This is a genomic window from Methanofollis formosanus, assembly GCF_019633745.1.
In the GTDB taxonomy this organism is placed as follows: Archaea; Halobacteriota; Methanomicrobia; order Methanomicrobiales; family Methanofollaceae; genus Methanofollis; species Methanofollis formosanus.
In genome coordinates this window covers 2,655,812-2,713,482 of record NZ_CP037968.1, presented here as the reverse complement: position 1 = coordinate 2,713,482, position 57,671 = coordinate 2,655,812, and the positions used below count along the sequence as shown (strand labels likewise).

The following is a 57,671-nucleotide window of genomic DNA, read 5'->3' as shown; positions in this document are numbered from 1 at the left end:
CATCCCCACGCGTGTGGGGAACTCCCTATGGGGTCGCAACCCGTGTACGACGTTTCCGGTTCATCCCCACGCGTGTGGGGAACTCTCGGACTCGAGGGTATAGGGCCCGGCCCCCGTCGGTTCATCCCCACGCGTGTGGGGAACTCTTTCTGACGCCGTCCTGGAGGGTGACGATGGTCGGTTCATCCCCACGCGTGTGGGGAACTCAGCGTCGGGTGGTCCTGCATCAGGGCGGCGTGCGGTTCATCCCCACGCGTGTGGGGAACTCGGGGACCTTGAGATCCTCAGGAGGTGCGACGCCGGTTCATCCCCACGCGTGTGGGGAACTCAGGTCGGGAACGATCTCGCCTTCGATGAGGACCCGGTTCATCCCCACGCGTGTGGGGAACTCCTGTCGCCGGTGCAATAGAAAAAGGCGAGGATCGGTTCATCCCCACGCGTGTGGGGAACTCGCCCCGAGCGAGGTGTCGCCCGGGTGCATCATCGGTTCATCCCCACGCGTGTGGGGAACTCCCGTTGACACGAAGGATAAGATACAGCCGTATCGGTTCATCCCCACGCGTGTGGGGAACTCGCGCCGGCCATGAAGTCGAGTACCGCGTCTCTCGGTTCATCCCCACGCGTGTGGGGAACTCCCACTGCCGGTATCCCTTCGCCCAGAGCACCGCGGTTCATCCCCACGCGTGTGGGGAACTCTTTTTTGCCAGTGTATCCGGCCCCGCTCACGTCGGTTCATCCCCACGCGTGTGGGGAACTCCACCACTCGCGGAAACAATCCAGACAGAGCACCGGTTCATCCCCACGCGTGTGGGGAACTCAGCCCTCCTCCGACGACTGAGCCCGCCCGAGGCGGTTCATCCCCACGCGTGTGGGGAACTCACGGTCGGGATTCCGGTGCCGGGAACGAACATCGGTTCATCCCCACGCGTGTGGGGAACTCCCGTTCAAACCTGTTTCTGACATTTTATGCCTCGGTTCATCCCCACGCGTGTGGGGAACTCTAGGTCTGGAAAAAGAGCGTGAAGTGAGCAGTCGGTTCATCCCCACGCGTGTGGGGAACTCAGATCCGGGAGAGTCAGACTGCCGCTCAGCGCCGGTTCATCCCCACGCGTGTGGGGAACTCATCGTCGTCTCGCCCCAGAAATACCGATCTCTCGGTTCATCCCCACGCGTGTGGGGAACTCGCGACCTCGCCGGCGTCCTCACTGAGGCAGGCCGGTTCATCCCCACGCGTGTGGGGAACTCAATGTGGGATACTGCCTCTCAGAGGCCGAATACGGTTCATCCCCACGCGTGTGGGGAACTCGGGCCGAGTGGGGTCCGGCGTTCCTCCAGGAGCGGTTCATCCCCACGCGTGTGGGGAACTCGCGTCGAGGGAGACGATCCGCCGCTTCGACCGCGGTTCATCCCCACGCGTGTGGGGAACTCTGTTTCTGTCACGTTTCTTCACCTTCTCTGTTCGGTTCATCCCCACGCGTGTGGGGAACTCCGCGTCGAGCACCTGGATTGCGGCGGCTGCGTCGGTTCATCCCCACGCGTGTGGGGAACTCCTAAAAATAAAGAGTATATCACGCTCGGAGGGCGGTTCATCCCCACGCGTGTGGGGAACTCCCCCTCCCGCCAACCCCCCATCCCTCCGCAGACGGTTCATCCCCACGCGTGTGGGGAACTCCTGGAGATCCGGTCGTGCGAGCGGCCCGGCCACGGTTCATCCCCACGCGTGTGGGGAACTCGGGGGTGATCTGAGATGGCAGACGCAGGCGTACGGTTCATCCCCACGCGTGTGGGGAACTCCGCCGGAAATAGGTGCCGGCCGCGCCCCGGATCGGTTCATCCCCACGCGTGTGGGGAACTCGAGGGGTTCGGGGAGATGATCGCGAGCCAGTTCGGTTCATCCCCACGCGTGTGGGGAACTCCGGCCCGGTGCAGCGCGACGACGGAGGACTACCGGTTCATCCCCACGCGTGTGGGGAACTCAGTAGGGATCTGCCACGTACGAGATCGAGCCGCGGTTCATCCCCACGCGTGTGGGGAACTCTCCCCTGAGGAGGCAGAGGAGATCGCCCTCGCCGGTTCATCCCCACGCGTGTGGGGAACTCGACCGCCAGGCAGACGGCCAGGCCACGGTGGACGGTTCATCCCCACGCGTGTGGGGAACTCAAATCATTTCTTTTCGACAATCTGTGCTTCCCCGGTTCATCCCCACGCGTGTGGGGAACTCACCCTCGACCCGCCGCCCGTCGGCAAACAGGACGGTTCATCCCCACGCGTGTGGGGAACTCGAGGAGTTTCGAGCCGAGAGACTCTGCCATCTCGGTTCATCCCCACGCGTGTGGGGAACTCCTGCTATGGGAAACGAAGACCTTCAGAAGCGCCGGTTCATCCCCACGCGTGTGGGGAACTCCGAAATAGGGTGGTGCGCTATGGTATGGAACACGGTTCATCCCCACGCGTGTGGGGAACTCGCAGTTCTTCAGCATCGTCGAGTTCGAGGCGTAGGTTCATCCCCACGCGTGTGGGGAACTCGTCCACTACTTTGGTCCGGTCACCGTCATCCTCGGTTCATCCCCACGCGTGTGGGGAACTCCATCCGACGCCTGAAGAGCAAGCAGCAGTCGCCGGTTCATCCCCACGCGTGTGGGGAACTCGCCGCGTCGGGCTTGCCGTCGAGGGTCGTCGCCGGTTCATCCCCACGCGTGTGGGGAACTCTGAGCACCTACTATGAGATCATCGAGGGGGATCGGTTCATCCCCACGCGTGTGGGGAACTCCCCGACGCGGCGCCGACACTGTGGCAGCGCCTCGGTTCATCCCCACGCGTGTGGGGAACTCGAAGCTCAGAACGTGGCGCCCTCGGGGGCGCTCGGTTCATCCCCACGCGTGTGGGGAACTCGGGGTGACCTCACATGCCTTTTTTTATTGAACCGGTTCATCCCCACGCGTGTGGGGAACTCTTTCCACCGCCCCCGCTAAAATCTCCCCATGACGGTTCATCCCCACGCGTGTGGGGAACTCTGCTCCGCCGCCCTGATCTCCCGGTCGCGTGCCGGTTCATCCCCACGCGTGTGGGGAACTCGTGCGCCACTCGTCGAGGTTTTGCACCGCCGCCGGTTCATCCCCACGCGTGTGGGGAACTCTGGGTTCGCTGAACTCTTCTGGACCGTCCGCGCGGTTCATCCCCACGCGTGTGGGGAACTCTGGGTTCGCTGAACTCTTCTGGACCGTCCGCGCGGTTCATCCCCACGCGTGTGGGGAACTCTCGATGCTTCCGGCGTTCTGGGCCTCGTGGCGCGGTTCATCCCCACGCGTGTGGGGAACTCCGCGGCCGCGGTCGAACGGGGCCTCCCAGTGCCGGTTCATCCCCACGCGTGTGGGGAACTCTATGTGCAGGCTCTACAGGCTCTCGGGAGAGTCGGTTCATCCCCACGCGTGTGGGGAACTCGGCGACCTCGTCGGCGGTGAGTCCGAGTGCGTCGGTTCATCCCCACGCGTGTGGGGAACTCGGTGTCTCTCCTCCGGAATCGACGAACGGGACCGGTTCATCCCCACGCGTGTGGGGAACTCCTTCTCCTCGACTTCCCAGGTTATCTCGCCCTCGGTTCATCCCCACGCGTGTGGGGAACTCTTCGGCCTGAGGTGAGCGATGCCCCGCAACCTCGGTTCATCCCCACGCGTGTGGGGAACTCGCGTGTGTTTTTCCTGGTTGTTCATCCGATCACGGTTCATCCCCACGCGTGTGGGGAACTCAGAAACTGGTTCTCAGACAGGTTGTTGCTATCCGGTTCATCCCCACGCGTGTGGGGAACTCTTGGGTTGCCCCTCCCAAATAACCTCATTCCTCGGTTCATCCCCACGCGTGTGGGGAACTCACAGGTAGCAGAGCCACGACAAGCCCCCCTTTCGGTTCATCCCCACGCGTGTGGGGAACTCTCACCGTATCCCACGCCTCAGTCCCCCCTGTGCGGTTCATCCCCACGCGTGTGGGGAACTCGCACCAGACGATCCAACCCTGGCGGCCCGGCTCGGTTCATCCCCACGCGTGTGGGGAACTCAGGTGCGTCGAGTTTTGCCCGGCCAGACGGGCCGGTTCATCCCCACGCGTGTGGGGAACTCCCAGTCCCGGCACTCTCCTGAAACTCGGCGATCGGTTCATCCCCACGCGTGTGGGGAACTCAGTGCAGCATGGGTCGAGATCGACGCGAAACTCGGTTCATCCCCACGCGTGTGGGGAACTCCTTCCGGACCGCACCCGGTTTTATCCCCACGTCGGTTCATCCCCACGCGTGTGGGGAACTCCTCCCATAGGGCCGAACCCGCGATGCTGCCGGCGGTTCATCCCCACGCGTGTGGGGAACTCTGTTCTTCTTCCAGGGGGACATGAGACGCCCGCGGTTCATCCCCACGCGTGTGGGGAACTCTCGTGGGTGACCTCCTGAGGGCGGTCGAACATCGGTTCATCCCCACGCGTGTGGGGAACTCCCCACCCCTATCGGCACCGAACAGGCCGTTGCCGGTTCATCCCCACGCGTGTGGGGAACTCCTGATACCAGAGTCCGATGGTGTGGCGTTTCGCGGTTCATCCCCACGCGTGTGGGGAACTCTTCTGTTTCGCACGGGCGGCGGATGAGCAGTTCGGTTCATCCCCACGCGTGTGGGGAACTCTTTCCGAGATCTACGCGGGATGCAAGGCAGATCGGTTCATCCCCACGCGTGTGGGGAACTCAGGGGCCGGGGCATAGAGCGCCTGGATGGCGCCGGTTCATCCCCACGCGTGTGGGGAACTCATCCGGCAAATCACCCAACTCGAAAAGGACGGCGGTTCATCCCCACGCGTGTGGGGAACTCATGGCGATGCGGTGGGGGGAGGACCTCGTATCAGGTTCATCCCCACGCGTGTGGGGAACTCGACCTCGGCCGAGGGGGCGTGGCGCGGGGGGTCGGTTCATCCCCACGCGTGTGGGGAACTCATGTGGACTGGCACTACGAGCATGACGGGTATCGGTTCATCCCCACGCGTGTGGGGAACTCGGCGAGATCTATCTCAACTTCTCGATGCTCGCCGGTTCATCCCCACGCGTGTGGGGAACTCCTCAGATCTCTCTCCCTGGTCTCTCTTGCAGGCGGTTCATCCCCACGCGTGTGGGGAACTCATGCAGGGGACGCAGTCGCCGCCCTCCACGATCGGTTCATCCCCACGCGTGTGGGGAACTCCTTTTCTCGAAGAAAAGGATACCAAATAGAGACGGTTCATCCCCACGCGTGTGGGGAACTCGTCGTGGAGATTCATTTTGGTCTGACCTCAATAGGTTCATCCCCACGCGTGTGGGGAACTCCAAAGAACAAGTGGAGTTGCTTTGGACCAATTCGGTTCATCCCCACGCGTGTGGGGAACTCAATTACAGTTTTCTTCTAATATTATCTACATACGGTTCATCCCCACGCGTGTGGGGAACTCGTCGTTACAATCATCGCATCGATACAATTTTTCGGTTCATCCCCACGCGTGTGGGGAACTCGCTGTACGAGACTCGGATGTTCGTGCCGTCGACGGTTCATCCCCACGCGTGTGGGGAACTCTAGAGGGAGAGGAACAGAAGGAGACGGTATACCGGTTCATCCCCACGCGTGTGGGGAACTCTGCATAGGACTGCACGATTATGGCCTACCACTCGGTTCATCCCCACGCGTGTGGGGAACTCTAACACTAACAGCACAATTCCATCCCCGAATACGGTTCATCCCCACGCGTGTGGGGAACTCTTTCCTCGCATAATCCCCCGCTCGTCCGTATCCGGTTCATCCCCACGCGTGTGGGGAACTCTGCCGCGCAAGAGGTTGCACATATGCACGCCTCGGTTCATCCCCACGCGTGTGGGGAACTCCGATCACGCGAATTCAGGCAGGCCCCGATCATCGGTTCATCCCCACGCGTGTGGGGAACTCCCGTAGGTGCTGGGGTCATGTATCCGATACGGCGGTTCATCCCCACGCGTGTGGGGAACTCCCCGCCGCCTTCACCGAGAGCGCGCCCATGGCCGGTTCATCCCCACGCGTGTGGGGAACTCTTTCATCGAAAATAGAATATTTGGGAAGAAGGCGGTTCATCCCCACGCGTGTGGGGAACTCACTATCTTTATTAATTGAACAAACTTGTTTGCCGGTTCATCCCCACGCGTGTGGGGAACTCAGGTTCGTCGTTTTGTCCTAACATGGTTTTTTCGGTTCATCCCCACGCGTGTGGGGAACTCCGAGGACCGGGACCTCGCGGATGCGGTGCTGGCGGTTCATCCCCACGCGTGTGGGGAACTCTCAATCGCCGTCCTGACCAGTATGATGAGTTGCGGTTCATCCCCACGCGTGTGGGGAACTCAATGAACAACTACTCCGAGAGGTGATCAACGCCGGTTCATCCCCACGCGTGTGGGGAACTCTACATCCGTTATTTGAAGAAGCATTATTTAAACGGTTCATCCCCACGCGTGTGGGGAACTCCGATTCCTTTTTCTCCTCCATAATTTCTGTTTCGGTTCATCCCCACGCGTGTGGGGAACTCTATGATGCGGTTGATTGTTTTTGACACCATTTCGGTTCATCCCCACGCGTGTGGGGAACTCTGTTCATAAATCTGGTGGTGGAACAGGTTTTACGGTTCATCCCCACGCGTGTGGGGAACTCACCTTCTCAGATGATACGGTGATGGTGTTAGGCGGTTCATCCCCACGCGTGTGGGGAACTCTCCCCGAACAGCCCTACGTGATCGCTATTGACCGGTTCATCCCCACGCGTGTGGGGAACTCGTAGCGACGATCATGAACGCCATCCTCAATGTCGGTTCATCCCCACGCGTGTGGGGAACTCGGCTCGATCTCGTCCGCAGCCTCGCCGACGAGCGGTTCATCCCCACGCGTGTGGGGAACTCATCGTGCAGTTCGGGGTATCTCTGGGCGGCGCCGGTTCATCCCCACGCGTGTGGGGAACTCATCCCTCAGTCACATAGATGCCCGCTCGAGATCGGTTCATCCCCACGCGTGTGGGGAACTCTCAAAGTCATTGCACCAGTGGGGCACCACGATCGGTTCATCCCCACGCGTGTGGGGAACTCTCTCTAACTTATCTCCCTCAGAAAGAAACTTCTTTCTATGTTTCACGGGGAGTTGCCCCGCACCCTCGTGATGCGAGCACTCCCAACCAATTGGCGCGAGTGAGGGTGGAAAAGAGACCGGTACCCATCATCATGAGATATCGGGCAGGAAGGAAATCAACTTTACGCCGTCCATCTCTTTCGGAATACGGCGGTTCTGCCCAATCGTCCTGAAATTATATCCGGCATCACCCTGATCGGCCCAGACCATCACCGCATTCCCCTCCTCGACCCCCATTGCCACCTGATCCCAGATCATCTCCCGCACCTTCACCGAATAATTGCCCACATAAACTCCAGAACGCACCTCGATCAGCCAGAGAGCCAGTCTCCCCCGGAGGCGGTGGGGGATGTTCTCAGTTGCAACCACCATCAGGGACCCCATATATCCTCCTCAGGAATAGCCGGGGGCAAACTCCCCTCAGGCGGTTCCGGCACATCCAACCCCCCTGCGTCGAGCACATCCTCAATAACCGGGATAATCCGGTTCAGGATACGGTTCTTCCTGAACGCATCCCTGCATGCCAATCTCACCTCCTGTTCAGGATCAGTCGGCCGGCGTGCGGCAACCCTGAACGCTTCCGGGGCGACCAGATCAAACTTGAAGAGATCGGCAATATCATACACAAAAGAGAGCGGCTTCCCCGTATGGATAAACCCGATCGCCGGGGAATACCCCGCCGCCAGCACCGCGGCCTCGCATATCCCGTACAGGCACGCCGTCGCCGAACTAAGGCAACGGTTCGGGACATCACCGCTCCCCCAGGACGATGCGTCATATCGCCTCCCCGTCCACCGCACCCCATATTTTTTGGCCAGGTTCTCGTACTGCCGCTTCACCCGCGCCCCCTCCATCCCGCGGAGCTGGTTCACCGTATAACCAGTCGGCACATCGTCTCCGAACCGGATCTCGTACATCCGTTCCACCACCCGCTGGCGGGCAGGGCCGTCAAGAGCCAGACGGGCCTGATAGAGCAGACGATCCGACCGTGCGCCGCCCGGCCGCCCCGAAGAATAGAGGCGCACACCCGCCTCCCCCACCCAGACGAGCAGACACCCCACCCGTGCCGCAAGCGTCACCGCCGCATGGGACACCCTCGTGCCGGGCTCAAGCATCAGGCAGGCCACCCCACCCACCGGAATCTGGGTACGGACGCCGTTCACATCCACGAGCACAAAGGCACCGTCGATCACGTCCAGTTCCCCCCTCTCAAGAAAAATAAGGGAAATTCGTTCTTTCAGGGGAATGGATTTTAAATGAGGGAGCATCGCGGTTCCCCCTCACACCGGCCTGATAAGCACCAGCCCGCACCCAAAACTCTTCGCCGGCCCGATCCCCCCATACAGGGCCTCTTCAAACCGGTCGGGATCGGTCACCGTCAGCACCCCGGTGAAGTCGATGGTACTGATCGATATCCAGTTTTTACCCCTCGGTTTCTTAAACCGGTGCTGCCGGTAGCCCTCGGCCCGGACCATCCCTTCATCCACCGCAAACCCCGCCGCCTCCCCCCTGGAAGCAAGCCAGGAAAAACCTTCCTTCTGGACAAGCACCGGTTGGGAAGGCATGGCGTCGGGCGAACACCCCGACTCTTTCAGCACCGTCTTTGCGTCCATCACCACATCGCAGCGCTTCTGTTTCCCCTCCTCATTCCGCTTCGCCCGGATCGGATTGGCCCGCAGGCTGAACCCCAGACGCTGCCCCGTCCTGAGCACCGGGCTGTACTCCTTCTGCTCGATCGCCCAGATCCCGTCGAGGTCCACCGGGTCTGCCGTGGAAACCGCATAGATCACCGGCGACGACTCCTGCATCTCAAGCCGGTAGATAAAGTCGCGATCTTTCCGCGCCCCGTCCGAGAAAATCCTCCAGACCATCCCGTGGACATCATACGGATTTCGCACACTCCGCCAGAAGGCCGGCGTCCTCTGGACATCATCCCTCAAACGGATGCGATAGATCGAGCGCGTCATCGCACGCCCTCCGGCACCTGCACCAGCGCCCCATGCTCCTTTCGTTCGGTAAACTGCCATTGCCGCCGGTCCAGCGACACATCACGTCTCGGGACGGTCTGCCTGCTCTCGATCTCAAAGCCCATATCGTCCTCTCCTTCCCAGAAGAGCATCCCTTTCCCTTTTCGAGAAATAGATCTCAAAAGGTTCTGGTCCTGAAAAGCCGCCGCGTCCATCGCCGCACGCAGATTATCTCCACCGATCACCTGTGGCTGCAACGGGATCGTCACCGGACATGACTTTCGCCCCAGATACGGCACAAATGCCGGACTCCTGAGCGCCTCCGCAAGGGCGGAGAGGGGGTAGGGCGGAGCATCATCCGCCGGCCACAGGCAGACCGTGTACAGAGCGTCGCAGAAATACTCCCGCGTCGAAAGGATGGTGTTCAAGGACTCGCGGGGAACACTCACCTCCTCACGGCGGGTCGCAAACGGCCAGGCCCGCTTCTTTGTCGTCTCGGATGGCACCTGGGTGGTGTGGTAGTCCCGGATCAGGTTTCCGGACGCATTGACCAGGACGGCCATCCGGTACCCCTCCTGCAACCGCCGCAGGAGCGCCGCCTCCTCACGGCGGATACCCAGGGCTGCCGCCACCAGCCCGAAGACCGCCGACCTCGACGGATGACTCTCGGCAGGCCGGTACTCCCCGACCGCCATCCCGCCCCAGGCCGCCATCGGGCCGAAGAGCCGGAACAGGAGATACTCAGGCATGGTCACCCGACACAAAGGTGAGGATCTCGTCGAGCGACCCGGTGCCGGTGGCGGCGTTCATCATCATGCACTCCCTTGCGCACTCCCCATAGACCTTCTCCATATTCTCCCGCGTCTTGTCGAGGGCGGCCACCGCCGCGGTCATGTAGTCCTCGCCGCCGACAGGCTTGAGGAAGGCCACCGAGAGCGACCTGGGCTGCTGACTCCCTCGCTCGGCAAGGATGTAGGATGCATAGGCCCGTGAGGCAAAACTGTTCTGCTTCCCCTTCGGTCCGACCTTCGCCGCCGACTCGATGAGAGAACAGATGGCCCGGTCAGCCAGCGCCTCGTCGCCGTCCAGGTTCTCCACCAGAAGGTCGCGGTTGATGCAGAGATAGGCATAATAGAGCCCGGCCGCGAACTCGGCCTGACCTACATGCCCGGCCCCGACATCCTCGACGCCGCGGTTGAGGTCGTCGACGGCGGTGAAATAATCGTCCTCGACCGCCACCCTGTGGACCGTGATCGCATGGGCCACCTGGACCGCCGCCTCGCAGTTGAACGACGGCGACGAGGCCAGCATCCTACCGAACATAGCGATGTCCGCCGCAGAGTTCTCCGCCCGGAGAAGTTCAAGATCATCCCCGGCCGGGTCGTCTCCGCTCTCGGCACAGCGTGCGAGCAGACTGTCGATGGCGGCGATCTCGTCCGGGCTGAAATGAACCATCTGTTCGACACAGAGCGACTCTTTCTTATCCTTCTCGTCCTTGACGGATTTGACCGTCTTCAACTTGCCAAAGACCCCAGCGATCGCCTGGCCCCATGCAACCGCCTTCTTCTCGTCCACCGGAGACCGCACCGCTTCTGTGTCTGTTCCTTCCACGACGTCGGCCAGTGCCTTTCCACTCTTCAGGGCAAGGTAGACGTTCCAGCCCATCTCCTTGGTGCGGACACCGAGGTGACCGCCGAGCGCCTCCTTAAAAGTCTCCGACGTGCGCCACGCCCGCTTCAGGCTCTGCGACGATACCCGCAGCCGGCAGGCCCCGCCCATCATTGCGGTCTTCGGCCTGCCCAGGTCGTCACGGTTCAGGTTCGACGGCGGGTACGATACAAGCATATGCAGTTGGATAAATTCAGCCATTTTTTCACCTCATTCTTTGTTCGTCTGGATGTTCGTGTAATACGCCTCTGCCCACGCCCGTTTTGTCCGGGGGTTCCAGCGGTACAGCCCCCACACGAGGCTCGGGATGTTCGCCTTGCGGTCGACCATCAGGATCAGCCGCTTCATCATCGAGAAGAGTTCGGCATAGTCGTCGTCTTCCACACGGAGGAGACGGCGGAACCTGGCCTCACTGACGCGGGCCGTCGTCCCGCCGTCCCTGGGGCGGGCGAACTGCTCGGCAATTTTGATGTTCTCGGCGTTGGTCTCGACATGTGCAAGGGTTCCCGCAATCACGGCGAGTTTCTCCCGGTCCCAGGTCGGCAGTGCCGCCTTCAGTCGGTAATAGGCCGGGACAAAAGCCACCTCTGCCGGGGTCCGGCAGCGCCGCAGTTCAGCCCGGTCCCCGCGGTGGACTTTGATCTCCTCCCACCACCCGAAGATCGCATCCATCGGGTCATCCTTCTGGTTCATTTCATGCACTACGTTTTTGGTCATCGTCATCTCTCACCTTTTCCGGATTTTTTCTGATCAGGGAGACTGAGCGCCTTCCAGACCTTTTTATTCGACTTCGAGGCAGGACTGTTCAGCAGTCCCCACGCCTTCACCGCTCTCTGGGCATTGATCTCGTCGATGGAATCGATCTGGGAATACTCCCCAAAGAGGGTCTTCGCCTCGGTCTGAAGATCTTTAAGCCACTCCCACCGGACCCCGAGAGTATCCTCGCCCGCGGCGAGAGCACGGGCTACCGTGTCGAGGCCGTCATAGAACCTCCCCTCAGTCGCCTGGAGAAACCGGGCGTTGATGACCGAGAGGTCGCCCTTTACATCGGCAGGATTGTCATAGAGGGCAACCTTCACGCACCACTGGACATTCTTCGCCATCTCCGAAGCGGCCCTGATCATCCCGGACGCCGTTTCCTCAAACTCCTCTTTCCAGGCGTCATCGATCGTGAGCAACGGCAGGGTGCCTTCATACCAGCACCTGGGCTTTTTGTTATCCATATCGTAGCCATAGGCCCATATGGATGGTTTTCGCCCAATCAATTCCTGAACACTTGACTTTTCAGCCCTTTCTTTGATGAGCGTGGTCACCTTTGAGATGTGTTTCCCCTCGTCCCGGTCGTCGATGACCACACCGAGCCAGCTCTGATAGGTAATCCCGCCGGGCTGAGGGTGGACGGGCAGGAGTTCGGTGCTGTTTTTGCCGTTCCGGTAGTATGGACTGAGTGGATGGACCCACCCGGCGTACTTCACCCCATAGGGTTTTGTCCAGAAGGTTGTGATGCAACGGTCGGTCTCGGCGCCGCAGAGATCGCAGGTTCCAGATGATGCACCCTCCAGGTCAAGCAAGATCCTGCGCGGCAGTCCCCAGAAGACCTGGCAAGGGTGTACATCCTCCGGCGTTGTCATCTCCCCGCCGGCGCTTGTCCGCACCTCCCCCATCCAGGGGAAGAGGCGTGCGTCGTCTGCAGCCGGGGGGTCGTCCACCGGGTGAGAGTAATTCTCCATGTCGACGACATTCGCCCAGACCGTCTGCCAGAGTGTTTCCCCGAGAACCAGCGTGGTCATCGGACCACCGCCACGGACCGAGGTCATGTGGCCGCGGCCCCCACCCGGCGCATTGGTCTGGAGGGTGAAGAGGGCGAGGGCGGCACAACGAGGACAGAGTCCGTCAACAGTTCCGCGTTTTTGGAACCAGTCGGTATTATCTTTGATCTTCTCCTTCTCCGGCATCCCGATGAGAAGGCTGTCGATCTGCCAGATCTTCTTATCCTCGATCCCCCTCTCCTGCATGAACTGCGGACCGTCCCCTCCGATGACAAAGGCTCCGGCAAGAGGGGAGAATGCTACCTTGAGTTCGTCGGGAGAGGGTGGAACGGTCAGACATTTTCTCCAGTCGCGCTGATTTTCCGGCGGGAGTGCGGTCTGGCAGAGACCGATCAAGAACTGGACCAGCGCCCCATTGAAGTCAGGGCGCGGGGACGCCACCGATCGAATGGGGTTTGTCCCATGCTGGGAGGTGATCTGCCAGGGTGTGATCATGTCCTGACTCCCGTCCTGACGGATGACCGGGATCCATGGATCCTCGATCAAGTTCAGGGAGGGTATGAGAGACACCTCTCTATAATTTCACTACAATTTTTTTCCATTGGTTCACCTATGAGAACACGCCCCATATATATTTGCCGATCATTGAAGATCTCTCATCAGTCCGATCGTCGGACTGTACCTCAATAAGATTTCTTTCTCCGAACAATCTCGTGCAGATCCCTCCCACACCTCGCCGACGGGGCGGAGCGGGACGATCACGACATACCTCCCCGCATCGACCATCCGGGCGCGGGCTCTCTCCACCGCCTCAGCCAACGGGGAGGCAAACTCCGCTTTCTTCGCAGCATACTTCTCCCTCACGCTCACCTGGCTGAGGTCCCAGGCGGCCCTGCGGTCGGAAACCTCTGCCCAGGGCAGAACCTGCTCGCCGTCCCACCGGGCAAGCCGCAGGGTGACCGTCGGTTCGCCGAGGCGAGTCGGCGTCCGGGCATCGCTCTCCCACAGCCCTTCGGTCACCGTATATCCTTTCTTCAACCGCAGAGCATTCTCTGCCGCGAACGAGGCATCGGCACGCTCCTCGCCCCGCACCTGTGCGGCCGCCATCCTGAACCCTTCGGGGATTGCATCCTCGCTCTTCGGCCCGAACACCTCTTCCACAAGGGCCCTGGCATCACGGGGGACGACGATCTCACCCGTCTCCACAAGTATCCGGGCGGTCAACCAGAGGCGGGCATGATCCGGATACACCCATGCACCCCGCGGGAAGAGAGCGGAGTACCATCCCTCCCCCGGATCGTCAATGACTACCGGAGAGAGAACGATGAGACGAGCCTCCCCGCGAGGGCCGCGAGCGTGACGGTGAACCCGGCCGGCCCGCTGCACCAGGCGGTCCACCGGGGCGAGGTCACTCACCATCAGGTCGAAGTCAAGGTCCAGAGACTGCTCAACCACCTGCGTCGCAACGAGGATCTGCCCGGCCCGGATCGCAGGGGTGCTGTCCTTCCCGAAGATCTCGGTCACCGTCTTCTCGATCATAAGACGATCGACAAGGGCGAACCTGGCATGGAACAGACGAACCGTGCCCGCCGGCAGCGCGTCTTTCAACCGCAGATAAGTTTCCACCGCGTCGTCGACCGTATTCCTGACCCAGCATGCACACCCGCCTGACCGGGCGGTTTCGATCAGTGCCGCTTCCGCCTCGGTCTCGGACGAGATGAGGCTGACTGCAACACGTTTCTCCTTCGCGTCGGTGAAAGACTGTTCATGCGGGGGTCTGGCCGAGGAGAGGTGAGTGAGCAGCGGGTAGGCGCTCGAAGTGAGGGCAGGCGCCTGCCACCCGGCCCCGCGTGCGAAACTCCGGGCCAGGTCCTCCCGCTGCTGCCGGGTCATCGTGGCCGAGAGCAGGATTGCACTCCCACCGGAGGCGGCATGGAACTCAAGAAGCCTCTGCAACAGTTTATGCATATAAGAGTCACAGGCATGCACCTCGTCCACGACCAGGATGTTCCTGGCCAGGCCGAACAACCTGAGCGACTGGTGCCGCACCGGGAGGATGGAGAGGAGGGCCTGATCGATGGTCCCGACGCCGACCTGGGCGAGCAGGGCCTTTTTTCTATTGTCGGAGAGCCACGTTTTCCCGGGTTGTTCAGATCCGGTCCCGTCGTTGAGGAATGTCTGCATGACCCCATAGAGGTGGCTGGCGGAATGGGCCAGGATACAGGAATAGTTCTTGTCCTCGAAGAGAATGTCGGAAGTTTTTTGGATCCTGGCGTACATCGCGTTTGCGGTCGCCATCGTCGGGAGGGCGAAATACATTCCTTCTCCATCACCCCTGGCCATCAGGCGATGGGCAAGGGTGACGGCGGCCTCGGTCTTCCCGCTGCCGGTGATGTCCTCGATGAAAAAGAGGTGGGGGCCGGCATCGAGAGGACAGGCGGCACAGTAGCGCTGGAGATCGGTGGGGGCAGATTCTGGAAAGATGCCGGGAAAGAGTCTTTCAAGCCCCTGGTCCCCGGACGGTCTGGCCGGCATGACACCCTTTTCCCGCACTGCTCGGCCTGCTGTTCTCAGTGCCGTCTCCCAGTACTTGGGGAGAGGCATCGGTTCCTGACAGAACCGGAAGTACTCCCGGTCGGATCCGATCCAGTCGCAGAGAACACAGAACCCGGCAAAAAGGTACGAAAACGGTTTCACCCGCTGGAACAGTTCCTCTTCGGGTTGAAAGGGCACGGCACCCCCGCTGAAGAAGAGGGCGGCGGCATCCTGAACAAACTCTTCTGCCGCCTCGATATCTGCCGGCAGGAACAGGCGCCTGATCGGGCCGACGTCCTCCGGCGGGGTGCCGTGGTGGCCGCAGACGGCCTTGATAAGCGGGAAGAGGAGATCCTGCCAGTCGTCGCTGTCGAACTCCCCGTCCAATGGGATCAGATCGTGCTGAACTGCGTCGTCCCAGAGGCGGGCTTTCCAGAGGGCGAACCCCACGTCGCTATGGTAGCCGTTGATGCACTCCCCCTGGACACCCTGGAGGCGCCATGTTGCGGTAGAGTCTGACAACTGAAACGCAGGCGTTGAAAATTTCCCGATGTCGTGGGTGGCGAGCAGAAAACAGACGAGCGGAGTAATCTGGTGTTCGGGGATCTGGAGAAGGCGGGCCATGCGCTCACGAAGAAGGGTGTCGGCGTTGAGAAGTACTGAACCGACCGCGGCCACGTCGAGGGCATGATAGGGCAGGAGATGGACGGCGTCCGGATCGTTTTCCGTCCGACTCTTGCCCCAGTATCGGAAATACAGGGGGAAGGAGGAATCCATTGGGTATCATCTCGTGGGGAAGAGGGCAGGCATCAGACGGGATACAGAACAATTTATTTTTGTGCCGTGATGGCGCCCGAATTATTCGTCTGCGTTTTATGAAATAAATGTTTAGGGTGCAGGGCGAAAGTAATGGCTTAAGAGCAATTATCGCTCCCTTCAAAGATGTATGAGAGCGTTCATCCTCTTCGAGCACTGCATCTTGCAGTCAGGACACGATCGCCGGATAGAGATACTAAAAAAAGTTGATGAAAAACGAATCTGACATTTAAAAAAAATCGATCCCTTCACACCCCCCTCTTCAACCGCCCAACCTCCTCCACCAGCTTCCCCTGCTCCGCCGCCATCCTCGAAACCTCCCGCTCGAGTTCCCCACACCGGATCTTCCACTCCTCCGCCTGCACCCGCTCGCCGGCCAACCGCTCCTCCGCGACCATCTCCAGCCACGCCGAGCGAGACGCGACGCCATCCCGCGCCACCGCTTCGTCGACCTTCGCCACCAGACTGTCGTCCATCGAAACCGAAAACACTGTCATCACGATCCGTCATCGACCCCTGCGACGATAAGAATCTCCGTCATTCGGGCATGTTGAAGAGGCGCGATCGAGGAGAGCGAGCGTGAACCGTCGGTGAAGAACCATAAGGCCCCATCAAGGAGTTGCAGGCGCACCCGGCGGTCACATAATCCCGGGAGCCATTTTTGATGGGACATGAGGATTCTGTAAGCAGGTACATGCTCGTTGAACAGATCCGTTTACCATGATGATTCAAATGAGATTCACCCGGCATATCTCCAGGCATTCACGGCCAGTTACATGCCGGTTACATGCCGATTCAACTGAAATCTACCCTGATAATCCCGGACCCGGTTCAATTACGAGTTTTTCAGGTGCAGGGTTTTCGCCTCTGTTTACGATGGTGTACATATCTTCCGGGGTTTCACCGGCCCCATGCCGGGGAAATCTTAGAAAAGAGTGCACGTGGTTATGCCCTGTAAATAACGGCAAAGGTTGATATTCTCAGGCCAGCACCAGACGACCCGCGTACCAGGGACGCTTCACCCCTCATGCCCAGTACGGAACATATTTTCTGTTCCTGTTGGACCGTGTCTCAGGGTCATGCAACCGCACGAGACCCGCCTCAATCGTATCGCTGATAATACGCGAAGCCATCGGGTAGTTCTGATCATCGATACCCAGTCGCTTTCTCAGCGTTGCATTCGTCATGAAATCCCTGCAGACATACCGGAGACAGGCATGCTGATAGCACGCTCTCACCCTGTCCTCCCGTCCCATCTCGCTGTAACTCTGATGCGCAAAGAACGTGACCCTCATAAAATCTTCATCTTCCTGAAAATCCGGTGCAGGCAACTGATACGCTTCAATGCACCCGATGGCGCGGTCAATCCCGCTTCCCCGCTCCTCGCAGATGTTCATCCTGCGCATCACGGACGCAAGGACTTCGTTGCGTGAGCGGGGAGGATGATCGATGAACCGCTTCGGATCGATCAGAGGTTTTCCCGGGTTTGAGATCTCCATCCTGTCCTCGAAGATCTCAACCATCGGGCCCGCCCCTGAGATCGAAAAATCCTGGTGTATGAGGGCATTTGCGATGAACTCGCGGATTGCGACCTTCGGATACATCTTCTCCTCGACCCTCAACGCACCTTCAATAATTTCATTCGAAGGTAACTGATCGCAGATCCAGTCGATCACGGATTCAAAGGAGACAGCGTATCCTTCTCGCGGGGTGTGCTCTTTTTTCGCGTGTACCCGACCTTTCCCATCATAAATGATAATTCGCAGCGATTTTTTGCGAAGGGACGGAAAATCGTTGAGGTCACGCGCAAAAAGAAGTGCACCGAGGTTCGTGATCCTGAAGGCGGGCCCGTCCTTCCGGATCATTCCCTCGTCCTCAAACCGTTCCAGAATCCCCGACTTGTTTTCAGGCAGCGGCATTTCGAGAAGATGGAAAAACGATGGGTAATCAAGACGGTCAAGCACGTGATCGCCGATCAATCCCGAAGAGGCATACCCTTCTTCAAATTTGATCGGATGCGTTTGAGCCCATAATTTGCGTTCCACCTCCGGGTGGTCGGAGAGTTTCTTTTTATATGACCCCACCCGGATATACTCGACCCCATCGAATCTGACCGGACGTTCGTATGCGGCATCGATCCGAAGGACGACAACAGGTTTTCCTCTGCATGATATCTCATAAAACGAAAAATCGACATGAGGATCAAGTAAACGTTTCAACCACGGCTCAAGATCTTCATTCCCCCGCCCTTTCTCTGTATGAGGAGAATATGTCGTGCCGAGAACCTCGTGAGTGTCGTCATCGATTCCAAAAATCAGATATCCATAGTCGACCTGATGCAGAAGGGCCGCATTGCTCAACGCGGAGATATATTCTCCAATGAGGTGGGGTTCGTGGTTGTTCAGTTTGAACTCAAACCATTCTCTTTCCCGGGGGTACTGACAGAATTCGTCGATCAGATCGCATAATTTTCCTTTATCTTTCATGATGTGCCAGCCCTCAAAGAATGATCAGACTCCACGCCGCACCGCCCTGTCAGGAGAAGACTGAAGATGGAGTGTTTTTTACCGTCCGAACAGGAGTATCTGCTTTCAATCCGGTGGACGAGCACGATTCTCGACCTGCCGGCGATACCACGTGCACACCCACGCATGAAATGGCAGAGCGTTTGCCCCGCCGGCCCTCCGATCTGTCAGACGTTTCATCTTTCGGCGAAGGATCGCAGGGAGACCGGTTCATGTCTTTCTTTTGTAAGGGACCAGATATGTTTTTCCAGGGGCCCGGGGCACGGGCCGGGCGCGATCACGAGACCCCTTTCCCATATTCCACGCCCGCACCACTCCGCCCGACACATCTCCGGAAAAAAGAGAGAATCAGATCGCCGCATCCCTGAGGTGAGCCACCTCCTCCACCAACTTCCCCTGCTCCGCCGCGACCCTCCCCAGCCACGCCGAGCGGGAGGCAGCGCCCTCCCGCGCCACCGCGTCGTCGACCCTCGCCACCAGATTGTCGTCCATCGAGACTGAAACGCTGTCATAACGATCCATCATCGACCCCTGCGACGATAACGGTCTCCATCATTCGGGGAACCGGGAGCCCCTGCGTCGCGATTGCGGCGCCCCTAAGGACGAAGGAGACGGCACGCCCCGGGGTGCCGGGACGAGGACGGCACCACCGTCAGGGAGAACGATTTCAGTCGTCCTCGTGAGGAACCGCATCCTCCTGCGTCATGGGATCCGGATCTCCAAGTATTCCCCAATCCCAATAATAAAATCAATTCATAATCGTTTTTTGTGCAATTCAAGACAAAACATTTGAGACCATTTCCCGAGTCTTCCCCAATCCCCCCCAATTCTCAATATAAGATATCAATTCAAAACCGTTTTTTATGCAATTCAAGGCAAAATATTTGATATCATTCCCCCAATCTTCCCCAATCCGATCCCCAATCATACCTCATCTTGAGAGGTGGAGGTGAGCACCCACTTTGCAGCCTTTGTCTTCCCGACAGTCATGATCGTTCCCTCCTTGCGCATCTCCTTCAGGAGAGACTTGATGAACTGGCGCTTTTGCTCCTCGTTCAACACATCGGAAATCAAAAATATAGGGATCTTTCATGGTCTGGAGGGCGAGGTCGGACTGCTCCGCCGGGAGAGTCTCCGAAAAATTCGTCACCGCCCTTCCTTCCCGTTCAATAAGCCCGCGCTCGATCTGGTGGACGAGCACGTTCCGCGACCACCCGTTCGCAATCGTCCTCCTGATATACCATTCACGCTGTACCGGATCCTTCACCTTGTCGAGCAGCGTGACCGTATGATACCACGTAATGTGTGCAAGCACCTCCTGCACAAATACCTCGTCCGGATACGCTCGTGCAAAAGAACGCATATATTTCAGGTTCCGGGGAGAAAATCCTTTCATATCGGGAAACTCTCTCTTGAGATCGGCAGAGAGCCGGTCGATCACCTTCGCCCCCCAGCCCTCCCGCTCCTGCCTCTGCACGATCTCTTTCCCGATCTGCCAGTAGAGCAGGATCAGTTCCCGGTTCGCCGACAGAACCGCACGGGTCTGAGCTTCACGGATCCGCACCTTCAGACCTGCGAGAAACACAGGGTAATCTTCAGGGAGTACCTCATTCTGACTCATACCTGGTCCACCACACATTTCTCCAGCCCTCCGACCCGGCAGACATCGCACCCTTCAACGAAGATCCGTAGGAAGACCGACTCATTTCGTTCTTTTGTGAGGGTGGCCTGATACGTTTTTCCAGACATGGGTCGGGACACATCGGGAGGCAGGCCGGGCGGGATCACGAGACCCCCTCTCCAGAAAAAAGAGAAAATGAGATCACGCACCCCTGAGGCGCCCAACCTCCTCCACCAACTTCCCCTGCTCCGCCGCAAGCCGCGAAACCTCCCGCTCGAGTTCCCGGCACCTGATCGTCCACTCCTCCGCCTGCGCCCGCTCGTCGGCCAACCGCTCTGCCGCGACCATCTCCAGCCACGCCGAGCGGGAGGCAGCGCCCTCCCGCGCCACCGCGTCGTCGACCCTCGCCACCAGACTGTCGTCCATCGAAACCGAAAACACTGTCATAACGATCCATCATCGACCCCTGCGACGATAAGGATCTCCATCATTGCGCAAGTCGGAGGGGCGCGATCAGGGAGAGCGAGCGCAAAGCGTCGGTGAAGAACCGTCAGGGCCCCGCCCATCCCCGTCGCAAAAAAAAAAAAAAAAAAGAATTATTTTAGGAGCCTTCTCAGAGCGACGAAGATGATACACACCGCCGTCACGAGCGCGAAGGCGTCGGCGCCAGGCAGCCACCCCGGCGGCTCCTCCTTCTCAGGGGCCGGCACCGCAGCGCCCGGCGCCGGCGGCAGGGTCTCGGCCCCGGTGACGGCCGCGTCCAGGGCCGCCGCGGTCACGGTCGGCGTCGGCGCCGCCTCCGCAAAGACCGCGAAGAGGGTGAAATGTGAGACCTTCGCCGTGAGCGTGCGGGTCGAGGCGTGGACCGTCGTCTCGAGCGCCACCCACCCGCCGGCCTGCCCGTCGTACCACCTGACCACAAACGCCTCGCCTGCAGCAAGACGCTCCCACTCCGCCGGGGTGAGCGTGATCCTCACCTCGACCGCCGGGTCGAAGGTCGCCCCCGCCGGTTCGCACCGCAGGCCACGGCCGAAGAGGGCGGCCCCGTCGGCGGCGGCCGGGAGGTCGTCGGGCGCGACGCCCCGCACCGTCACCCTCTCGAGGGGCCGGCCGAAACGGTCCAGCGCCCTGACCCCCTCGTCGACGACGAGGCTGGCGTTCTTCTCCGCGGTCGAGACCACGGTCCTGAACCTCGCCGCCCCGTCGGTCTCGAGGTCGAGGAAGGCGTGCCCGGTGTACTCCATCACCGGGGCGGACGGCTGGACCGGAGGTGCGGGCGTATGGCCGCCGCCACCGCCGCCGGACGGCCGCGAGGAACTGCCGCTCTTCACCGTCAGGTCCAGGGCGAGGGCGGCGCCCGGCGTATAGACCGCCGTCTCCTCCGCCTTCTTGCCGTCGACAGAGAAGACGATTGTTTTATCGGCATCCCCCTCCTCGCCGGCGACGACCAGCCGGGTGTCGAAGAGGCCGGCCCCGCCAAAGGTTCCGGCCTCGGCCAGGGTGAACGACCCGCAGGTACGCTCGCCGATCGCGGCGGCGATGACCGTCCCAGCGGGCGCCGGTTTGCCGTCGAGCGTGACCGTGCCCGAGACCTCCATCGGGAGGAGGGGCACGGCCAGCACAGCGCCGACCAGGGCGAGGAGCAGGAGCGGGGCAAGGCCCCGGAAAGTCCGTCCCATCGCGATCACACCGCCAGGCCGCAGAGCGTGCCGGGTTCGGTCATATACAGCCAGTAGCCCTGCTGCGGGTACACCAGCCTGCTGTCGGCATACGCCCCGCTCCCGCCGCTGACGATCGCCGTCTCAAAGGTCTGCCGCCCGGCATCGAACCCGATGAGAGTCGTCCACTTCCCGTTCACCGAGAGGAGGGCGTCCCGCGCCGACGCCGGGCCGACGACGTACGACCCGCCGCCACCGCCACCGCCCCCGGCGGCCGCGACCGCCCGCTCGGGCGGCGCCGCGGCGACCCCGACGGCGTTCCATCCCGGGGAGAGATCGCGCGCGGCCGGTTGGACCGGGAGGGCGGTCGAGAAGGTGAGCGGGACCGTCGTCGACCGGTTCGCAAAGATCCAGAACCCTTCCAGCGGGGCGATCCGGTCGGCCGCCTTCAGGGCCACCCACGCGCCGTTCGCCGTGTCGTACCGGAAGACCGAGTGGCTCGCGGTGTCCACCGCCGCGAAGACCGCCGCCGTGTCGTTCCCGGCGGCAAGGGCCGTCGGGACCGAGACGAAGTTCCAGCCGGGGGCGAGGGCGATCACGTCCAGGGATCCCGGCGGCACGCCTGCGGGCCCGAGCGTCCGGTTGAGCATGAACGCACTGCCCGGCACCGGGGTGCCGTCCTGGTCCAGCTCGACGATCGTCAGGAAGGTCGCCACCCCGCCCGCGGGGAGGGACGGTGACGGGTCCTGGAGATAACACCTGGCCCCGAGGTCCACCTGCACATCCTTCTGGGCGGGATAGGCCAGGTCCCACCCGTTGATCGTCACGGTCCGGCCGCCGTCTCGAGCGGTCGCCGCATGGCCGTCCACCAGAATGCTGTACCTCACCGTCGGCCATCCCCCTCCCGACGATTCGATCTGCAGGTCGTGCTCGGCCGGGAACGCCGAGCCGTCCCGGTCTTTCGGGACGAGCGTCATGAGGGTGACGAACTCCCGGGAACCAGGCGGTTCGGCAAGAGCGGGGTGCACGAAGGCATACCCGACACCATAATGCCCGGCCGCCGGGTACACCCTCGCCGGGCCGCCATAGAGGGTGAAGGTCAGCGTGTCATGCAGCGTCCGGTCCGGGGCGTAGACCGTGGTCGTGTAGTTTCCTTCTTCGAGGGCCGAGAGGTCCACCTCGAAGTCCCACACAAAGCCGTCCGGCGGGACAGCCCTGACCGCAGCCGTCCCCGAGGCAAGAACCGTCGTCGTGTTGTACGGCGTCACCGTCCAGGTGAGCAGCGTCCCGGTGGGGAGCGTGGAGTGCCCGCCGAGCCGGAGCGTGCCGTCGACGATCCGGTCCCGCGTGGAGGGCCGGTCGAAGGCGAGGTCCCTGAACGCCTCCACCTCGAAGGAGAGCCTGGCCGCGGCGTCGTCGCAGGAGGCGATGGCGTCGGCGACCGCCCGGGCCGCGTCCCCGGGCGAGAGGGCGCCGAGGTCGGTGACCGTGCCGCTGGCGTCGACGAACCGCGTGTCGAAGGCGTTCTCCGGGTGGAGGGGCCGCACGTCAAACACCCCGTCTTCCATCGGGTGCTGGACGATGACATAGTGGTCCCCTGAAAGGTTGACGGTCTCCTCCGGACTCAGGGTGTACCGCCACCCGGCGTAACTCTGCTCTCTGACGGTCTCCATGACCAGACAGTGCTCGCCGAAGATCCAGACCTGCACCCCGGGCGGGTTCCCGGTCGTCCTCGCGTCGATGGAGAGAGCGTCGCCCTGTCGAATGACGGTCCGGCTGACCGAGGCCGAGACCGAGGGGGGAGAGAACGCAAGGCTCGTGGTCCCGTACGTGACGCCCTCCAGGTTCGTCGCATTCACACACCCGTGCTCGTTCGCAGCGACACCGACGGCGTAGACCGTGTAGGTGCCGGGGTCGCAGGTGCCGGCGAGGGCCGAGGTGTCCCAGAGGTGCTTCCAGGTGCCGTCGACGCCGACGGAGCACCGGGAAAAGAGGCCTGCCGATACCGGCCTCGTCGGGTCGGTGAGCAGGACGCCGTCGGGGTGGAGGCCCGGGCCGGTCATGAAGAGGGAGACCTCGTCGCTGTCGGTGTTGGTGCCGGAGAGCCAGACGATCTCGCCGAAGGCGAAGGTGCCCGTGCCCCCGGCGACGACGGTGACCTCGCCCTCGTCGACCCGCACCGTCACCTCGTCGACGAGGGTGGCGTCGGCCGGGTCGACGACCTTGATGGTGTAGGCCCGCGCCTCGGTGAACCAGGAGGTCGCGATCTCGAAGGACCGGGAGCAGGAGGTGGAGGTGGCGACCAGGGCCGCCGTGCCGTTGACGGTGGCGCCGTCGGGGTCCTGTGCACGTTCGTCGTTGGCAAGGGCGTCGGCACCGGCATCGGCGCCGCCGGCAAAGGGCGTCCCGTCCAGGGGGGTCACGCCCGTCTGGCCGGGCTTGAGGGTCGGGTACCGCTCGGCGGGGATGCCGGCGTCTTTGATGTACAGATAGTAGGTCTTCTTGGCGTCGCCGTAGATCGTCGCGGTAAAGACGTGGCGTCTGACAAGAGAGTCCATGTTGGTCTCGATGGAGAGATAGGTGTCGGAGATAGCGAACTGGACTTCGTCGGAACCCCGGGCATAGTCGTCAAAGCTCTCCGGGCTGTCCCAGACGGCCCGGACGGTGTAGGTGCCGGGTTCGAGGTCCCTGAGGTCGACGTCCTGCCCGACAAAGACCGTCGTGGCGGTGAGGTCCTGGCCGGCGAGGTTCACGTCGCCGATCCGGTGGACGAGGGCGCCGCTCGGGGTCCGCAGTTCGATCCTGGCCTGGGCGCATCGGTCGCCGTCCCGGTAACTCGACCCGACCTTGCCCGATAGGATCTTGAAGGCGATCCTGGTGCTCGGGGTCACGGTCTTGCCGACGACCGAGGCGGCGTGGTAATCGGCAAGGACGATGTCGAGCGTGAGCCGGGGTTCGCGGAGGTAGACCTTGCACTCTGTGGTGTACGTCGGGGTCTCGGCGAAATAGGTGCCGAAATCGTCGGCATCGTAGGGATACGACGCCAGGTCCACTCTGGTCGTGAGCACGCCGTCCTGCTTGACCAGTTCAAAAACGTTCATCTCGCCTTTCTCGGGGTCGTCGTCGACGTACCTGGTCAGACGCGTGAGTTCTTCCCCGGTCGCCTCGAACACCGTCTGGTTGAGGGCGGAGAAGTCGAGGGTGCGTGAGTCTTCATATGCAAAGACGCTGTCGCCGGCCGCGATCTCGCGGGCCGTGCCCGGCCCTGCCAGCAGACAGAGGCCGAGGATGAAGAGCATCAAATATGCCGTTCGCTCGAATGCCATGGTTCAGTCCTCATGGTGGTTCTGGACACGTTCTGGAGGGACTGAATCGTCACAGAAAAGATCTGTGGGTTTTTTTTCAAAAGATTGAATCCTTGACGGTTTCGAAAGGGGGGGTCTGTCCTCCGGTGTCTGAAATGCTATCATGCGGCGCTTCCGATAAATGTGCCGATAGTATCTGCCGGCACCGTCGCCCCCTCCCCCCGCACCTTCATCCCCTCTCCCCCCTCATACCTGATCAAAACCCCCGGAGCCCGACAGACCATGATCATCCTTGAAGAACCCTATGTCTCCCGCCTCCTCATCGAGACCGTCGCCGCGATGCACCTGCCCGTCCTCGAGAACCCGACCTCAAAAAATCTGGACCTTCCCGACGGAACCGTCCTCCTCTCAGACGACGCCTTCGTCGCCAGGGTGCGGGAGGAGACGAAGACGGGCGGGTACCGGCTCTACACCAACTCGGAACAGTCCATCGCCTGGATCGCAGAGCATCTTGGATTCACCGGCCTCCCGGCCCGGATCGACCGCTGCAAAGACAAGGTGAAGTTCAGAGAGATGCTCCGCCCCCTCTACCCGGATTTTTTCTACCGCGAAGTACCGGCCGACCGACTGGACGACCTGGACGTTTCCGCACTCCCGAAACCCTTCGTCATCAAACCCGCGGTCGGGTTCTTCAGCGCCGGCGTCTACACCGTCGCGACCGACGCCGACTGGGCTTCGGTGCTCGCCTCGCTCACGCACGAGATCGACGAGATCAGGGCGCACTATCCGCCGGAAGTCTGCGATTCGGGGCGGTTCATCATCGAGGAGCAGATCGACGGCACCGAACTCGCCGTGGACGCCTACTATACCTCAGACGGTACGCCGGTGGTCCTGGACATCCTCAGGCACGACTTCTCCGCGGCCGACGACGTGGACGACAAAGTTTACGTCACCTCGGCGGCGGTCGTCAGGGAATACCTCGGACCCGTCCTCAGACTGCTCAAAGAGATCAACACCCTCGCCGACCTCACCACCTTCCCGTTCCATATCGAACTCAGGGTCGGCGACGACGGCGTCATGGTCCCGATCGAACTCAACCCGCTCAGGTTCGCCGGGTGGTGCACGACCGACATCGCGCTGCACGCCTACGGGATCAACGTCTACCGCTGCTTCTTCGAAGAGCGTGTCCCCGACTGGGACACTATCCTCCGCGAAGACGCGGGCGGGAACTACTCCCTGCTGGTCGTGAAACGCCCCGACGGGATCGACCCGGACGAGATCGAGGGGTTCGATGCCGACCGGTTCCTCGCGACCTTTACCCGCCCCCTCGAGTGGCGCCCTATCGACTTCCGCAGGTATCCGGTCTTCGGCTTCCTCTTCACCGAGACCGACGAGCACACCCGCGACGAGATCGACAGGTTCCTCCGGTCCGACCAGACGGAATTCGTCATGCTCCGGGCGGACCGGTGAGCCGCGGAAACTATTAACCCCCCGAAACGTTCCTCGCCTCCATGGACATTCGGATCCTCGCCGCCGTCCTCGTCGGAGCCGTTCTCTTTGTCGGCGTCGCCGTCGTGCAGGCACCGGCCTCGCTGCCTTCGGCCTACGACCTGCGCGACGTGGACGGGAAATGTCTCGTAACGCCGGTCAAAACGCAGGGCGGCACGCTCCCGGACGGCCGGCCTGACATCGGGAACACCGTCGGCGCCTGCTGGGCGTTCGCCGCCTGTGCGGCGTTCGAGAGCAGCCTTCTTCACCAGGAGATCGTATCCGATCCGGCATCGCCCGCCGCGCACCTCTCGGCCTGGCATATGGCGAACTGGAACGGGTACAACCATCCGGTCTACACCTTCAACCCGGACCTCACCCCGAACGGCACCTTCTCTTTTGGCTATACGGAAAGCGAACCCGTAATACGCGGCTGGGGAGGCGACCATCGCTACGCGATCGACTACTTCAGCAGCGGCAGGGGCCCGGTCCTCGAACGCTCCGCCCCGTTCCCGCTCGACGAGATCCAGGAGAGGCAGGTCCTGACACCGCCGCCCGAGCGCCTCCCGGTCTCGTACATGCTCCGCGAGGCGCTCGTCTTCTCCCGCCCCGACTATGCCGCGGACGAGGAGTACCGCACCGCCGTCAAACGTGCCCTCCTGCAGCACGGCGCACTGCTCTCCTACCACTTTGCCGACCCGTCGATCTATCCGGGCCAGAACGAGTCGTCCATCTTCAACCGCACGTCGAACGACTACTACTTCGACGGAACCGGCGACGGCCCCCTGCCGCCGTCCCTCAACCACGCCGTCACGATCGCGGGGTGGGACGACACGAGACAGACTCAGGGAGCGCCCGAGCCCGGAGCCTGGCTGATCAAGAACAGTCACGGCACCGCGTTCGGCGACGAAGGCTACTTCTGGATATCCTACGCCGACGCACTCTTCCTGAAGGGCAACGACTTCGCCGTGGCGCTCGTCGCCGGGAGCGGCGAGGGGTACGACACCGGTAACCGTTACGAGACACACGCCGGAGCGCTCTCCAACGTCTCGACCGAACCCTCCGAGATCGCCTGGGACTATCTCTCCGACGGGTTCGCGGCCGACGGCGGGGAGTCGTGGGCGTGCGCCCGTTTCACCGCGGAGGAGGACGCGGCTCTGCGGGCGGTCGGGTTCATGACCCTGAACCGGAACGAACACCTCACGGTCACCGTCTACGACGGGTGGGACGAGGCCGGGAACCGGCCCGACCCGAACAGGCTTGTTCTCTCCAAAGATCTCTCGGTGCCCGAGCAGGGATACCATCTCGTCGACCTGGACCGGCAGGTCCCCCTGAAGAAAGGCGACGAGTTCGTCATCGCGCTCGGGTTTGCGGCACGGGACGACGCAGCCGAGATCACGGAGCCGCTCGTCTATGTCTCTTCAGCCGACACGCCGCCGGCCAATCGGACCTTCAGGTCGCGGTCCGATCCGGCGGACGGACGGGACGGATGGGAGGACTACGCGGCCCTGCACGACGGCGGCATCTTTTATGTGCAGGGTTTCACGGCCGGGTAGAACGGTGCGTGCGGATTCATCCCACCCCCATCCCTGCGTTCCACGCCTGCACCACCCTCGCATAACACCCCTCGCAGAGCACCACCTGCCTGTCGGCCGAGCGGTGCACCGCCTTCCCCTCGCCACACACATCGCAGCGGCCGAGATCGGTTTTCACCCGCGTGAACTCCCGGCGGTCCAGGACACCAGGGAGCGGCAGGACCTTGTTTGCACGTGTGCACTGGATTGCACCGGGTTGCACTCTGAAAGTGCTACCGAACGGGAGGATTTTGTGGCCCGGTTTCTCGATCGGGACGGTTTTGTCGGGATCATTGTCCTCATGTGCACCAGAACGCCGATCGCACCCACCCTCACCCGGAGACCCCGACCGATCAGGGGTGGTGGGTGCGTCCTCGTTTTGGTGCAATCTAGTACTAGAGGAGAGAGAGATCTCTCTTCTCTCTTTAGAATAAGTACTCCGGGGCCGTTCCTCCGTCCCCCTGCTTTGCACGTTCTCAGTGCAACTTCGGTGCAAACCAGGTGCAAACGTGCTATCGTCGGGGGGGTCGGGGTCGCGGTCGAGCCAGACATGCGCACCTCCGCTCCACCGGCGATATGCCGCCAGGTCGAAGGAATAATGGTGCTCCCGCCGGCGGACCATGGAGCCGTCGATTTCCTCGGAGATGGTGGTGTCCACGAACCCGACCGCCGGGCACTTCTCCAGCAGCCCCGAGTAGGAAGAGCCGCCGTTGTTATACCCCTGGAGTATCCGGCGGGTCTGGTGGTACGAGAGTCCCAGGGCATCCTGGAGCATGCGAACGGTGAAGACGTCCCACCCCATCGCCGCCACCGTCTCCAGGGCGGCGGCCTCGTTCTTCGTCACCTTCGTCTCCTGCCCGCCGGCCTCCCCGTTGATCGCCGCGTAGATCCGCGCCGCCGTCTCGAAGTCCTCCCGGTTTGCCCGGATGCCGCCGTCGAAGTGCTCGCGCCTGAACCGGCGGAGGAGCGCGGAGGCCTTGATGAGGTCGAAGAGCATGCCGGGGTTCCGGCGGTTGGCCGTCACCGAGAACTGCACCCGCTCGGCGTACGGGATGGAGACGTGGACGCGCTCTTCCTTGAGCACCTCCCAGATCACCCGGCAGACCGGGAGGGCCGGGTCTTCGGCGGCGACCTTCTTCTCCCGCGTCTCCGCACGCTTCCGGTATTTGAGCACCCGTTCGTCCTGTTCGAGGGTGTCGTCGATCCAGACAGTGAGCATCCGGTTGAGCACCTGGTCGTCGCCGGGATCTTCGACGCGGGCAAGCCACCAGACGCAGCGTTCGGGAAGGCGGCAGATCTGGAGTTTGCGGTCCGGCGAGACGGTGTGGTGCTCGATGTGGTCCCTGAAGTTTGCCGTCGCCGCCTTGAGCACCTCCTGGAGATCGTCGGAGAGGGAGACGTCGTCGAAGAGGAAGACCGTGCCCGGGTGGAGGTCGTCGTGGTAGTAGAGCGCCTTGTTGCTCACCGTCCCGGCGAGGCGGTAGGCGGCCGGCACCTGCTTGAGCATCGTGGTGCAGGCGTGGCTCTTCCCCTTCCCGGAGTTGCCCGACACGGAGACGTGCAGCCCGTTCGTGTTCTCCACCGACTGCGAGGCGAGGGACATCACCAGGCACTCGGCGACGATGCGGTCGCCGACGTGCTCGCGGGAGAAGGTGTCGAGCATGAAGGCGAGCGGGTCGCCGCGGGTGAGGATCTCCATCGCCTGCTCGCGGTCGGCCTCGTCGGGCGGCGGCGGGATGGGCGGAGGCGCCGACGCCTTCCGCCGCTTCTCGTACATCCTCCGCAGCTCGGGCCACCGCTGCGTCCCGCCGCCGCAGGAGGCGTGGTGGCACCCGGCATAGATCGCACCCGAGGGGAACTGCACGGCGAAGGCGCCGTCACGGTGCGCCCCGCTGAACGGGCAGTCCTCGAGGGCGTAGAGCGTTCCGCCCTGCCAGGGCCGGGTGTTCCGCACGCCAAGGCCGTGCTCGCGGAGCCATGCGCCGAGGTCGATGCCGCTCTTCCCTTTCGGTTGTGCCGGGGCCTCCCGCGGGAGGCGGCCGGCGATCGTTTCGAGGAGGTCGGCGTCGACGACCTCCGGGTGCTCCGGCACCGCGAGGATCTTCGCACGACGGTGCGGTCGTTCGACGGTGTGGTCGCCTTTGCGCGAGGTCGTCCCGTAGAGTTTCCAGATGCGGGCGGCGTTGAAGTTCGCGGTGTCGACGGTCACCACCTCGTCCGAAAACAACGCGTCCAGGGTGGCGAGCACGCCCTTCACCAGGGCGGCGGCCGCCTCGTCGTTCGCGAGATCGATCGCATAGAGCAGATGGGCGCCGTTGCCTGAGTCGGCTTTGATCGGATCGGGAAAGCCCTGCTCCGCGAGCCAGCGGGCGATCGTCTCGGCCCGCTCGATCGCTGCCTCGTGTTCCGCGTCCGTCGCCGACACCCCGCTCGGCCGCACCGGGTCGAGGTCGATGGGCAACCACCGGCGCCTGAGGATGTCGGCGTCGGCGGTGGTGGGATCGCTTCGCGTGAGCCGCATCTTCACGCGGTTTGCCCGCCTCGCGAGGAGCGCCGGGTCGACGACGTTGAGCGTGACGTACGTCCCCTTCACCTCGGGGTCGGCGTCGAGCGCCTCGGCGGCGCTCGCCAACTTCGCAAAGTCGTCGAAGTAGCCGGAGTGGGTGAAGCGGTCGGCGAGCGCCCGCACCTCCACGACGCCGCCCGCCGGGAAGAGGGCGGCAAGGGCCGCTTTGATCACGGGCACCCCTCCGGGACCAGGGGGAAGAGCGGCGCCGAGGCCGCTTCGCCCCGCACCACCCGCTGCACGCTCACCAGCGGCACGATGAAGTGCCCGGCGACCGTGAAGATCTTCACCGACCGTTCGAAGTGGTTCATCGCCGCATGGCCCACGATCAGCGTCTGGCCACCCACCGTCCCGTCCTCGGCCGTCCCGGTCTCATCCATCGTCACCGGCACCACCGTCCCCCCGGCAAGCAGCGCTCTGGTGTCGTCGGCGGCGATCCGGAAATGCCCGCGGCCCACGAAGAGGTGGAGCGTCCCGTCCGGGCCGGGACAGAGCGTGCCGTTCATGCCTCCTCCTCCAGCACCGTCATCCTCACCGTATAGAGATGCATCCCGCTCCGGCGCACGCAGAGTTCGGAGAGCGCCCCGCCGACACGGTTCACCGCTGCCGTCACCACCGGCGGCACCAGGTAGAGCGGCACCGGACCGACAGATTTTACATCTTCCCGCGACGACTGAGAGATGGCAGACCTCCGTGAACCTGTGTTGGAGCAGTCTTCAGTCTGGGGGCTGCCGTCTCGTCTCTTCTGAGATCGTTTTGTCATGGTTTCTGTTCCTCCTGTGCGGCCCGCCGTCTCCGGTGAGGTCGGCGACCCAGCACCGAAGAGAAAATAGACTCGAAACGAGATAATATTGAACAACGCGTGCCGAATGTGAAAAATCGTACTATAAATATACTTCTTTTACCGCAGGAAGCGGGGAGGGGCGGCCCCCCGCCGCCGGGAGGTTCAGGACCGGTGCTCCTCGATGACGCCCTGCTGCAGTTCGCGAAGACTTGCGACGACCTTCTCGGCATGGGCGATCTGTTCCTCGAGAGCCGCCGCGACCGCATCGTTTTCCATCTCGCCGCGCTCGACGCGGCGGCAGATGCCGGCGAGGTCCTCCTGCATGGTGCGGATCGGGCCCTTGATCCTGAGGCGCACCTCCTCGACAAACCCGACCAGGGCCCGGTGTTTCTCTTCGCGTTCCTGGTAATACCGGTCGCTCGACTCGGAGAGCGCCCCAATCACGTACGCGACGATGACGAACATCGCCGCCCGCACGACGGCCGCCGGGTCCAGGACGCCGGTCATCCAGTAGTCCACGCCGATATGGATCAGGCCGAAGACCAGGGCGATGACCGCCGCCTTCCGATAATACCAGATGCCGGTGAGGGCGATCACAAGGTAGAAGATGTGGGTGTACGCCACCGCGGTGTTGAAGTGGATGTGGACCACCACTTCAAGGGCAACCGACAGGGCGATCAGCGCCGCTACGATGACAGGCTTGCCCCACGGGTATTTTCTGTCAATCTCTGAAAAATCCATCTCTGATAACCCCCTGGATTTATGATACGTGTAAACATCCGGGCTATTTCTTGATAAACCCACGCGAACAGATCTCGTCATTCATGATCGTGAATGGTTTTTAAGGGATTTTTGAGAGGTAAAACCGACAGATACTACCATAATCTCTGCGATCGAATTCTTTGGCCCCGGAACGCCGATGCACTCCGAGAAACGAGTCGGAAAACGGCATACCGGATCGGAGAGCCGGGGGGAGCGCGGGAGCGCGGGGACGCCCCCGCTCTGTCGGCCGGGACATGCGCCGGGGCGGTCTTTCAAGACGAAAAGACCACATAACACAAGAGACCAGAAAAATATGGGATACCCCCGGAGGAGAGGAGCCGATGCCGAAGATCGAAGAGAGAGACCGGGCCCTGGCGTACGGGATCCGGCTGCACCGGCGCCTGGTGGGGCACAAATATCTCCTGCTCACCCTGCCCCTCGTCCTCCTCCTCGTGCTGTACCCCTACCTCGAGGAGACCGGCGGCGGGATGCTCGCCCTGAAGATCATCTCATCCGCCACGCTGGTCACGGCGGTCTATGCGGTGAGCGAACGACGCGGCCCGTTGTATTTCGCCATTTTCCTCGCGGTGCCCGCGATCGGGATCGGGTGGTCCGACTACTTCATCCAGGCCCCGGCCCTCGCGCTGGCCGAGGGGCTTTCGTCGATTTTGCTGTACAGTTTCACCACCCTCGCGATCTTTGGATCGATCCTGCGGGGCAGACTGACCGACGACATGATCTTCGGGGCCGTGGCCATCTACCTGCTGATGGGGATCACCTGGGCGAACGCCTACGCGGTGGCGGCGACGGTCAGCCCTGACGCCTTTCTCGTCGGGCACGGCGGCGGGGCGGGCGGGGCCACGGTCTTCTCCGACTTCCTGTACTTCAGTTTCATCACCCTCGCCACCGTCGGCTACGGCGACATCACCCCGCTCCTCGCACCGGTCCGCTCCCTCGCCTACCTGGAGGCGGTGGCGGGCTCGCTCTTCATGGCGGTCTTCATCGCCCGTCTCATCGGGGCGCTCGCCTCGAACCATGGAGGGCGGGATGGGGAATAGGCGGGGCCGGAGACGAAAAAAATCTCCGTTCCCCCGGCATGCCATACGAAGATCAGAAGCCCTATATGAGGACGGCACCGACGTGAGAGTATTCATATGCCGATTGAAGTGTGCCTGTGGAATATTTCCTCTGATCACGTTCAAAAAATTGAATATTCCTCGATCGAATCCGAAAAAAGGCTTGAAGATATCCTCTGCAGCGACCTCTCCGTCCTCGACGACGGCCTGCTGCTGATCGGGAGGCAGGTCCCGACGGGTTCAGGGAAATATATCGACATGCTGGCCATGGACCCGACCGGGAAACTGACGATCATCGAACTGAAAAAGAGCAGGACGCCCAGGGACGTCGTGGCGCAGGTCCTGGACTATGCCTCCTGGGTCGCCGACCTCTCGTACACCGACGTGAAAGCGATCTGCGACCAGTTCCATCAGAAGGACTTCGAATCGCTCTTCGAGGAGACGTTCGGGATCGCCCCTCCCGAAACGGTCAACCAGGAGCACGACATGATGATCGTCTGTTCCGAACTCGACAACGAGACCGAACGCATCCTCACCTATCTCTCGGAGAACTACCATGTCCCGATAAATGCGGTCTTCTTCAGGTTCTTCGCCGACGCCGAGGCGGAGTACCTCTCCCGCAGCTGGCTCATCGACCCGCGTGAGGCGGAGGAACGGTCGGGTCAAGCCCGGACGCCCGCGAAAGCCGAGCCCTGGAACGGCCGGGACTTCGTCGTCAACCTCGACTCCTGCGACGGCGTGTCGACGTGGGAGGACGCCCGGAACTACGGGTTCGTCTCCGCGGGAGGCGGCACCTGGTACAGCAAGACGCTCAGGAACCTCTTTCCCGGCGCCCGCGTCTTTGCCATGGTGCCGGGCAAAGGATACGTGGGGGTGGGGACGGTCCGTGCCGAGAGCGTGCCGATCAGGGAGTTCCGCGTCGTGCACGAAGGGAAAGAGACGGCGATCCTCGATCTGCCCCTCGTCTGCGAAGGGGTCAAGCACGACCCCGACGACCCGGAGCGGTGCGAATATTTCGTCCGGGTGGAATGGTCGAAGACGGTTCCGGAGGACGAGGCGTTCTGGACGAAGGGGCTGAGAGCGAACCAGAACAGCGCCTTCAAACTGAGAAACACGTTCACCCTCGAGAGGCTCGTCGAGCATTTCGGGGTGGAGGAGGGGTGACCGGCGGCGGGCCGCCCCCCTACCCGCGGAGGAGCCGGGCGTTGACCGCCACGATGACGGTGCTCGCGCTCATCAGCACCGCTCCGGCCGCCGGGGTGAGGAGGAGCCCGGAGCCGCTTGCCACGCCGGCGGCGAGCGGGATGGCAACGGCGTTGTAGCCGGTGGCCCAGAAGAGGTTCTGCACCATCTTGGCGTAGGTCTTCTTCGAGAGTTCGACGACCGCCGCGGCGTCGCGGGGGTCGTTTCTGACCAGCACGATATCGGCACTCTCGACGGCGACGTCGGTGCCGGCCCCGATCGCGATCCCGACGTCGGCGGAGACGAGGGCCGGGGCGTCGTTGATCCCGTCGCCGACCATGGCGACGACGTACTGCTTTTTGACCTCCGCGATCCGGTCGGCCTTCTCGTGGGGGAGGACGCCGGCGAAGAACTGGTCCAGCCCCAGGTCTTTTGCCACCCAGGCGGCGACGAACCGGTTGTCGCCGGTGAGCATCATGCAGTGGATCCCCATCGCCTTGAGGCGGGCGACCGCCTCGCGGGACTCCGGGCGCACAATGTCGGCGAGGGCGAGGGCGCCGATCGGGGTTCCGTCCTCGAGGAGGTAGACGACGGTCTTCCCCTGCCGTTGCAGCGCCTCCACCCGCGGGTCGGGCTCCGCGTTGTCCGGGCTTGCCACCTGCAGCCGCCGCCCGGCGACGACCGCCTCCACCCCTCTGCCAGGGACCGCCCTGAACGCTTCGGGAGTTTCGAGGGGCAGGCCACGGTCCCCGGCCTCACGCAGGATGCCTTTTGCGATCGGGTGTTCCGAGCGGGCCTCGAGGGAGGCCGCGAGGCGTAGCACCTCCTCCTCCTCCGTGCCACCGAAGGCGAGGAGATCGGTCACGCCGAACCGCCCTTCGGTCAGGGTCCCGGTCTTGTCGAAGACCACGGCCCCGATATCTTTCGCCCGCTCGAAGGCCTGGCGCTCGCGGATCAAAAACCCGGACTGGGCGGCCAGGGCGGTCGAGACGGCGATGACCAGCGGGACGGCGAGGCCGAGGGCGTGGGGGCAGGTGATCACCATCACGGTCGCCGCCCGTTCGATCGCAAACCCGGCGTCGCCGACGAGGTACACCCACCCGAGGAAGGTCAGCGCCCCGACCGAGAGGGCGATGACGACGAGGTAGAAGGCGGCGCGGTTCGCGAGGTCCTGGGTGCGCGACCTGCTCTCCTGGGCCCGGCGGACCAGGTCGACCACCTGGCTGAGGTAGGTGTCGGCGCCCACCTTCTCCACCTCGACGACGAGCGAGCCTTCGCCGTTGATCGCACCGCCGATGACGGCGTCGCCGGGCCGCCGGGTCACCGGCTGCGACTCGCCGGTGAGCATCGCCTCGTCGACGCTGCTCTCCCCGTCGACGACCACGCCGTCGATGGGGATCTTCTCGCCGGGTTTGACGAGCACCCGGTCGCCGACGCCGAGCGCCTCGACCGTCACCTCCTCGACGCCGCCGTCCCCGAGGCGGTGCGCCTCCTGCGGCATGATCCGCACGAGTTCTTCGAGGGCCCGCGACGCCCCGAGCACCGAGCGCATCTCGATCCAGTGGCCGAGGAGCATGATGTCGATCAGGGTGGCGAGTTCCCAGAAGAAGCCCTCGCCCGGAACGCCGAAGACCACCGCGGCGCTGTAGAAATAGGCGACGGTGATCGCGACGGCGATGAGCGTCATCATGCCGGGCATCCGGGCCTTGAGTTCGTCGACGATCCCGGTGAGGAAGGGGTAGCCGCCGTAGAGGTAGACGACGGTGGCGAGGACGAGGACGATGTAGGCAGCGCCCGGCACCTCGAGGGTGAAGCCGAAGAGCGTCTGGACGGTCGGGGAGAGGAGGAGGATGGGGACGGTGAGGATGGTCGAGACGATGAATCGGCGCTTGAAGTCGGCGAGGGCTGCGTGGTGATCGTGGTGGTGGTGGTGGTCGTGGTCCATCGCTCTTCAGGGCGGGAAGGGTGGTGGGGGTATAAAAGGGGATCGGGATGAGAGAAGGTGGAAGGAGAGGGCTGCTCACGCGGCAGTGCCGCTCTCGCCCGCCCTGCCTACCGGTAGGGTTCGAGGAGCATGATGGAATCTCTGCTTCTCCTGCAGTATCCCTTCTCGACCAGGGAATCGACGGCGAGTTCAATGGCGCCTAAAAAGAAATGGGGCAATGGTCCGATAATGCCGGCCGGGGTTTTAGAACTGCCTGTGATGGTGGGAGATATATCTCATAGTAACCCTGTGATTTTGATTCTGAATTGTAAGGGTCAATAGTTCCGATACACCTTACTCCGGTGCCCCACCTCGATAACATGGATGACCATCACCTCATCCACGATGGTGAGAATGACCCGATAGTCACCGACACGCAACGAATAAAACGGTGGGTTCTGTCCCCCCTGTAACTTCTTCACATGCCTCCCGGGGTCTGTTTCCCCGGCGAGCGAGGCCAGTTCTTCACCGATCTTGAGGGCATATGCTTTCGGGATGTGCTTGATACTCCGTCGGGCCGTCGCTGAGAAGAGGACGCGATACCTCATTCTTCTTTCAGCTCCGACATCACCTGCTCCAGGGTATAGACCCGGCCCATCTTGAGATCCTCAAGGGATGCTTCCATGGCCTTGATGGTCTCGTCACTGAGCGGTTCGTCGTCGACGGCCATATCCACGAGTCGCCCGATCACGTCAGTGTAGGATTCCCGCGGGTGGATCTTCAGTTTGTCGAGCCGCTCCTTCAGGGGGACCCTGATCTTGATGGTGGTGGTGACAGTAGCCCCAGACATACCAGGGTATATGTCGGTATACGACATGAAGGTGATGGTCCTTTCATGATCTCCGGGTGACCGGGGAGTCCTTCCGATCAAGTACCCATCACGTACGAAATCGAGAGGAGAATGCCGGCGACATCTCGAGATCTCCCATCGGTGCCGGGATCGATCCGCCGTGCAGGCGCTCTGAAGAGATGCCCATCAAGTACGCTGGGTGCCCCGAGGTTCTTCCGCACAAAGATGGGCGATGAGGTGGCACGTCTTTCAGGATCTTTTTTTCAGCCTCCCCACCCCTATCGCCATCCCGGGGGTCCGGGGGCAGCGCCCCCGGCGCGAACCTGGAGGACAGTGGCTGAATCATACTTGAAACAAGAAATGGTGAGGTTTTTACAAAGCCAAATGAGTTATTTTTCAGAGGGATCAATATCGATATTCAATAAAATATCAAAAAATGAGAAGATACAATCAATTGCGTAATTTGTAAGATAATCCCCAAATCCTTCCTTGTGATTCCTTCTATATGATGTCTCAAAATTCAGGTTCGAATAACTGGCCACAGATTCATCAAAAAAAGTGACATTTGAAAGTGCGAATATTCGAATTTCATCCAGATCTAAATTCTTAACCTCTTCGATGAATTCCTTATGCTTTTGATCCATATAATCTTCATAAAACTTCTTTAAATCAGATTTCTCCTTTTCATTTAATTTAAGATGGGCATAATCGTCTAAATAGCCAAAAGTCGTTATGGAATTCATTGAGAGAGGTGAAGACAAGGAAAATAAATTCAAATTAAGGCGATCTCTTCGCCCATTGCTTTCGTTTATACGCCTACTCTGTTTTAGATATTCAGCAAGGACATCTTCATCATTACGGAGAAAGTTCTGTATTTTTTTAGCAGTAGAATTTGAATTTTTATTCTCTTCCAAGAAGTCCACGAAATCAAGTGGTCTAATATTTTGAAGACATTGGCTAAGGAATCTATTGATCGAATTCCCAATCTTCTTTGATACATTATCCTGATAGTAGAGGATATAGAGTTGAAATAACCCGGAGATTATTCCAATTAATGTCATTACAGAAATGAACTGGCCCAAATCAAAATTATTTGAAAGTTGTATCCACGAATTAAATGGAAAATGAATGTACTTCACAAAAGTATATGCCACAAAGAGGTACGTATTCCAGAAAATGACCACAATAAAAACATCGTTCAAAATATTGAAGAAAAAATTCCGTATAATTACTACAATGAAAGTAAGAATTCCAATTTTTGGGAAATAGTTGCGCTTTTCATGGCTATCTCCATCTTCTACCCTCCAAGAATAATTTTTCACATATTGTATCCCATTTAGAACTAGGTATGGCTTAATTATAACATAAGACAAAAAAATGCCGATTAGATATACAACGATCCTCGAATACAAATTCGTAAATAGGGGCAAGAAACACTCAAAAGTCAACAATATGCCCAAATTTGCAAGAAAAAGGGAAATAAATGGAATAGATTTTATTATATTTGATATCGTTCTGTTTTTTAAAAATGAACTAATTCTGAAATCAGTAAGGTCACTTTTTTTCAAAACATCCTCATATGAAACCATTAATGCTCTCTCATCTATATTCTAAATTAATCAAGAAAATATATTTTTTCATTCTAATCGATCACTTCCAATCGTTTTTCAGTCTTGATAACGTCTGTGCTCTGTTTTGTCTGCTATGCTCAAGAATCTCTGCTCATCAGCATCAATCAGCCCCATATACCCCGCCGCTACCTGACACCACAGGTAGAGGGATAGACACACGCCCTAATTCTCCTCCTCATTTCCTAACCTGACAAAGGATGCTGAACAGGCCATCTTCGAGAGGACTCCGGGGCGAATACGGTGAAAGACACAGGGGCGTCCACCCCCCCAAAAAAACCAGAGGTGCCCCAAGGCACCTCTAAACAATCACCACATACGCGAGCACCGACAGCAAAAACGCCACCAGCAGCACCGCCAGGGAGAGCGGCGGGATGAAGACGAGCATCGCGTTCACCGTGCTCGCGAGTTCCGAGATCCGGTTGGAGCCAAAGACCAGGACATCCTCGCAGGCGGCCGAGGCCGAGGCCACCTCCGCATCGCCGAGGTCGGCGAGCGCCTCCTCCACCGCCTGCTTCGCGAAACCCGCCAGGATGTCGGGGCTCACGTGGAGGCCGACCGGGTTCTTGCCGGTGACGGTGTTGACGACGTGCGAGTCCGAGGTCATCACCTCGCACTCGTCGACGAGACCGCGGACCGCCTTGAGCACCTCAGGCCGGAGGTCGGTGACCATGTTGTTGCCGTCGAAGAGGACATAGGCCGTCCGCTGCCCCGCGGTCTCGACGACCAGCGCCTGCACCCCGAGGTCGCCGATCCCCTCCTCGCGGCTGAACGGGAGGGGCACGCGGGCCGCCCCGGCGCGGAAGGCGTGCACCGCCCCGCCGGCCGAGTCGGAGATGCAGCGCTCGGCCACGGCGAGATACTCGTTGCCTTCCTTCGAGGCGATGTGCACCGGCGAAGCGACGTCGGCCATGCAGTTGTGGGCGTCGACGAAGGCGCAGTGCGCAAAGCACCGGTGCGCCTCGGCCATCACCGCCATCCCGATCGCGAAGTCGACGTCCTCGGTCTTCTGCGGCCAGCGCGTCGAGACCATCAGGAGGGCGTCGCCCATCGGCTGCGCGAGCACCTCCACCGACCCCACGCGGGTGCGGCGGGACGGCCCCGCGAGCGGGGAGTAGGCAAGCCCTTCGAGCGAGTCCTGCACCGCCGCGACGACCTTCTCGCTCTCCGACGCCGAGACCAGGTTGAAATCGTGCGTCGAACACCCGTGGGCGGTGAGCACCTCCTCAGGGAAGGCCTCGTAGACCGCCCGCGTCAGGTTGCCGCCGCCGATCTCCCCCATCGGGCCGGGATGGACGTTCGGGACCGTGAAGAGGATGTCACGCGTTCCGTCCCGCCGGAAGGCAAGACTCACCTGCGGGACCGAGACCTCCTCCCCGATATCCCGGAAGAAGTCCTCCATGCTCTTCGAGCCGTCGGTCATATGCTCGATGAAGGTGTTGATGAAGTTGAAGGCGCTGATATGGAAGCCCTTGTTCAGCGGCCGCTCCACAAACCAGACGAAGAGCACGCACCCGAACCCGAAGACCAGGTGAAGGACCACGCCCAGGAGCAGGTACTCCTGCCCGAACGAGAGCGTGGCAAAGACCACGCCGAAGGCGCTCTGCGGCAGGGCCGGCATCACCACATGGGAGAGACGGTAGTCGGCGATGGCCGCGATGACCAGCAGACGCAGCCCGAAGACCAGGCCCATCGCGATGGCGAACGTCAGCGGCAACAGGGCGCTCTGTCCCAGGATCACCGAGAAGAGCGTGACGATCACCGCAAAGACCGTGCCCGCCGCCGCCAGCAGGGCCGAACGGTTCCAGGTGATCACCTTGCCCCGCTCCATCAGGAGCGGTTTGGTGAGAAACGTTGCGAGCACCGCCGGCACCGTGAAGCACAGGGTGCCGAAGAATGGATAGGTGTCGCCTGACCGCAGACTCACCCCGTCGATGAGCAGACCGAGGGCGACGATGATCGCAAGAGACCGCGGCCAGGACGGCGCGGTGAAAATGTACCGGGCGAGCCCGGCCATCCTGACATCGCTTCCATCGGCCCGTTCGTTCATGCGAATCCCTTGAGGAGCAGTTCGTGCCGGTCGCCGACCGACCGCCGCTCGGCCGAAGCGTAGGTGAGCGGCCTGGAGAAGAAGGGGGCGTCGAGGGTGAGGCTCTCGTATTCACCCCCCTCGCCCGCCGGGTTGATCCGGTAGCGCCGCTCAAGATCCAGAAGGCGCTCCACCGTCGCATCGTCGATATGCGCCCCCAGGAACTCTTCGGTCAGGCCCTCGGCAGCACAGACGACGATGATCGCATCGAGGCGGGCCGCCACCTCGCGGAGGAGGGCGGCATAGTCCATATGCCAGAGCGGGGCATAGAGCTGCATCCCGAGCCGGCCCGCGATCGCCTCCAGGCGTGAACGCTGGTACGTCGAGGCCACCGCCCCGGTGACGATCCCGTCGAGCCCGAGGGCGGCGAGGCCCTCCTCCATCTCGACGATCTCCTCCTCCTTCTTCCCGGCCGACGGGATCTCGTGATACTCCATCCCGGCGACTTCGGCCATCACCCTGACCGCGTCCAGGTTGGCCGAATGGAACATATACGAATGCGGGTTCTCGGGCCTGACCGTCACCAGGGCCGAGACCTCGATCCCGGCGTCGATCGCCCGCTGCACGGCAAGGACCGAGTCCTTGCCGCCGGATGTCAATGCCGCCCATGTCATCTCTTTTCACCTCTTCACAATCGGTCCGAAATGCTCCTCATGCCGCCGGGCCAGCCGCTCCCAGGTCGGGAGGTTGGTCTGGCACCCGACCTTCTCCACCGCGAAGGAGGCCGCCGTCGTCCCGACGGTGCAGCAGCGCACCGGCTCGTAGCCGCGAGCGTAGGCGGTCAGGAACCCGGCCCTGAAGGCATCGCCCGCTCCCGTCGGGTCGGCCGCTTCGACGCGGATCGCCGGGACCTGCTTCTCCTCGCCGTCGACGCAGAGCATGCACCCCCGCGAGTCCATCGTGAAGACCGCGAGGTCCACCATGGCCGCCAGGTCGTGCACCGTCGTCCCGATCGTCTCGGCCATCTGCTTTGCCTCGTGCCGGTTCGCGAAGAGGATGTTGATGTTCTCAAGGATCGCCTCGAACTGCTCCTTCGTGTACCGGTGGATGTCCTGGCCGGGATCGAAGGAGGCGAACTCGCTCCTCTCCGCGACCTGCACGTTGAAGGACGGGTCGGCGGTCGCCATATGCACGAACTCCAGGGCCGGGGCCTCGGCCTCCGCGAAGATCGCCGAGGCGCCCCAGTCGAAGTAGGTGATCTGGTCGCCGCCGACGTCGTTGAACATGAAGGCCGTCGCCGTCGGGCGGTCGGGCACCTCGAAGAACCGGCGCCCGACCCCGAGTTCGTCCAGCTTCTGCTCGTAGACGCTGCCCGGAAAGTCCGAGCCGACCGCACTGACCAGTTCGCAGGGTTCGCCCAGCGTCGCGATCCCCACGGCGATGTTCGCCGCCCCGCCGCCAAAAAAGATCTGGTGGTCCAGGGTGGAGACCGAGGTGTGCCGCTCAGGGAAATAGGGCACCGTGCAGATGTGGTCGATGGCCGTGTGCCCGACGACGCTGATCATATCTCCTGCACATCCGTGACTTTGAGAGGCACGGTGCGCAGCGCCCTGCCGACGACCGACTTCGCGATCCGCTGCGCATGCTCCGGCGACTCGGCGTTGAAGACCTTCATCGAGAGCATGAGCCCGACCAGGGCGGTGTTCGCAACGACCAGTGCACAGTTCAGGTCTTCTTCACAGAACGGGCACTGGCTGTACCCGCTCTCGATCTCGACAAACTTTGCCGAGGGGTTGAGGCGTTTGCCCGCCTCGCTGATCGCGATTCCCACGGCGTCGTCCAGGGACTTGACGTCCTTGACGACCCATGCTGACTCGAGGGTGACAAGATAGTTGGTCATGAATCTCACATTCCGAAATGGTTACCAGGTCTCTCGGTGAACATGCTCGCCCACCGGCATCCGGTCGGTCCGGGCGGCCGGCACCTCGCCCCTGCCGACGGCAAGGAGGGCCACCGGACGGATGTGCGGCGGGACGTTGAGGACTTCTCTGACGTTTTCCTCTTCAAAGGCGCCCGTCCAGCAGGCGTGAAGCCTGAGGGCATGGGCGGCGAGCATCATATAGGTACAGGCAATGGTTGCGTCCTCGAGGGCATAAAGGATGCCCCGGTCCCCGTAGCGCGACATCGACCTGACATAGTTGGCGCAGACGACGAAGACGACCGGGGCGTTTCTGATATGCGCCTGGTCGAAGGCGGCCTCCGCGAGGGCCTCCCGCTGGTCTTCGGCCCGCACCACGACGACGTCCCAGGCCTCGCGGTTGCCGGCGCTCGGCGCCGTGGTCGCGGCCCTGATGATGAAGTCGGTCTCCTCCCCGGTCACCTCCTCGTCAGGGGCGTAGTCCCTGACCGTCTGGCGGCTCTCGAGGAACGAGAGAAACTCAGAGGAGTCCATGACCGGCGAGCGCCTCCCAGGACTCCTGGGCCACCGTCGTCGACGCCGAGACGGCCTCGGCGATCTTCTCGACGGCCTCCTCGAAGTTCAGTCCTTCGGCCGCGGCGATCGCGGCGTCCATGGCCTCGAGGGCCTTCCTGAACCCGTCGTGCCCGCTGCTCCCGTGAGCGAAGGCGATCTCAGACCTGACGCCTTCGAGCACCATCAAGAGCATCCGCTTCCCGCCCATCCTCTCGCCGCTCGGGAAACCCGGCATGCTTGCAACGAGTCTCGAGGCCAGAATAAGTTCGGATTTGGCTCTTTCGCCGTACTGGTAGTTCAAAACGGCAGTCTTTGGATCCATACAATGAATGGACGCCTGAGATATAAAAGATAATTTGGGGGTGGGAGCAGGTATCACCTGGACTTCTGCTTCACGCCCATTGCGGTCGCCTTGGAGCGGATCATCCGCCGGCGGACGCGCTGGTCGTTCATTTCCTGGCCGCCGCGACCACCGCGACCACCGCGACGAGCACCGCCACGGCCGCCGCGACCGCCACGGCCCTGCTGGCGCTCGGCCTGGATTGCGATCTTCTTCAGGGTTGCCGACGCCTTAAAGCGCTGGTTCGGCCCCGGCTTCTTCTGGGTTGCCTCTTGTGCCCGGACCAGGCGGATCTTGCCTCTGACATTCTTCACCTGGGCCCAGGTCGTGGTTCCTGTTTTTCCCATAATCAGACTCCCTATATATTTACTCAATACGTGGTTTAAAGATGTTGCTCAGATCACCCGCGAGATCTCGGCCCGCAGCGCCTCGCTCACCTTCTTGCCGTCGACTTTTCCGCGGACCTCTTCCATCACGACGCCCATCAGCGGCCCGAGGGCCCGCATCTGTTTGTCCTGGACGAACTCGATCCGGTCGGCGACGATCTTCGCGACGATCGCGGCCAGGTCTTCGGCCGAGACCCCGCCGGCGTGCTCCTCGACCGCTTCTGCCGCCGGCGTCCCGCCTGCGACCTCGGTGAGCAGGTCGGGGACCGCTTCTTTGGCGACCTCGCCCGCCTCGACGGCGGCGAGGACGGTCAGGACGTCCTGGTCGGCGACCGCCTCGACGGCCACGCCGGCCCTGGAGAGTTCCTTGAGGGTGCCGAGCACCGTCCGCGCCGCGAGGTTGGGCCTGATCCCGGCCTGCACCGCCGCCCTGAAGAGCGGGAGGTGCTCGGAGTAGGCGGCCTGCCTGGCCACCGCGGGGTCGAGGCCGAGTTCCTCTTCCATCCGGCGTGCCAGGTCGGAGAGGAGTTCTGGCACCTCGACGGCCGACCAGCGTTCGTCGGTGATCGTCACCGGGAGGACGTCGGTCTCCGGATACATCCTGGCGGCGCCTGGGAGGGGACGCATGTAGGCGGTGTTCCCCTCGTCGAGCATCTTCCTGGTCTCCTCGGGCACGCCTTCGAGGGCGAGGCGGGCGCGGTGGCGGACCTGCTTCGCGCCGCAGGCGGCCTTCTCCACGCTGCCTGAGATGAGGATGACCGCGTCCCCATCGGCGGCGCCGAGGTGCGCGCGGAGCATGGCGACCTCCTCGGCGGTGACGCCGTAGGCCGGGAGTTCGTCGGTGTGGAAGATCCCGCCCAGCCCGCACTTCTTCACGTAGTCGGAGATCTCGGTGCCGAGCCTCCGGCCGGGCTGGACCTCGCGACCGACCAGGCCGGCGAAGCCCGGCAGGACGACGGCGAGAATCGACTTCGCCCGTTTGAGGATGGAGGAGTTCGTCTCCGCGAAGAGGGCGGTGACGTCGTGGGTCTCCTCGCCGACCGAGGCGTTGCGGGCGCGGAGTTCGTCGCGGATGGCGAGGAGGTTCACCTGCCGCGTCACCTCGCGGCGGACCACCTCGGCGATGAGGTCGAGTTCCTGCACGCCCTTGATCTCGACGCGGGCGCCGTCTTTGATCGAGACGTTGACGTCCTGGCGGATCGTCCCCAGGCCGCGCTTCACCCGGCCGGTGGACCTGAGCACCATCCCGATGTGGCGGGCCGTCTCCTGGACCGCCTCGGGGGTGTGCATGCAGGGCGAGGTGGTGATCTCGACGAGCGGGATGCCCAGGCGGTCGAGGGAGAAGGTGCCGTCCACGACGCGCTGGGCCGCCTCCTCTTCGAGACAGATGGTCTCGACCTCGCCGTCGCCGGGCAGGACGCCGGCAAGCGCCACCATCGCCGTCCGCTGGAACCCGCTGGTGTTCGAGCCGTCGATGACGAGTTTGCGCATGGTGTGCACCTGTTCGACCGGGTGCATCTCGAAGGTCTTGGCGACCTGGAGGGCGATCTCGAGGGCCTCCTGGTTCATCGGGGCCGGGGGTTCCTCGTCGTTCTCCACCAGACAGGTGGTGTCGTAGGCGAAGTAGCGGAACTGCCGGCGGTTCATCATCTCTTCGGCCGCCGCCCGATCGACCTCGCCCATCTCGGAGACCGTCGCGTGGAGGTACCGGACGAACTCGCCGGTGTGCTCCTCGGTCTCCCGGAGCGTGGTGGGGCAGTGGCAGAAGAGTTTCTCTTTGGTGTCGAGCTGCTGGTGGATCTCGATCCCGGCCATGAGCCCGAGCGCCTTAAAGTCCATAGTCTGACCTCCTTTTGATCTCGCCTTTGAGGTCGGTGGCCATCAGCCTCCGGGCCTCCTCGGTGTCGTCAACATTGCCCAGCACCCACATCAGTTTGGTGAGCGCGGTCTCGGGGAGCATGTCCTCGCCCTCGACGACGCCTGCGGCGAGGAGGTCGCGGCCGGTGTCGTAGACCCGGTCGCAGACCCGGCCGTGGAGGCACTGCGAGGTCATGACGACGGTGGTCCCGGCGTCGACCATCTCGCGGAGGGCGCCGATGCACCCTGAACTCACATGACCCAGGCCGGTGCCGGCGATGACCAGGCCTTTGAAATCTTCGTAGACCCGGACGGCCTCCTCGGGCATGCCGGGATAGAAGTACAGGAGCCCGCAGCGTTCCTCGAGGTCGGCGTGCAGCGCCGGTTCGGTCTCGCCCCGGCGGACCGCCTCGGGGGAGAGGTCGACCTTGAGCGAGGGGTAGGCGACGGTGGCGACCGGCGCCATCTCGTGGCTCTGGAAGGCGTCGCGGCGGGAGGTGTGCATCTTTCTCACTCTCGTCCCGCGGTGGACGGCGCAGAGGTCGTCGTCGGTGGTGGCGTGCATCGCCACCGCCACCTCGCCCAGGTCGCTCCGTGCGGCGGCGGCCGCACACATGGCGTTCATCACGTTGTCGCTGCTCGGGCGGTCGGCCGACCGCTGCGACCCGACGAAGACGACCGGGGCCGGGGTGTCGAGCATGAAGGAGAGGGCCGAGGCCGAGTAGGCCAGGGTGTCGGTGCCGTGGGTGACGATGACGCCTTTCGCCCCGTCGCTGACGGCGGCGTGCGCCGCCCTGGCCAGGGCCTGCCAGGTGGACGGGGTCATGTTCTCGGAGAGGATGGTGGCGAGCACCTCGGCGCGGTATCGCGCGACCGTGGTGAGGCCGGGCACCGCCCTGAGGATGTCGTCGGCGGTGAACTGGCTGGTGACGGCGCCGGTGCGGTAGTCGATCTTGGAGGCGATGGTGCCGCCGGTGGAGATGATCGCGAGTTCTGGCAGGTTCTCGTCCTGCGTCACCGTCGGGACCGCGGGGGCGGGCTGGTCGCCGGCACGCCGCACCAGGGTGCAGGTCTCATGGTCCACGCCGATGTTGTAGCCGCTCTTCAGTTTGAGGACCGCCATGCCGTCGCGGTCGGTGATATAGATCCCTTCCACCGGGTGGCCCCGGGCGGAGGCGGCGACGATGTCGCCGGTCATATAGGTACTCATGCTTCTGCGAGCCTCCTGGCTTCGTCGACCAGGCGGGCGAGGGCCGTCTCGATGGCTTTCGCCAGCCCGGCGGTCGCGGCCTCGTCGGCCGCAAGGTCTGTGTTCCGTGCCGCCACGGCCCGCGCCGTCTCGTCGGGTGCCGGGCCGCCGATGGCGTTGCGTTCGGCGACGCTGATCGCCGGATCGAGGGCGGCGGCCACCCGTTCGGCGGTGAGGCCCCGCTCGGTGAGCGAGAGCCCGGCGACCTCCTCGGCCGCCGCTTCCAGGGTGGCGAGGTCGAGGGCGCCCTGTTTCACGGCGCGGCCGACGACCGAGTGCGCCGTCCTGAAGGGCAGACCGTACTCGCGGACCAGGACGTCGGCGAGTTCGGTCGCGGTCGAGAAGCCGCGGTCAGACTCCGCGGCCATCCGGTCGGTATCGAAGGTCGCGGTGGAGAGCATCCCGGCCAGGACGACCAGACTCTCGCGCGCGGCGGCGACGCCCCGCCAGAGGTGGGGGGTGAGTTCCTGGAGGTCGCGGTTGTAGCTCATCGGGAGCCCTTTCGTGATGGTCGTCGCCCCGGCGAGCGCCCCGGCGACGGTCCCGGCCTTTGCCCGCATGATCTCGGCGGTGTCCGGGTTCTTCTTCTGGGGCATGATCGAACTGGTGGAGGAGTAACCGTCGGCGAGCTGCACGAACCGGACGAAGGCACTCGACCAGACGACCATCTCCTCGCAGAGACGGCTCGCGTTGGTCATCATCACGGTGCAGGCCGAGAGGCTTTCGAGGGCGAAGTCGCGGGTGGCGACGGCGTCCATCGAGTTGCCCATCGGCCGCTCGAACCCGAGGAGGCCGGCGGTCATCGCCCGGTCGATGGGGTATCCGGTGGAGGCGAAGGCCGCCGCACCGAGGGGACACTCGTTCACCCGGCCGTAGGCGTCGGCGAGCCGCCCGAAGTCCCGCCCGAAGGCCGCCTCGTAGGCGAGGAGGTGGTGAGCGAGGGTGGTCGGCTGGGCGTGCTGGAGGTGCGTGAAGCCCGGCATGATCGTCTCGCGGTGCGCCGCGGCCAGGTCGAGCAGCACCCGTCTGAGGTCGCAGACCGCCGCCATACACCCGAGCAGTTCTTCGCGCAGGCGCATCCTGATGCAGGTCGCCACCTCGTCGTTCCTGGACCGGCCCATGTGCAGGCGGCCGCCGAACTCCTCGCCGACGCGGGCGATGAGCGCCGCCTCTTTCCCGGCGTGGATGTCCTCAAAACATTCGTCGTAGGCCTCTTCGGGGACGCCGTCCTCGTGGAACGAAAGCAGCGCGCCCATCAGCGCCCTGGCCGCGTCCTCCCCGATGATCTCCTTCTCCCGGAGCATCAGGAGGTGGGCCATGTCCACCTGGATATCCATCTCGGCGATCCAGTGATCGGCCGTCATCGAGGAGAGGAAGTGCATTACCTCGCCGGTACGGTCGTCACTGAGTCTGCCTCGCCGCAGCAGATCACGATGCATGGTGGTGTACCTTGCGGCCCGAGAGGAAATGAACTTGTGGGGACGGCGGGAGGGAGGAGGGGAGCAGGAGAGGGAAAAAATCCGGTGTGTGCCGGGGATGAGGCGGGGGCGGAGTGGCGGATCAGGTGAGTGTGCTCATGGGCTCTGCCGGGGGGAACCCCGGCATTCGAAGACTCCGTCTTCTCGAACTCACGAACGCTCGTTCCCCCCACGACGGCGATTGGGGGAGGCCGCAACGTGGAGGATCAAGAGGGGGCGACCGCATGCTTTGATCGGTGGCCCACTTCGACCACCACGATCATCGACACATCATTCTGGATCTTCGGTACGCCATGCAGCCCGAAGTTCTGCGCGGGCCTCATCGAGGGGGAGAAGGCGGCCGGCTCTGATGTCTTTGCGTGACTCTTCAATCCCCCGGATCGCCTCGTCGCTGAGGGGCTCGGGGTCTTCGGCGGTGTCGATCAGCCTGAGGATCACGTCCTCGTAGGTCTCCCGGGGATGCCGCTTCATCTCCTTCAGCCGCTTCTTGGTTTCGGGTGACATCCACACCGTCGTGGCTCCCATGGCAGAGTCTATAGCGACCGATAGGATGTCACCCTTCCGATCCCGGAAGTCTCCCGAATCGAAGATCTTCTTCCCAGGAATCTTGAAAGCATACCCTCCGCCGGGGGGCTGGCCGCTCAAAGATCAGAGATCTTCTTGACTCCCTCCGGTCGTCCCCCCTTGACCTCCCACCGATGAAGATTGAGAGGATCGCAACCCATCTTCATGGTCTTCTCTCGGCCTTCCCGGCCCTATCGCCATCCCGGGAGTCCGGGGGCAGAGCCCCCGGCGGGAGGGTATGGGAAGGCGTGATGATCAGGCGTGCCGCCCCATATCATAGAATCTTTCATGTAATCTCGCGCCGGGGGGTTGCACCCCCCGAACCCCCCACGACGAAGATAGCCGAGGGGCGGCGATTGAGCATTGTTCCAACCCGTTGCCATATCGTGGGTGAAAAGCAAGGATCCCTCCACACCACGAAACGCTGCTCTGAGCGATTTTCATGACGTATGCCTGAGGCATGCTCTCGCATCATGCCCGATCCTGCAAGGCCGATATTTCATCTCTCGGAGATGGTACATTCTGAAATGAGATCCCGGATACCGAGAATATCCATTCCCACAAGGGCCTGAATCCGTATCCCTTCGATCGATGATCGGTCCTGAGGATGCTCAAGCACAACAGTATGGAGCACGAGACTGTCCGGATCGACACTCCTGAATTTGACGGGAATGGCGTCAAAACCCATCTCTCTCCCTTCTTCATCAATGAGTCGATAGAGTGCATCCATGGTGTCCTCCAGATGTTCTTCGGGCATGGTGTCAGGAATCCCGACGTCGAGATACCCCTCGACATCATACCCGTACCCGATAACCGGGCCGTCCGGGTAGAGGCGAGGCCTCGCTATCGAGTCAAAGGTCTCATCGTGAAAATCGTCCAATCGATCATACCAGGCGCGTCGGTCATGTGCATCTTTGAATTCCGGAAGATCCCCATAAATGCCCAGAACGATTTCATGTGATTTCAACTCTCGAATGGCGTTCGCATATTCTTCAAGCGTGGGCCCAACAGGTTCATTCAGATCACGCTCTTCACGGTCACCCTGTTGTGCGGAAACAGATCCCGCACACCCGGATGCGAACAGCGTCATGACGAGCAATACGAACAATAATCCGGTTCTTCTTCTCATACCGTTCACCTCTCCGGTTCCCCTCCTGTACCATCGGCCTCCGGGAAGGGCCGGATGCAGGCACCGGAGTGCAAGGGAGTTCCATCGACCCGGCCGGAGACGAGCACCGGGCCACGGCATCCATGTCGTAAAATCGTGTGGGATTTATATATCTGCTTTGTGGGATGGCCCTATGCATATCAGGAGAGAGAACAGCGAATAATAGGGAGAGGGGTCCGCAGAATCAGGCATGAAGCAAAAAGCATGCCTCCGGCATACCGCACCAGGAAGGATCCCGCGAGCCCATACATAGTACCTCCCGGCCGCACCATCTCCCCGCCCTTGAACACATTTTTTATACTCTCGTATACATTCTTGATACATGCTCGAACGGCTCATCCCCTCGAAGACGCGGGTGAAACTCCTCACGCTCTTCCTCATGAACCCGGGCCGCGAGATGTACCTCCGCGAGGTCCAGCGCATCACCGGGGAGAACCTCAACGCCGTCAGGCGGGAACTCGCGAACCTCGAGGAGTTCGGGCTGCTCACCAGCACCCGGCGGGGGAACGCCCATTATTATGGGGTGGACCGCTCTTTTCCTCTGTACGAGGAGTTGACCGCCATCATCCTCAAGACCGAGGGGGTGGCGAAGGTGATCGCCGAGCGCCTCGACGACGTCGGGGCCATCGACCGGATGTTCATCTACGGCTCATTCGCCCGCGGCGAGGCGGGCGCGGAGAGCGACATCGACCTCTTCATCGTCGGGACGGTGGACGAAGACCGGTTGATCGTCGCGGTGCAGGAGACCGAGGAGACGCTCGGACGGGAGATCAACTATGCCCTCTTCACGCCCGAAGAGATGGCGGAGCGGACCGCCGACGACGATCCTTTCGTCGCGAACGTGCTGAAAGGACCGAAGGTGATGCTGATTGGAACCGACTGACGACCTGAGACGACGGGGCCTCATCAAGAAATTCCGCCCCGAACCCGGCGCGGTGGAGAACGCGATGGCCCTCGCACGCCGGGACGCCGCCGTCGCCGGCACCATGCTCGCCGGCAACGCCGACTGGGCCTACACCATCGCCTACAACGCCATGCTCCAGGCCGGACGGGCGCTGATGTTCTCGAAGGGCTACCGCCCCGCCGGGACAAACCAGCACATCGCGGTGGTCAGGTTCGCCGAACTCTTTCTGGACCGCGAGGCCGTCCTCGCCTTCGACCGGATGCGGAGAAAACGGCACATCACGGTCTACGACATGGCCGGGACGGTCTCGGAGGGGGAAGCCCGGAACGCCGTCGATCGGGCGGAGGCGTTTCTGGAGATTGTCGACGGGCTTCTGCAGTGAGGAGAAAGGAGGCGGCGGGCGCTCATGGTGTGAACCGGCACGACGATCGGCCGTGCCACCCCTATCTTCGCGATACAGGGGTTCGGGTTCTCCAAACCCCACTGAGGAGCGATTAGGGGGAACCGCAGAACAAAAAGATCAGAGCAACCGATCGGCTCACAGCCACGCCTTGCGCGCCGCCGACTCGATCGCCCGCTGGACACTGTCCTTTGGCACGATCGTCGTCACCGGGATGCGGATCACCTGCTCGATGGTCGAAGAGGCGATGGGGGCGCAGACGACCGCCACCGCCCCCTCCCGCTCGGCCCGCACGGCAGCGACGATCGCGTCCTCAAAGGTATAGACCGGGTACTCCCGTACCCTGAACTCGTGACCGTCGACGACCGCCGTCCGCTCCTGGATGGATTCCAGGACGTAGCGTGCGGCGATGAGCCCGATGAAGGCTTCGTCAGGCGTACGGGAGAAGGATCTGACCGTATTGACGATCGCCCGCATGGTGGGGAGCGTGGGCGAACGTTTGCCGGTGAGCACCTTATAGAGTGTGCTCTGGGCGACCCCGCTCCGCTCCGAGAGCTCGCGCACGCTCACCCGCAGGTCGTTCTTCAGTACATGCTGGAGGACCGTCACGAACTCCTCGTCGGAGATGAGGGCGGCCTTGATGATGCGCTCGACCGGGTCTGCCTGAATCATGATCTATCTCTTCTGGGTCAAACATGATGAAGGTTTGTCCCGCATGTCCACACCGGAAAGCGGGATGGAGAGGACGAAGGGGGACGGAACCCGGACAAACCGACACAAACAAGCCACGATAGACACAATCGGGCAATTTTGCGATGAAAAGACGACGACCTATATATAGCGTGAGACTGACCAGTACCCCATGGCAAACAAGATGCTCGCTGCAGTCCTCGCCATCGGACTCGCAGCTCTTCTCGTCGTCGCCGGATGCGTCTCGGAACCCGAGACCCCGACGACACCCACGACCGAAGGCGCCGAAGTCGGCGTCACCTACAGCCAGGGCGTCGGCCCCATGCCGATGCTCCTCTCGACCGGCGAGATCGACGGATACATCGCATGGCAGCCCTTCGTGGAGATCGCCACCGTCAGCGGGATCGGCACGGTCGCCTCGTACTCCCAGGACCTCCCGCCCGAGGACATGTGGAAGGACCACCCCTGCTGTGTCGTCGTCACCCGTGACGACTTCGCCGCGGAGCACCCCGACACCGTCAACGCCGTCAGCGCCCTCGCGACCCTCGGCAACCAGTACGTCAACGAGCACCAGGACGAGTCCGCCGCGATCGTCGCCGACTGGCTCGTCGGCAAGGGCAACTTCACCTACGGCGACGTCTCCGTCAGCTCGGTCGACGTCCTGGAGAAGGCGATCCCGACGATCAAGTTCACCAGCGAACCCTCCGAGCAGTGGATGGACGGGGTTAACCTCTTCGTCGACGCCCAGGACGAACTCGGCTACCTCACCGGCACCCTGAAGGGCACCACCAAGGAGGAGCGCCGCGCCCTGCTCTTCAACACCCAGCCGTACACCGAAGGCAAGAAGATGATCGACGCCGGCGAGATCGCGACCCCGGCACCGGTCGGAAAACTCGGCATCGGCTACCTCATGTCCGACCACCACGCCTCGCTCTTTGTTGCGATCAAGAAGTGGGAATACTTCGAGGAGAACTACGGCATCGCCCTCAAGCCCAAGGACCCGTCCCAGTCCAGGCCTGAAAACCTCGACCTGATCGTCAACGGCGAGAAGATCGCCGACGTCACGCTCGTCTCAGGCGCCGCCGGGCCGGCCCTGATGCAGCTTGCCGCCACCGACAACATCCAGATGGCCTGGGTCGGCGCCCCGCCGGCGATCAGCGCCATCGACAAAGGAACACCTATTAAGATCGTCCAACCCGTTAATACTGAGGGATCCGGACTCGTCGTGGCTGCATCCGCACCCGTCAACGACTGGCCGTCCTTCGTCGACTGGGCGAACAGCAGAGCAGCCGAGGGTAAACCGCTGAAAATTGCGGCCCCGCTCAAAGGCTCCATCCAGGACGTCATGCTCAAGTTCGCCCTCAAAGACAGCGGACTGGTGGTGAAAGAGGTCTGATGCAAAGAACGAACACACCCACGAGATCACAGAAACAGAAAAGTACCGTCTTGCGGAGGAGGGCCATCGGGGCCATCCTCCCTATTCTTCTCATCATTTGCTGGGAGATCGCCGCGGTCCTCATCAACAACGAGTTCATCCTGCCGCGGCTGGAGTCGGTGCTCGCGGTGCTGGCCAGTCCCACCACCGACATCCTGGGGAGCGGGAGCCTCATCAACAACGCCCTCCTCTCCATCGAGAGGGTAGCGATGGGCTTCGGGCTCGCGGCCGCGGTCGGGATCCCGCTGGGCATGGTGATGGGCTACTGGCCGCGGGCCGAGGACTTCGTCGACACGACGGTGCAGCTCTTCAGGCCCATCCCGCCGCTCGCCTGGATCCCGCTCGCCCTCGCGTGGTTCAAGACCGGGCTCCTCTCGATGACCTTCATCATCTTCATCGGGGCGGTCTTCCCGGTGCTGCTCAACACCGTCGACGGTGTGAAGTCGGTGAACCGGACCTGGGTCGAGTCGGCGCTCACCTTCGGGGCAAACCAGCGGCAGATCCTGGCGAAGGTGATCATGCCCGCCGCCCTCCCGACGATCTGGACCGGCCTGCGGGTTGGGTTCGGGATCTCCTGGATGTGCGTGGTGGCGGCCGAGATGCTGCCCGGCACGACGTCGGGCCTGGGCTACCTGATCATGTATGCCTACAACTGGGGGCAGGTGCAGGTGATCATCGCCGGGATGATCGTCATCGGGTTCATCGGCCTGCTCATCGACGGGGTCTTCAGGGCCGTCGAGAGCCGGAAGTTTACCTGGAGGGGGATGACCAGATGACGCTCTCGATCAAGCATGTATCAAAGGTCTTCGTCAACGAGAAGGGCGAGGAGGTGACGGCGCTCCGCGACGTCAACCTGGAGGTCGAGGACGGCGAGTTCATCTGTATCCTGGGGCCCTCAGGGTGCGGGAAGACGACGCTCCTGCGGATCATCGCGGGGCTCGACACCCCGTCAGGCGGGCGGGCCGAGATCAACGGCAAGGAGATCGACGGGCCGGCGCCGGAACTCGCGATGATCTTCCAGGAGTACTCGCTGTACCCCTGGCGGACGATCATCGACAACACCGCCTTCGGGCTCGAGGTCCGGGGCGTCCCGAAGGAGGAGCGGTACGCGAAGGCGCGGGAGTACCTCAAACTCGTCGGGCTCGAGGAGTTCGAGAACAGCCATCCGTACGAACTCTCCGGCGGGATGCGCCAGCGGGTCGCGGTGGCCCGCGCCCTCTGCGCCGAGCCCCAGGTGCTCCTGATGGACGAGCCCTTCGGGGCCCTCGACGCCCAGACCAGGAACACGATGCAGGAAGAACTCCTCGAGATCTGGCAGAAGACGAAGAAGACGGTGATCTTCGTCACCCACAGCGTGGACGAGGCGGTCTATCTCTCCGACCGCGTCGTCGTCCTCTCCCCGCGGCCGTCGAATGTGCGGGAGGTCGTGACGGTGCCGCAGAAGCGCCCCCGCGACCGGACGAGCGTCGAGTTCGCCCAGGTCCGGCGGTACGTGCTCTCGTTGATCCAGAACCAGGGCGACTGAAGTCCCCGGGCAACGGCCCCGAAGGGGCCGGGATACTTTTTTACCGAGGGTTCTGGTCGGGGAGCGACTGCCCGCTCATCATGATCGTTTTCTCTGCCTTCCCGGCCCTATCGCCGTCCCGGGGGAGGGGGGGCAGCGCCCCCGGCGCGAACGTTGAGGAAGGCACGGCGATCAATCAGACCACCCGCCCCACCAAAAAACGAGGCATGCCGGACTGTCCTCTCGCGTCTGGGAGGGGCCCCGGATCCCGGCCATGGGGATTGACGGGGGACGGCAACTCCTCCTCTCTTCGGGATCGTTCGTGCGGCCTTCCCGGCGCGAGCGTGGGGGAAGGCATGTCGATCGATCAGACCTCCCGCCCCAGGTGCAGAATCTTTGCCGCCGTCTCGCGCCGGGGGTTGCACCCCCGGACCCCCACGACGAAGATAGCCGAGGGGCGGGGGGGCATGCTCATCATGATCGTTTTCTGCTGCCTTCCCGGCCCTATCGCCATCCCGGGGGTTCCGGGGGCAGAGCCCCCGGCGCGAGCGTTGAGGAAGGCACGTCGATCAGAACGAATGTCCCGGCAAAAAACGAGGAATGCCGGGCTGTTCTCTCGCGTCTGGGAGGGGGCCCGGACCCCGGCCATGGGGATTGACGAGGGGCGGCAGGAAGTGTCTTATTCTGGATCGTTCTTCTCTTCGGGATCTCAGGAGTGGCCTTCCCGGATCGATCGATGCCCACATATAATAATAGACGAATGATCGAGAGATGAAGTCTCCACTCCTCACACTCTCGCTCTGCTGCATCGGGATTCTGATGGTGTATACCGGCGGGTGCATCGCCGCCGACACCGGAAATTCGGATACCTCCAACCTCTCCGCATTCAAAGAGCGGGTGAACGAGAGCCAGAAATACTACGACGAGATGGTCGCGTCAGACCCGGAGAACGCCACCGCGTGGTGCATCCGGGGGATGTTCTACAACAACAATTACAACCGGTATGACGAGGCCCTGGCGAGTTGCGAGAGAGCGCTCGGACTGGACCCCGAGTACGGCCTGGCCTGGTACCTGAAAGGGACCATCCTGACGAACATGGAGAAGGACGCCGAAGCGGAGGCGTGCTTCAGGAATGCAACGAAATACGATCCCACACTGCCCGAAGGTCTCGGGGAGCCGGTGGAGCGGTCCTCATACGGGGCCGGGGGATACAGCATCGCCACGGGGTGAGATGAGGGCGCTTTCCTTTCGGTTCAATCCCGCCTGCCCATTCTTCATCCTCAAGGTCCGGGGGCAGAATCTCCGGCGCGTATGATGGAGAGAGGTGGGCGTTCAGACGGGCCGCCCCACAGAAAGATTTTCACCGCCGTCTCGCGCCGGGGGTTTCACCCCCGGACCCCCCCGACGAAGCTAGCCGAGGGGCGGCAATGAGCGGTGTTCCTCCTGCGATCCTGTCTTAAGAAAATAATCAGGGGGTTGCCTTGAATGGTGCTCTCCCCGGGATCTCGGGAGTGGCCTTCCCGCACCTATCGCCATCCCGGGGGTTCCGGGGTGCTAGCCCCCGGCGTGAGCGTTGAGGAAGGCACCCCGATCAGACGTCTTCCATCCCCCGGCGCCACGGCAAGCGACGATGGAGGCGGCCGGGAGGTCGCGGAAAATCGATGAGGATTTCAGCAGAGCATGAGACGCTTTTCAAGCGGTACGGCTGAGAAGGCGTGCGTTCGCTTCATGCGCCATGCTCCTCCGCCCCAGTAACCTTTATTAAGAAAAATCACCATCTTATAAAGCACGAACTTACGGCGAGGCGTTGTGAGGAATGGTACGTAAACCTGGAGTAATGTATAGGAATCTCGCCAAGAAGGCATATACACGGCGAGAATATATGGGCGGTGTGCCCGGCAGCAGGATCGTGCAGTTTGATATGGGCAACCTCAGCGGTGAATTCCCGGTGGAGATCACGCTCGTGGTGGAGGAGTCCTGTCAGATCCGCCACACGGCGCTCGAAGCGGCGCGTGTCAACATCAACAGGCGTCTGATGAAGGAGATCGGGCGTGCAGGCTACCACCTCAAGCTCCGCACCTACCCGCATCACGTGCTGCGTGAGAACAAGCAGGCCACCGGTGCCGGTGCGGACCGTGTCTCAGAAGGGATGCGGATGGCCTTCGGCAAGGCGGTCGGGACCGCCGCCAGGGTCAACCCGGGGCAGAAGATCTTCACGGTCTACACCAGCAAGAACCAGATCGAGAAGGCCAAGGACGCCCTCAAGCACGGCGGATACAAGCTGCCGTCGCCGATCCGCGTGGTCGTCGAAGAGAAAGCAGAGAACTAATACTATCATCCTTTTTTTCTCTCCCC

General features: G+C 62.3%; 47 protein-coding genes and 1 CRISPR repeat array (1 of these 48 cut by a window edge). Of the genes, 11 read left to right on the top strand and 36 right to left on the bottom strand.

The genetic code is table 11. The annotated features are described in order from the left end of the window. A CRISPR array of direct repeats spans positions 1-7,101; the repeat unit is 29 nt; unit sequence CGGTTCATCCCCACGCGTGTGGGGAACTC; it reaches 1,347 nt to the left of the window's first position. A gap of 130 nt (positions 7,102-7,231) precedes the next feature. The 15 genes from cas2e to E2N92_RS12305 form a co-directional block, all read right to left on the bottom strand. Further along, entirely contained in the window at positions 7,232-7,513 is a 282-nt protein-coding gene (gene cas2e / locus E2N92_RS12375; RefSeq protein ID WP_246589223.1) for a type I-E CRISPR-associated endoribonuclease Cas2e, read from the bottom strand. Next, entirely contained in the window at positions 7,513-8,409 is an 897-nt protein-coding gene (gene cas1e, locus E2N92_RS12370; RefSeq protein WP_220681453.1) for a type I-E CRISPR-associated endonuclease Cas1e, read from the bottom strand. The genes cas2e and cas1e overlap by 1 nt, the downstream gene beginning before the upstream one ends. 12 nt (positions 8,410-8,421) lie before the next feature. Next, entirely contained in the window at positions 8,422-9,108 is a 687-nt protein-coding gene (gene cas6e, locus E2N92_RS12365; RefSeq protein WP_220681452.1) for a type I-E CRISPR-associated protein Cas6/Cse3/CasE, read from the bottom strand. Further along, a complete protein-coding gene (gene cas5e, locus E2N92_RS12360) occupies positions 9,105-9,857 on the bottom strand; it encodes a type I-E CRISPR-associated protein Cas5/CasD (protein WP_220681451.1) in 753 nt (250 codons plus the stop codon). Before cas5e ends, cas6e begins: the two co-directional genes overlap by 4 nt. Continuing rightward, positions 9,850-10,977, bottom strand: a complete 1,128-nt coding sequence (cas7e, locus tag E2N92_RS12355) for a type I-E CRISPR-associated protein Cas7/Cse4/CasC (RefSeq protein WP_220681450.1) — start codon at positions 10,975-10,977, stop codon at positions 9,850-9,852. Before cas7e ends, cas5e begins: the two co-directional genes overlap by 8 nt. A gap of 9 nt (positions 10,978-10,986) precedes the next feature. Then, a complete protein-coding gene (gene casB / locus E2N92_RS12350; protein WP_220681449.1) occupies positions 10,987-11,499 on the bottom strand; it encodes a type I-E CRISPR-associated protein Cse2/CasB in 513 nt (170 codons plus the stop codon). Beyond that, positions 11,496-13,115, bottom strand: a complete 1,620-nt coding sequence (casA, locus tag E2N92_RS12345) for a type I-E CRISPR-associated protein Cse1/CasA (protein WP_281425779.1) — start codon at positions 13,113-13,115, stop codon at positions 11,496-11,498. Before casA ends, casB begins: the two co-directional genes overlap by 4 nt. Positions 13,116-13,187: 72 nt before the next feature. Then, complete coding sequence (gene cas3 / locus E2N92_RS12340; RefSeq protein WP_220681447.1) at positions 13,188-15,857, bottom strand: CRISPR-associated helicase Cas3'; 2,670 nt, start codon at positions 15,855-15,857, stop codon at positions 13,188-13,190. Positions 15,858-16,144: 287 nt separating this feature from the next. Then, entirely contained in the window at positions 16,145-16,393 is a 249-nt protein-coding gene (locus E2N92_RS12335; RefSeq protein ID WP_220681446.1) for a ribbon-helix-helix protein, CopG family, read from the bottom strand. Between the two features lie 528 nt (positions 16,394-16,921). After that, complete coding sequence (locus E2N92_RS12330; RefSeq protein ID WP_220681445.1) at positions 16,922-18,382, bottom strand: ATP-binding protein; 1,461 nt, start codon at positions 18,380-18,382, stop codon at positions 16,922-16,924. A gap of 387 nt (positions 18,383-18,769) precedes the next feature. Continuing rightward, positions 18,770-18,946 (bottom strand): ribbon-helix-helix protein, CopG family, encoded by a 177-nt coding sequence (locus tag E2N92_RS12325; protein ID WP_220681444.1) that lies wholly within the window; start codon positions 18,944-18,946, stop codon positions 18,770-18,772. Positions 18,947-19,352: 406 nt separating this feature from the next. After that, positions 19,353-20,042, bottom strand: a complete 690-nt coding sequence (locus E2N92_RS13635) for a DUF1016 N-terminal domain-containing protein (protein ID WP_246589220.1) — start codon at positions 20,040-20,042, stop codon at positions 19,353-19,355. Between the two features lie 201 nt (positions 20,043-20,243). After that, the gene (locus E2N92_RS12315; protein WP_220681443.1) at positions 20,244-20,489 is read right to left on the bottom strand and encodes a ribbon-helix-helix protein, CopG family; all 246 of its coding nucleotides are present in this window, start codon (positions 20,487-20,489) and stop codon (positions 20,244-20,246) included. A 149-nt stretch (positions 20,490-20,638) separates the two neighbouring features. Next, positions 20,639-21,721, bottom strand: coding sequence for a hypothetical protein (locus E2N92_RS12310; protein ID WP_220681442.1), 1,083 nt, complete (start codon positions 21,719-21,721; stop codon positions 20,639-20,641). Between the two features lie 5 nt (positions 21,722-21,726). Then, a complete protein-coding gene (locus tag E2N92_RS12305; protein WP_220681441.1) occupies positions 21,727-25,026 on the bottom strand; it encodes a hypothetical protein in 3,300 nt (1,099 codons plus the stop codon). A gap of 261 nt (positions 25,027-25,287) precedes the next feature. On the opposite strand from E2N92_RS12305, the gene E2N92_RS12300 reads away from it, so the two are divergent. Beyond that, the gene (locus tag E2N92_RS12300; protein WP_220681440.1) at positions 25,288-26,475 is read left to right on the top strand and encodes an ATP-grasp domain-containing protein; all 1,188 of its coding nucleotides are present in this window, start codon (positions 25,288-25,290) and stop codon (positions 26,473-26,475) included. Positions 26,476-26,516: 41 nt separating this feature from the next. Then, a complete protein-coding gene (locus tag E2N92_RS12295) occupies positions 26,517-28,049 on the top strand; it encodes a lectin like domain-containing protein (RefSeq protein ID WP_220681439.1) in 1,533 nt (510 codons plus the stop codon). Between the two features lie 16 nt (positions 28,050-28,065). Here E2N92_RS12295 and E2N92_RS12290 read toward each other — a convergent pair whose 3' ends face one another. The 4 genes from E2N92_RS12290 to E2N92_RS12275 all read right to left on the bottom strand — a co-directional run bounded on the left by E2N92_RS12290 (position 28,066) and on the right by E2N92_RS12275 (position 32,158). Further along, positions 28,066-30,807: a hypothetical protein gene (locus E2N92_RS12290; RefSeq protein ID WP_220681438.1), complete on the bottom strand. Its 2,742-nt coding sequence runs from the start codon at positions 30,805-30,807 to the stop codon at positions 28,066-28,068. Beyond that, positions 30,804-31,139, bottom strand: coding sequence for a hypothetical protein (locus E2N92_RS12285; protein ID WP_220681437.1), 336 nt, complete (start codon positions 31,137-31,139; stop codon positions 30,804-30,806). Before E2N92_RS12285 ends, E2N92_RS12290 begins: the two co-directional genes overlap by 4 nt. Next, a complete protein-coding gene (locus E2N92_RS12280) occupies positions 31,136-31,396 on the bottom strand; it encodes a hypothetical protein (RefSeq protein WP_220681436.1) in 261 nt (86 codons plus the stop codon). Before E2N92_RS12280 ends, E2N92_RS12285 begins: the two co-directional genes overlap by 4 nt. 183 nt (positions 31,397-31,579) lie before the next feature. After that, positions 31,580-32,158, bottom strand: coding sequence for a DUF4118 domain-containing protein (locus tag E2N92_RS12275; RefSeq protein ID WP_220681435.1), 579 nt, complete (start codon positions 32,156-32,158; stop codon positions 31,580-31,582). 362 nt (positions 32,159-32,520) lie between these two features. On the opposite strand from E2N92_RS12275, the gene E2N92_RS12270 reads away from it, so the two are divergent. Both E2N92_RS12270 and E2N92_RS12265 read left to right on the top strand, forming a co-directional pair. After that, the gene (locus E2N92_RS12270; RefSeq protein ID WP_246589218.1) at positions 32,521-33,237 is read left to right on the top strand and encodes a potassium channel family protein; all 717 of its coding nucleotides are present in this window, start codon (positions 32,521-32,523) and stop codon (positions 33,235-33,237) included. 96 nt (positions 33,238-33,333) lie between these two features. Continuing rightward, positions 33,334-34,419 carry an endonuclease NucS domain-containing protein gene (locus E2N92_RS12265; RefSeq protein ID WP_220681434.1) on the top strand — a complete coding sequence of 362 codons (1,086 nt, stop codon included), beginning with the start codon at positions 33,334-33,336 and terminating at the stop codon, positions 34,417-34,419. A gap of 19 nt (positions 34,420-34,438) precedes the next feature. Here the strand turns inward: E2N92_RS12265 and E2N92_RS12260 are convergent, their stop codons facing one another. From E2N92_RS12260 to E2N92_RS12185, 16 genes are all read right to left on the bottom strand, one after another. Continuing rightward, positions 34,439-36,382 (bottom strand): copper-translocating P-type ATPase, encoded by a 1,944-nt coding sequence (locus E2N92_RS12260; protein ID WP_220681433.1) that lies wholly within the window; start codon positions 36,380-36,382, stop codon positions 34,439-34,441. Positions 36,383-36,696: 314 nt separating this feature from the next. Next, positions 36,697-36,969, bottom strand: coding sequence for a type II toxin-antitoxin system RelE family toxin (locus tag E2N92_RS12255; RefSeq protein ID WP_220681432.1), 273 nt, complete (start codon positions 36,967-36,969; stop codon positions 36,697-36,699). Next, complete coding sequence (locus E2N92_RS12250; protein ID WP_220681431.1) at positions 36,966-37,211, bottom strand: DUF7557 family protein; 246 nt, start codon at positions 37,209-37,211, stop codon at positions 36,966-36,968. The genes E2N92_RS12255 and E2N92_RS12250 overlap by 4 nt, the downstream gene beginning before the upstream one ends. Positions 37,212-37,600: 389 nt before the next feature. Next, positions 37,601-38,800 (bottom strand): hypothetical protein, encoded by a 1,200-nt coding sequence (locus E2N92_RS12245; RefSeq protein ID WP_220681430.1) that lies wholly within the window; start codon positions 38,798-38,800, stop codon positions 37,601-37,603. Between the two features lie 340 nt (positions 38,801-39,140). After that, positions 39,141-40,889 (bottom strand): DUF2070 family protein, encoded by a 1,749-nt coding sequence (locus tag E2N92_RS12240; protein WP_220681429.1) that lies wholly within the window; start codon positions 40,887-40,889, stop codon positions 39,141-39,143. Beyond that, complete coding sequence (locus E2N92_RS12235; RefSeq protein WP_220681428.1) at positions 40,886-41,542, bottom strand: diphthine--ammonia ligase; 657 nt, start codon at positions 41,540-41,542, stop codon at positions 40,886-40,888. The genes E2N92_RS12240 and E2N92_RS12235 overlap by 4 nt, the downstream gene beginning before the upstream one ends. 6 nt (positions 41,543-41,548) lie before the next feature. Continuing rightward, positions 41,549-42,433 carry a carbohydrate kinase family protein gene (locus E2N92_RS12230; RefSeq protein ID WP_220681427.1) on the bottom strand — a complete coding sequence of 295 codons (885 nt, stop codon included), beginning with the start codon at positions 42,431-42,433 and terminating at the stop codon, positions 41,549-41,551. Then, a complete protein-coding gene (locus tag E2N92_RS12225; protein ID WP_220681426.1) occupies positions 42,430-42,768 on the bottom strand; it encodes a DUF555 domain-containing protein in 339 nt (112 codons plus the stop codon). The genes E2N92_RS12230 and E2N92_RS12225 overlap by 4 nt, the downstream gene beginning before the upstream one ends. Positions 42,769-42,789: 21 nt before the next feature. Continuing rightward, positions 42,790-43,320 carry a nitroreductase family protein gene (locus E2N92_RS12220; protein ID WP_220681425.1) on the bottom strand — a complete coding sequence of 177 codons (531 nt, stop codon included), beginning with the start codon at positions 43,318-43,320 and terminating at the stop codon, positions 42,790-42,792. Next, complete coding sequence (locus tag E2N92_RS12215; protein WP_220681424.1) at positions 43,307-43,663, bottom strand: hypothetical protein; 357 nt, start codon at positions 43,661-43,663, stop codon at positions 43,307-43,309. The genes E2N92_RS12220 and E2N92_RS12215 overlap by 14 nt, the downstream gene beginning before the upstream one ends. Positions 43,664-43,716: 53 nt before the next feature. Beyond that, positions 43,717-44,028, bottom strand: coding sequence for a DUF5350 family protein (locus E2N92_RS12210; protein ID WP_220681423.1), 312 nt, complete (start codon positions 44,026-44,028; stop codon positions 43,717-43,719). Between the two features lie 48 nt (positions 44,029-44,076). Then, the gene (gene gatE, locus E2N92_RS12205; protein ID WP_220681422.1) at positions 44,077-45,906 is read right to left on the bottom strand and encodes a Glu-tRNA(Gln) amidotransferase subunit GatE; all 1,830 of its coding nucleotides are present in this window, start codon (positions 45,904-45,906) and stop codon (positions 44,077-44,079) included. Continuing rightward, a complete protein-coding gene (gene gatD / locus E2N92_RS12200; RefSeq protein WP_220681421.1) occupies positions 45,896-47,134 on the bottom strand; it encodes a Glu-tRNA(Gln) amidotransferase subunit GatD in 1,239 nt (412 codons plus the stop codon). The genes gatE and gatD overlap by 11 nt, the downstream gene beginning before the upstream one ends. After that, positions 47,131-48,612, bottom strand: a complete 1,482-nt coding sequence (argH, locus tag E2N92_RS12195; RefSeq protein WP_220681420.1) for an argininosuccinate lyase — start codon at positions 48,610-48,612, stop codon at positions 47,131-47,133. The genes gatD and argH overlap by 4 nt, the downstream gene beginning before the upstream one ends. A 309-nt stretch (positions 48,613-48,921) precedes the next feature. Then, entirely contained in the window at positions 48,922-49,296 is a 375-nt protein-coding gene (locus tag E2N92_RS12190; protein ID WP_343222848.1) for a DUF7557 family protein, read from the bottom strand. 418 nt (positions 49,297-49,714) lie between these two features. Then, complete coding sequence (locus tag E2N92_RS12185) at positions 49,715-50,344, bottom strand: hypothetical protein (RefSeq protein WP_220681419.1); 630 nt, start codon at positions 50,342-50,344, stop codon at positions 49,715-49,717. Positions 50,345-50,705: 361 nt separating this feature from the next. Here E2N92_RS12185 and E2N92_RS12180 point away from each other — a divergent pair, with 361 nt between their 5' ends. Together E2N92_RS12180 and E2N92_RS12175 are read left to right on the top strand one after the other, a co-directional pair. Further along, positions 50,706-51,266, top strand: coding sequence for a nucleotidyltransferase domain-containing protein (locus E2N92_RS12180; RefSeq protein WP_220681418.1), 561 nt, complete (start codon positions 50,706-50,708; stop codon positions 51,264-51,266). Beyond that, positions 51,253-51,669, top strand: coding sequence for a HEPN domain-containing protein (locus E2N92_RS12175; protein WP_220681417.1), 417 nt, complete (start codon positions 51,253-51,255; stop codon positions 51,667-51,669). Before E2N92_RS12180 ends, E2N92_RS12175 begins: the two co-directional genes overlap by 14 nt. A gap of 156 nt (positions 51,670-51,825) precedes the next feature. Here E2N92_RS12175 and E2N92_RS12170 read toward each other — a convergent pair whose 3' ends face one another. After that, positions 51,826-52,359, bottom strand: coding sequence for a helix-turn-helix domain-containing protein (locus E2N92_RS12170; protein WP_220681416.1), 534 nt, complete (start codon positions 52,357-52,359; stop codon positions 51,826-51,828). A 190-nt stretch (positions 52,360-52,549) separates the two neighbouring features. Between E2N92_RS12170 and E2N92_RS12165 the strand changes: the two genes are divergently transcribed. The 5 genes from E2N92_RS12165 to E2N92_RS12145 all read left to right on the top strand — a co-directional run bounded on the left by E2N92_RS12165 (position 52,550) and on the right by E2N92_RS12145 (position 57,645). Beyond that, on the top strand, positions 52,550-53,773 hold the full coding sequence (locus E2N92_RS12165; protein ID WP_220681415.1) for an ABC transporter substrate-binding protein: 1,224 nt from the start codon (positions 52,550-52,552) through the stop codon (positions 53,771-53,773). 50 nt (positions 53,774-53,823) lie between these two features. Continuing rightward, positions 53,824-54,588, top strand: coding sequence for an ABC transporter permease (locus tag E2N92_RS12160; protein ID WP_246589216.1), 765 nt, complete (start codon positions 53,824-53,826; stop codon positions 54,586-54,588). Then, positions 54,585-55,337 (top strand): ABC transporter ATP-binding protein, encoded by a 753-nt coding sequence (locus tag E2N92_RS12155; protein WP_220681413.1) that lies wholly within the window; start codon positions 54,585-54,587, stop codon positions 55,335-55,337. Before E2N92_RS12160 ends, E2N92_RS12155 begins: the two co-directional genes overlap by 4 nt. A 750-nt stretch (positions 55,338-56,087) precedes the next feature. Next, positions 56,088-56,546: a tetratricopeptide repeat protein gene (locus E2N92_RS12150; protein ID WP_220681412.1), complete on the top strand. Its 459-nt coding sequence runs from the start codon at positions 56,088-56,090 to the stop codon at positions 56,544-56,546. 586 nt (positions 56,547-57,132) lie between these two features. Further along, on the top strand, positions 57,133-57,645 hold the full coding sequence (locus tag E2N92_RS12145) for a 50S ribosomal protein L16 (protein WP_220681411.1): 513 nt from the start codon (positions 57,133-57,135) through the stop codon (positions 57,643-57,645). The last annotated feature ends 26 nt before the right edge of the window (positions 57,646-57,671 follow it).

What these genes read in the sequence shown, in the direction of transcription:
- cas7e (WP_220681450.1), bottom strand. Translation starts at nt 10,977, where the DNA reads ATGGCTGAATTTATCCAACTGCATATGCTTGTATCGTACCCGCCGTCG.
- E2N92_RS12325 (WP_220681444.1), bottom strand. Translation starts at nt 18,946, where the DNA reads ATGATGGATCGTTATGACAGCGTTTCAGTCTCGATGGACGACAATCTG.
- E2N92_RS12230 (WP_220681427.1), bottom strand. Translation starts at nt 42,433, where the DNA reads ATGATCAGCGTCGTCGGGCACACGGCCATCGACCACATCTGCACGGTG.
- E2N92_RS12255 (WP_220681432.1), bottom strand. Translation starts at nt 36,969, where the DNA reads ATGAGGTATCGCGTCCTCTTCTCAGCGACGGCCCGACGGAGTATCAAG.
- E2N92_RS12170 (WP_220681416.1), bottom strand. Translation starts at nt 52,359, where the DNA reads ATGATTCAGGCAGACCCGGTCGAGCGCATCATCAAGGCCGCCCTCATC.
- cas5e (WP_220681451.1), bottom strand. Translation starts at nt 9,857, where the DNA reads ATGCCTGAGTATCTCCTGTTCCGGCTCTTCGGCCCGATGGCGGCCTGG.
- E2N92_RS12250 (WP_220681431.1), bottom strand. Translation starts at nt 37,211, where the DNA reads ATGTCTGGGGCTACTGTCACCACCACCATCAAGATCAGGGTCCCCCTG.
- E2N92_RS12210 (WP_220681423.1), bottom strand. Translation starts at nt 44,028, where the DNA reads ATGGGAAAAACAGGAACCACGACCTGGGCCCAGGTGAAGAATGTCAGA.
- gatD (WP_220681421.1), bottom strand. Translation starts at nt 47,134, where the DNA reads ATGAGTACCTATATGACCGGCGACATCGTCGCCGCCTCCGCCCGGGGC.
- cas1e (WP_220681453.1), bottom strand. Translation starts at nt 8,409, where the DNA reads ATGCTCCCTCATTTAAAATCCATTCCCCTGAAAGAACGAATTTCCCTT.
- E2N92_RS12310 (WP_220681442.1), bottom strand. Translation starts at nt 21,721, where the DNA reads ATGGGACGGACTTTCCGGGGCCTTGCCCCGCTCCTGCTCCTCGCCCTG.
- E2N92_RS12270 (WP_246589218.1), top strand. Translation starts at nt 32,521, where the DNA reads ATGCCGAAGATCGAAGAGAGAGACCGGGCCCTGGCGTACGGGATCCGG.
- E2N92_RS12285 (WP_220681437.1), bottom strand. Translation starts at nt 31,139, where the DNA reads ATGAACGGCACGCTCTGTCCCGGCCCGGACGGGACGCTCCACCTCTTC.
- E2N92_RS12185 (WP_220681419.1), bottom strand. Translation starts at nt 50,344, where the DNA reads ATGAGAAGAAGAACCGGATTATTGTTCGTATTGCTCGTCATGACGCTG.
- E2N92_RS12260 (WP_220681433.1), bottom strand. Translation starts at nt 36,382, where the DNA reads ATGGACCACGACCACCACCACCACCACGATCACCACGCAGCCCTCGCC.
- casB (WP_220681449.1), bottom strand. Translation starts at nt 11,499, where the DNA reads ATGACGATGACCAAAAACGTAGTGCATGAAATGAACCAGAAGGATGAC.
- E2N92_RS12215 (WP_220681424.1), bottom strand. Translation starts at nt 43,663, where the DNA reads ATGGATCCAAAGACTGCCGTTTTGAACTACCAGTACGGCGAAAGAGCC.
- E2N92_RS12300 (WP_220681440.1), top strand. Translation starts at nt 25,288, where the DNA reads ATGATCATCCTTGAAGAACCCTATGTCTCCCGCCTCCTCATCGAGACC.
- E2N92_RS13635 (WP_246589220.1), bottom strand. Translation starts at nt 20,042, where the DNA reads ATGAGTCAGAATGAGGTACTCCCTGAAGATTACCCTGTGTTTCTCGCA.
- E2N92_RS12145 (WP_220681411.1), top strand. Translation starts at nt 57,133, where the DNA reads ATGGTACGTAAACCTGGAGTAATGTATAGGAATCTCGCCAAGAAGGCA.
- E2N92_RS12265 (WP_220681434.1), top strand. Translation starts at nt 33,334, where the DNA reads ATGCCGATTGAAGTGTGCCTGTGGAATATTTCCTCTGATCACGTTCAA.
- E2N92_RS12165 (WP_220681415.1), top strand. Translation starts at nt 52,550, where the DNA reads ATGGCAAACAAGATGCTCGCTGCAGTCCTCGCCATCGGACTCGCAGCT.
- E2N92_RS12180 (WP_220681418.1), top strand. Translation starts at nt 50,706, where the DNA reads ATGCTCGAACGGCTCATCCCCTCGAAGACGCGGGTGAAACTCCTCACG.
- E2N92_RS12150 (WP_220681412.1), top strand. Translation starts at nt 56,088, where the DNA reads ATGAAGTCTCCACTCCTCACACTCTCGCTCTGCTGCATCGGGATTCTG.
- cas2e (WP_246589223.1), bottom strand. Translation starts at nt 7,513, where the DNA reads ATGGTGGTTGCAACTGAGAACATCCCCCACCGCCTCCGGGGGAGACTG.
- argH (WP_220681420.1), bottom strand. Translation starts at nt 48,612, where the DNA reads ATGCATCGTGATCTGCTGCGGCGAGGCAGACTCAGTGACGACCGTACC.
- E2N92_RS12275 (WP_220681435.1), bottom strand. Translation starts at nt 32,158, where the DNA reads ATGGATTTTTCAGAGATTGACAGAAAATACCCGTGGGGCAAGCCTGTC.
- E2N92_RS12335 (WP_220681446.1), bottom strand. Translation starts at nt 16,393, where the DNA reads ATGACAGTGTTTTCGGTTTCGATGGACGACAGTCTGGTGGCGAAGGTC.
- cas3 (WP_220681447.1), bottom strand. Translation starts at nt 15,857, where the DNA reads ATGGATTCCTCCTTCCCCCTGTATTTCCGATACTGGGGCAAGAGTCGG.
- E2N92_RS12225 (WP_220681426.1), bottom strand. Translation starts at nt 42,768, where the DNA reads ATGACCAACTATCTTGTCACCCTCGAGTCAGCATGGGTCGTCAAGGAC.
- E2N92_RS12315 (WP_220681443.1), bottom strand. Translation starts at nt 20,489, where the DNA reads ATGACAGTGTTTTCGGTTTCGATGGACGACAGTCTGGTGGCGAGGGTC.
- E2N92_RS12220 (WP_220681425.1), bottom strand. Translation starts at nt 43,320, where the DNA reads ATGGACTCCTCTGAGTTTCTCTCGTTCCTCGAGAGCCGCCAGACGGTC.
- E2N92_RS12330 (WP_220681445.1), bottom strand. Translation starts at nt 18,382, where the DNA reads ATGAAAGATAAAGGAAAATTATGCGATCTGATCGACGAATTCTGTCAG.
- E2N92_RS12305 (WP_220681441.1), bottom strand. Translation starts at nt 25,026, where the DNA reads ATGGCATTCGAGCGAACGGCATATTTGATGCTCTTCATCCTCGGCCTC.
- E2N92_RS12295 (WP_220681439.1), top strand. Translation starts at nt 26,517, where the DNA reads ATGGACATTCGGATCCTCGCCGCCGTCCTCGTCGGAGCCGTTCTCTTT.
- E2N92_RS12235 (WP_220681428.1), bottom strand. Translation starts at nt 41,542, where the DNA reads ATGACATGGGCGGCATTGACATCCGGCGGCAAGGACTCGGTCCTTGCC.
- cas6e (WP_220681452.1), bottom strand. Translation starts at nt 9,108, where the DNA reads ATGACGCGCTCGATCTATCGCATCCGTTTGAGGGATGATGTCCAGAGG.
- gatE (WP_220681422.1), bottom strand. Translation starts at nt 45,906, where the DNA reads ATGGACTTTAAGGCGCTCGGGCTCATGGCCGGGATCGAGATCCACCAG.
- E2N92_RS12280 (WP_220681436.1), bottom strand. Translation starts at nt 31,396, where the DNA reads ATGACAAAACGATCTCAGAAGAGACGAGACGGCAGCCCCCAGACTGAA.
- E2N92_RS12155 (WP_220681413.1), top strand. Translation starts at nt 54,585, where the DNA reads ATGACGCTCTCGATCAAGCATGTATCAAAGGTCTTCGTCAACGAGAAG.
- E2N92_RS12245 (WP_220681430.1), bottom strand. Translation starts at nt 38,800, where the DNA reads ATGGTTTCATATGAGGATGTTTTGAAAAAAAGTGACCTTACTGATTTC.
- E2N92_RS12240 (WP_220681429.1), bottom strand. Translation starts at nt 40,889, where the DNA reads ATGAACGAACGGGCCGATGGAAGCGATGTCAGGATGGCCGGGCTCGCC.